This window comes from Streptosporangium sp. NPDC053982 (assembly GCF_055585205.1).
In genome coordinates this window covers 198678-255724 of the sequence record NZ_JBVJKQ010000011.1, presented here as the reverse complement: position 1 = coordinate 255724, position 57047 = coordinate 198678, and the positions used below count along the sequence as shown (strand labels likewise).

Genomic DNA, 57047 nt, shown 5'->3' with positions numbered 1-57047 from the left:
GACGCGCAACGCCTCCACGAGGCTCTGCGCCACCCCGCGGTAGTCGACCACGTAGCCGTGATGCTTTTTGTCCGCGGCCCGGTTGACCCGGGCCACCGCCTGGAGCAGGTCGTGCATCTCCATCTTGCGGTCGAGGTACATCACCTGCTCGATGGGCGCGTCGAAGCCGGTCAGCAGCATCGACTTGACGATCACGAAGGCGATGTCGTTCTCCCCGAAGGGCCGGGTGAAGCCGTCGATCCTGGTCTTCTGCTTGGCCTCGTCGGTCCACTCGGCGAAGCGCTCCTCGCCGTCCGCGTCACCCTTGGAGATGATCGGCACGAAGTCGATCCGCCGGAGCAGGTCGAGCTGCCGGTGCGCCCGGACGAGCTGGGCCTGGCGCGGCCGGAGCTCCTCCGGGGAACGGCTCAGCACCTTGGGCGAGAGGTCCAGCACGTCCCTGACCAGCTCGTCGCGGGCGGCGAGCAGCGCCTCCCGGTAGCGCAGCGTGGTCTCCCGGTCGTGCGCGACCACCTGGGCCTTGAACCCCTCCGGCAGCACCTTGTCCACGTAGTGGCGGAGCATGTGCTTGGCCTTCACATCGACGAGCCGCTGCGCGGTCGAGACGGTCCCCTTGGTGGCCCAGCGCTGCTGGAGCTGCTGCCGCTCCTCCTCGGTCAGGTCCTCGAACTCCTCCTCGAACAGCTCGTCCAGGTCCTGGCCATCCCGGAGCGCGCCCTTGACCTTGAAGCCCTCGTAGAGGATCGGCACGATCACGCCGTCCTCCTCGGCCTCGCGGAGCCGGTAGGTGTCGATGAACGAGCCGAACAGCTCCTGGCTGGTCTTGCGCCGCCCCTTCTTCGTCATGATCGGCGTGCCGGTGAAGCCGATCCGGGCGGCGTTGGGCAGCGCCTGGCGGAGGTTCGCGCCGAGGGAGGCGGTGTGCGAGCGGTGCACCTCGTCGATCAGCACCACGATCGACTCGTCGGCGTTGACCTCACCCAGGTCCAGGCGGTTGGCGGGGGTGCCGTCCTGGTTCTTCTGAATCATCACGAAGACCACGCCCGGACCGCTCTCGCCGAGCAGCGTCCTGGCGCGGGCGCCCGTCTTGGCGATCCGCACCGTCTCACCGCTCAGCCCCATGGTCTCGCCGAGCTGGTCCTGGAGCTGGGTCCGGTCGGTGACGACCACGACCTTGTAGTGAGCCAGCCCGTCGGCCGAGCGCAGCCGGCGGACCAGGAACGTCATTGTGAGGCTCTTGCCGGAGCCCTGGGTGTGCCAGACGATGCCGCCGCGCTGCCCCGGCTTGCCGGTCAGCAGCCGGTGGACGGTCCGCTCCACCGCGCGGAACTGCTGGTACCGCGGCGCCGCCTTGACCGTCACGCCGTTGTCGAGGGTCATGAAGGTGACGTAGTTGTGCACGATGTTCAGCAGGTTCACCGGGTCGAGCACGCCGGCGGCCAGGACCTCCTGCCTGCTGAGCTGCTCCTCGGTCTTGCCCAGCCGTACGGCCAGCGCCTCCCGGGTGAGCGGGTAGGGGTCGCGCCAGGGCACGTAGTGTTCGAGCTCGGCGGTGAGCGTGCCCAGCCGGGCGTCCTCGCCGCTGGTCACCACCGTCAGCTGGACCGGCTGGAAGAGCTTCGGGTTCCCGGTCTGGCCGTCGCGGTAGCGGTGGATCTGGTTCACCGCGGGGCGGAGGTCGCTCTGCGTCGGCGTCTTGCACTCGACGACCACCAGCGGGACGCCGTTCACGAAGAGCACCAGGTCGGGGATGATCTGTTTGCTCCCGCTCGTGCCGGGGACGTCCACCCGGAACTGGTTGATCACGGTGAACTCGTTGTTCGCCGGGTTCTTCCAGTCGATGAAGTGGACCGGCCGGGCCCGGCCGCCGTCCGGCCCCTCCACCTCGATGCCCTTGACCAGCAGCTCGGTGACGTGCTTGTTGGCCTCCTGGAGGTCGGTGGCGGGCACCCGGGTCAGCGCGTTGTACGCCTGGCTGATCCGGGTGTCGTCGAGCCACGGCGCGCCCTGGTCGTCAAGGTTGATCTTGAACAGCGCGTCCCGCACCAGGTCCTCAAGGACCACGTCGTTGAAGGAGCCGCGCAGCGAGTCCCGCGGGATGCGGGGGATGATCGCGCCATCCTTGGCGCCGGCCACGTGCTTCCACCCCATGCCCTTGAGCTGCTCGATCAGCGGGCGTTCGACAAGCTCGTACTCGTAGTCGGCCACTGTCCGACTCCCCTCGGCAAACGATCGGACATCGTCAACCCCCCGAACACACCACCACCGCCGCACCGGGCCGGGCGGGCTTCGTGCCTGCCGGCCCCGGCTGCGGGGTCAAAGACTTTCCAGTACGGCTTCCGCCTCGGAAACGCGGACTCGCCCGGTGAGCAGGTCCTTCATGAGGCCCTGCTTGAACAGCTCCAAGCGCCGTAGGCGGGCAGATTCATCGGCAAGACGGCCCTTTCCTGACTCGGCCGTTTCCATGAGACGCCTCTGGCTTTCAAGGGGTAGAAGTGGGATAGGCATGTTCTTCAGCTGAGTCGAGTTTATGCTGGCCAGGTTCGTTGTCTGCTTCGCAATGCTGAGGAAGTAGCTCTTTCCGTAACGCGAGGAGCAATACGCTGCGAGGTATTCGGGCAGCAGGAGGTTCCTGTCGCAGCGAACACGGAATATGTGATTCTGGCAGATGCATGGATCGATCCTGGCGTCCCATACTGAACCGCGTCCGAGCTTGTCCAGGTCGCCTCCCTCGGTCAAAAGAACGTCCCCTGCTTCGAGTAGGTAGCGGTTCACGTCTGCGCGACTGACCCGAATGCTCTTCATATCGGATGTATCGATGTAATCGTCTTGGACATTCGCTACGCGCAAATAGGGGATTTCGATTGATCCACCTGTCTCCGCCCCTAAGGTCACGCCACTGGTTACATTGGCCAGCCTTGAGAGGCTAAGGAAGGAGTTGGATTCGTCAACGATTCGAGTGAGTTGGTCGTCCATCATTGCGGATATAACGGTTCTAAGCTTTTTAAGAATATGTTGCTGAATCACGATTTGAGTTTCGAGAGTTTTAACTACTTCCGTGATTCGCTGCTGCTCCGGCAAAGATGGAATGTTGATTGTAAGTCTTGAGATCATGTCTGTAGGTAGGCGTCCGGTCCCATGTCCGGCCTCGTCAACCATCCTCAGAATCCCGCCGGTTCGCACTTGGAGTGCGAGCGCAAGGAAAGTTCCGTCAATGTCATAGCGAGGAACAATAGCCTTGCAGTCTTGCCCGAAGGCGAGTTCTCTTTGTGCTACACCGACTCGGAACTCCTTTTTCAGGCTCATGCCCCGGACCACGAAGAGAACCGAGCCTTTCTCTACGAGCCGTGTCCCGGCAGATGACCCGCTCTTGGTAAGCCTCCGGTCGGAGTTGCGGATACGAAATTCCTTCATGCTGGCGGCACTGATCCAGGGGATGTCTCCGCCCCAAAACCGCGGCTCATCCGTAGATGGTGTTCCACCGGACAGCCAGGTGCCCGCATCCTGGAGGCGAACCGGCCTCCAATCATTAGGAAGGTCACGCATAACCCAGCTCCTTCAGATAGCTCTCCAGCCGCGCCGCAGCCGCCTCGCGCTGGGCCTCCAGGTCCCGTAAGGTCACCGCGTACTTGTCCGCCCACATCCGGAACGCCCCCTCAGCCAGCCGCCGGGCCGCCGCCGTACGGGACTCCAAACGAGACGTGAGCTGGGACCGCAGGACGTCGAGCACCAGGTCGCGGCGGGCATCGGCGTCGAGGGCGCCGACGGCCATCCGGAGCCGGGGCAGGAAGTGATCCTCTAGGGCGCTGACCTTCTTGCGGGCGGCGGTCGTACGCGACTTCAGGTCCTTCAGCTCGGCCTCGGAGAGCCGGTCCTCGGCCGACTCGTCGGGCTCGTCGGCCTCCTCGTCCTCCTCCGAGGGCTTGGCGGTGGCCGTTTTATATCGGGCGTTCAGCTCGGCGTACGCCGCCTCCGCCTCCTCCAGCTCGGCGAGGTAGTCGGGGATCAGCGCGGGCACGACCCGGTGGTCGCGGGCCTTGCGTTTCTCTGCGGCGACCTTTTGCTTGTCCCAGTATTCGACGTCCTCCTCGTCCAGCTTGAACGCCGATTCGATCGTGGTCAGCCAGCCCTCGACCACACCCTCGAAGCCGTTGAGCCCGAGGGTCTTGATGTCGTACTGCGCCTCGCCCCACCAGGCAGCGACGATGCCGGCCAGCTCGAACCGGTCGAGCACCCCCAACGACAGCAGCTCGGCGACGAAGGAGTCGAGCAGCTCGGCCCTGGTCTCCATGACCTTGCGGGTGTCGGGCAGCTCGACCAGCCGCTTGCTGTGCCGGGTCCACCACTCGGCGAACGCCGCCCGCAGCCGCTCCTCGGCGGGGGCCGCGAGGCCCGGGAGGCGCTGGGCGGTCGCCTCCCACCCCTCGGGCAGGAAGTCGTAGTAGTCGGCGTCGCGCTCGGCGAACAGCGCGGCGGGATCGACGCCGAACGCCTTGAACAGGTGGGCCTTGGCCGCGACCTCGGCCTTGGGGACACCGCCGTGCAGGTGGGCGCGGACGTCCTGCGGCTCGGGCGGCGGAGTGTTGTCGACGTAGCGGCGGATGTTGAGGTTGAAGTCGTTGGCCTTCAGCTCCTCGACGTCCACGACGCGGGCGAAGCTGGGGATGTCGCGATACTCGTCGTACGCCGCGACGATCTTCTCGGCGTGCTGCGGGTCGAGGAAGTTCTGCGCGCGCCCGGCGGTGAACTCGCGGTCGGCGTTGATGAACAGCACCTTGCGGCGCCGCTCGACGGGCCGGGGGTCGGTGCCGCGCAGGATGAGCACACAGGCCGGGATGCCGGTGCCGTAGAAGAGGTTGGGCGCCAGGCCGATCACCGCCTCCAGGCGGTCGTCCTCGATGATGCCCTCGCGGATGTCCCGCTCCTTGCCGCCGCGGAAGAGCACGCCGTGCGGCATGACCGTGGCGCCGACGCCGTCGGGGGTGAGGACGGCGAGCACGTGCTGGGCGAACATGAGGTCGGCCTTCTTGCCGGTCTCCGGCGCGTAGCCGTACTCGAAGCGATCCTTGTGCTTCATGTCGGCGGCCGAGTAGTTCAGCGAGAAGGGCGGGTTGGTGAGCACCCGCTCGAAGCGGGACAGCTCACCGCCCTCCAGGTGCCGGGGGTCGGCGAGGGTGTCCTCGTTCGCCAGGTCGGCGTTGAGCACGCCGTGCAGGATCATGTTCATCTTGGAGACGGCCCAGGTGGTGCCCGCCGCCTCCTGCCCGGCCAGGGTCAGGTCGCGGGAGTCGAGGCCGTGCTCGTCGATGTACTCCTTGGCGTGGATGAGCATGCCGCCCGAACCGGAGCACGGGTCGTAGACGCGCATGCCGGGCTCCGGCTTGACCAGCCGGACCATCATCCGGACCACGCCGCGCGGGGTGTAGAACTCGCCGCCCTTCTTGCCGGCCGAGTCGGCGAACTGCGCGATCAGGTATTCGTAGGCCGCGCCGAGCAGGTCGGGGAACTCGAAGTCCTCGTTGCGCAGCCGTACCCGGTTGAAGTGGTCGATGAGCTGCTGCAGCCGCTTGTCGGAGATGGTCGACTGGCCGACCTTGCGCATGAAGTCGATGTGCTCCAGCACGCCTTCGAGGGCGGTGGAGTTGTGGTTCGCCAGTCCCTCCAACGCCTTGTTGAGCAGGTTCCCGACGTTCTTCTCGCGCGAGTGGTCCTTGATGTAGCGCCAGCTCGACTGTTCGGGGACGTAGAAGCTCTCCCCCCGGTAGAAGGCCGGCGCGGCGGCCATCCGCTCGGCTTCCTCCCGGCTCTTGCCCTGGTCGAGCCACTTCCTGACGAGCTCGGTGCGGACCACGTCGAACTGGTCGGACGCCCGCTTCAGGAAGAGCATCCCGAAGATGTACTCCTTGAACTCCGAGGCGTCCATTTTGCCGCGGAGGATGTCGGCCGCTCCGAACAGATGCCGCTCAAGCTGCGGCAACGTCAGCTTCGCCACGGGGGGTGGCCCTTCTGTATTGATGTGGGGGACATCCGGCTCGGGGGCACACGCGTCTTATCAACGGATGCGCCCCTTCTCGACGGCAAAGCCGCCAGCCGTTGACGGTGATGCTAACACCAAGGATTCGTTATGACCATACCACCACAAAGTATTGTGTGTAGAGTTCACAGTTAACGCAGAATTTCTTGGGCGTGAGACCTGCGATATCGGCCCTCATCCCGGCATCCGGTCAGACCGAGCGGCGCGGAGCCGGGATCCTTCGCCGGAGACGGCTGTTTCCGGGGCGCGGCGTGGTGCGGTCAAGGGCCGATCGCTCGCCAAGGCCGTCACGTCGGTGAGGCCATCCTGATCGGCGGGATCGCGATGGACGGCTTTCCGCGCCGTGGAGTGTCAATGTCCGGCCGTCTCCCGACGACACCGGGATGAGCAGGCGCTTCCACCCGGGAACGCCTGTCAATGAGCGGGTCCGCGGCTTAGCCTGGGAGTTGCGACATCACTGGGGAGGGGCGGAGCCCATGGACGACGGTTGCACCATCGGAGACCGGCTCAGGAAGATCCGTGGCGACCGCTCCTGGACGCAGGAGGAGCTCGCCGAACGGGCCGGGGTCAGCAGGGACATCGTCGCGAAGCTGGAGCAGGGCCGCCGGGAGTCGGCGCGGCTCACCACGCTGATGCGGTTGGCGAACGCGCTGGACGTGGACCTGTCGGCGCTGACCGGCAAACGCGACCGCATGGGCGGTGAACGCGACGGCGCCAGCGTCCTGAAGCTGCGGGACGCCCTGCTGTCGGCGTCCCTGCTGCCCGGGGCGGACGACGGCCACGACGGGGAGCCCACGCCGGTGGCGGACGTGCGGGCCGCGGTGGACGACGCCTGCCGCCGCTACTGGGCCGGTGACTTCCCCGCCCTGATCGCCCGGCTTCCCGGGCTGATCGCCGAGGCGCGGCTGTCTCATGCGGCGTACGGCACGGCGGCGGTGTATCCGCTGGCCATGGCCTATGACCTGGCGGCCAGTGTGATGGTGCATCTCGGGCGTGACGACCTGGCGGCGATCGGCGCGGAGCGAGCCATCACCGTCGCGCACGGCGGCGATGATGAGCTGCTGTGGATGACCCTGCACGCCACGTACTCATGGGTGCTGCTGCACCAGGGCCGAACCAGGGAAGCCGAGGAACTCGCCGTCGGTATGGCGGCCCGGATCGAGCCGTCGTTCTCCGCTCCGGCCGCTCATGTGGCCGCGTGGGGCAATTTGCTGATGACCGCCCTGGCCCCGGCGGCAGCAGCCGGCCGGGAGGTCGCGGACTACATCGCGCTGGCCTCCGCGGGTGCCGAACGGCTCGGTCGGCGGACACCGATCTACAACACCGCGTTCGGCCCGGCAACGGTGGCGATGCAGGCCACCCACGCCTACGCCGTACGGAAGGAGGCGGACAAGGCGCTGAACGCGGCTGACCGCGTCCGGCCCGGCGATCTTTCAGGCATCTCCTACGGCCGTCATCTCATCGACGTCGCCCAGGCGAACCTGGATGCCCGGCACCGGCAGGCGGCCGTCGAGCGACTCCAGGAGGCGCACGCGCTGTCGCCGGTGTGGTTCCGCCACCAGGGCGTCGCGCGTTCCCTGGTGGCCGAGATCCGGGAACAGGAGACGCGCCCGTCGCCCTCCGTCCGGTCACTGGTGCGCTCCCTCGACCTGACCCGGTAGGTCTGAACAAGCCATTCAAGCCGGGTGGTCTTACGGCGGCATCAAGAGCCGCGCGTGAACATATCTCGGCCCTCTTTCCTTACCGCTTTCTGCTTTGGGTGCTGCCGGACAGCTGTCTCTTGTATCGCCCGAGCTGATTGAGCTGATCTCGGTATTCATCGGCCGGAAGGCCGTCTAGGAAGCGCTTCAGGGCCTCGTACAACTCCTTGGCCTCGCGGCGCTTGCCCTGGGAATTGGCACGTCTGATCATATCGAACAGGATTATTGCCTGGTTCCTGTGGACCTCTGTGGCATTCACCTTCTTCGAAGGACTTATTCGACTGATGCTGGTTCGTTGTGATTTCTTCACTGGTGCCGAATATGTCTTTGGCTTGCTGTCTTCCTTTTCTTTATTGATCTGCTTGATGACTTGAGTCTTTTGGCGGCGGGTGAGGTGGGGGATGAGCTTCTCCAGCTCCGCTCGCAGTTGCGCTGATGCCTCCTTGTCGGAGGAGGCTCTCGCTCTGTTTAATCTTGTGATTATGGCTACTGCGTTGTTCCAGGCTGAACTCTGGGGAGCTTTATTGATGATCTTGACTTCGGGCTCGTCATGAAATAGGGGTGATAAATTCTGGGCATGGATCATCCAGGTGATGTCACGCCCGTTCGAGTTGCTTTCAATGGTGCCGAGTGCCGGGCCCACAATCTGATAGGGGCGTCCGACCTTCAAGTCGCTCACCACTTCGGGAAACCTCATCTGAACAACCTCGGTTGGAAGAGTGGCAACAGGGCAGGATATTTTTGCCTCGATCATCTGGCCACTCTGAATCCGGGGTAGGACTGTTAGCAGGTTAACGCTCAGCGGAAAACCTGTGGCAGGGATCTCCTTTTGGGGATCTTCCTCTGCGGCCGGAGGTGGAGACTTCACGATTGAGTTGGCGCCCTGGGAGTTTCTCTGGTGAAGCATCTTTGCTAGAGAAGGAGTCCAAAGGTGCCCCTGCTCGTCGAGCTTACAGTCGGTCAGATCGGCCCAGAGCGGAATCTTTCCACCTTCTTTGAGGCCGACCTGAACGGTGCGATGAATTCCCTCATTCTGGCAGCTCACAGTGAAGGCGTAACCCGTTTTTCTAATCATCTGTCTGGCAAGGGTGAGGTGCGGGGCGAACAGCCACTCGACTCTCTTGCGGCGCCGACGAAGCTCACGGTCGCGTTGCGGCCAGTAATGCTGCGGATCCCTCCGCAGGTCGTCTCGGAGGGCGACCGCGATCAGCAGGCCCTTGGTGGTTTCGATCGTCATGCCCGTGCAGGTTCCGCCCTGGCGGGGCACCGTTCCCTCCAGGACTACTGCTTTTACCTGATGATCGTGCTGCCTCAGCCATTTCACGAGCGCGCGCCGGATATAAAGGTGATCTGCGCTCGCTTCGTCATTACTGGAGCGTCTGCAGGTGATGGGTTCGTCGGAACCTTCAGGATGGTGAGCGAAGTGGGGAACCCGCGTAGATCCGATACGGGTGTAGAGCTCTCTTCCGCAACCGCCGAGCCACTCGCCACAGAAAAAACGGCGTGTGCCGTAGGTCTGCCGAAGAAGGATCGCGTCAGCCCGTTCGAAGGGCATCAAGATGGGTTCGTGTGAATCGGGCGAGCCGAGCACTGCGGTCTGGACCTTGCGCTTGTCCGTCATCAACACCAGCCCAGAGGAGGTCTGACAGTGCAGAAATACTACAAGGCCGGGACAGAGGCCGAAAGATCGCCGCTCTCGTTTTCCAGAAGACTTGATCACACCGCTGTTTCGCATCGGCTGCACCCCGTGTGGAGCCTCATGCTTGCTGTACCGCACCACTTGGAGTCCGTGTTGAGCAAGAAAGCTGAAGGTTGCAGGTTGAGAGCGCGAGGCTGGTCTCGGCGATGAAGCCTTCCAAGGGCCTGGGCTGGCACTGCATGCGCCCTATGTCTCATAGTGCTCAGGCAGAGAGGGACACGCTGCCACTACCAGCCCGCCACTGCTTCCCCGCGAGGACATCCTTTTGCCCGACCGGCTCGCCGGAGCCGGCACCCGCATGGCGCACGTCATGTTCAGCCGCGGTTGCCCGTTCCCATGCTCGTTCTGCGCGGTCAGCCAGCGCCGTATGGGGGGCACGTGCTGTCATCGGTGTGGTTCCGCCACCAGGGCGTCGCCCGTTCCCTGGTGGCCGAGATCCAGGAGCAGGAGATACGCCCGTCGCCCTCCGTTCGGTCGCTGGTGTGCTCCCTCGACCTGACCAGGTAGTCCCCCGCGCCCTGCCCGGCTCAAGGCGGGTGGGACAGGGCGTCCTCCACTTTCGGCGGGGGAGTGAGCGGGCGGGACATCGCGTCCCTGGTGATCCACCTACCGTGACATCACCATCGGTACATGACCCGTTACCGAACGGATGAACGGCGCGGCCTCCACGGCCTCCCCGAACCGCCGCACGCCTCCGGCACCTCCGCCGACGCGATGCGGCAGCTTCGCCGGGCCCTGCACGGCCACGGCGTGGGGACGCCTGACGGTGACGTCATGAGGACGGCCGGCGGCCACTACACGCTGAGCCTCGCGCCGGGCCTGCTCGTCTGGAGCATCCCGGACGCGTTCCGCTGGTTCGACGGCGGCGGCACGGTCCGCCACCCCTCATCCGACCCGGCCGGTGCCGCCGGTCTCCTGGCGGAGCTGTTCGACCGGAACCCGGGCCTGCGCCGTCAACGCGAGTATCTGGACGAGCTCACGAAGCCCGCCGGAGCCGCACCCGCCTGACCCGGACGACCCCGTCCACCCCGCTCAACATCCGTCCGACTCGTCCGGCCCCCGTCCGGTCGTCGGCTCTCGACTTACAGCTCTGGCGGGGCTCTGTACCGGCCGTGGCCCACGCCCCCGACATGGCCCGGCCGCCCGACGCCCGCCGGAGGCGGCCCCGGGACGATCACCGGCGTTCCCCCGCCGGAAGACCCCGGGGCCGCTCATCTCCCTCATCCGCTCTCATCGCACGAGAGGAAGCACACCAGCATGATCCCGACACCGGGCACCCCCGCGAGCGACCGGCTCCAGCAGATCACCCGATGGGGACTGGCCACCGCCACCCTCCAGCGGTTGCGCGCCAGGCTCACCGATCACGAGATCTTTCCCAGGCTCATTCAGGAGAACGGCCGGCCCCACCTGCTGATCGGCGAGGCGCTGACCGTATGGACCGGCTACAACGGCGAGGTCGTCTACTGGAGTCCCGAACCCGGCACACCCGTCGAGAGCGCCCTGGCCTCCGACCTGACCGACGCCGCCCGCCGGATCGCCGAACTGGTCTACGCCGAACCGGCACCGACCCCCTGATCGCGTGCGGCAGGCAGGATTCGGCCGCCTGATGAGACCGCGCTCGCGTCACCTCCGGTCGCACCGACCAGCCGGTCCGGCCACCGAGCCGTCTCTCCAACCCGCAACGGGTCCACATCGTGGACCGGTGACTGCCGCTCGTATCTCTGAGCTGCGGCTCTGTCCGGGGCCGTCGTGAACGCTTTCACGGGTTCAGGGGCGTGCCTATGCTGCTGTAGGTGACTTCAACCGAGCATGAGATCACCTTCCGCACGCTCGACGGCCTCCGGCTCGCCGGAACTCTCGTCACACCGGACACGCCACCTGACCACGCCGTCGTCCTGGTCCACGGCGGTGGCGTAACGCGTCACGAGAGCGGGTTCTTCACCCGGATGGCCCAGGGGATGAGCGAGCATGGCTTGGCGTCCCTGCGCTTCGACTTGCGCGGTCACGGCGAGAGCGAAGGGCGGCAAGAAGAGCTGACCCTTTCGGCCATCCTCAACGACATCCGTGCCGCGCTGCGGCGACTCCGTGAGACCACCGAGGCCACCAGGCTCAGCCTGCTTGGCACGAGTTTCGGTGGCGGAATCTGCGGTTACTACGCCGCCCACCGGCCCGATGAGGTGTCTCGCCTCGTGTTGCTCAACCCTCAGCTCGACTACAAGAAGCGCACCATCGACAGCCGCCCCTACTGGCACGATGACTATTTGGACGAAGACGTCGCCCGCCGGCTCACCGAGCAGGGCTCCATCACCTTCACCCCCACCCTGAAGCATGGCCGGCCGCTTCTCAACGAGGTCTTCTGGCTCAAGCCGCACACCGTCCTCGACTCGATCAAGGCCCCGACCCTCATCGTGCACGGCACCAGGGACACCCTCGTGCCGATCGAGTCATCCCGCGCCGCCGTACCCCGGTTCACCGCACCTTGTGACCTGGTCGAGGTCGAAGGCGCGCAACACACCTTCGCGGTTCACGACGACCCGCGATATCACAACCCCCAAAGTCAGGCGTGGCAGGCGGCAGTGATCCAGGCGGTCGCCGAATGGCTGCGCGACGGTCGCCTACGCGACAGGACGATCAGCTAGGAAGTCCCGCAGGGCGCGCACCTGCGGCCGACGCTGCCAGCGGTCCACCGACCGGAGCACGTCACCCAAGACCGTGATCGTCCGCTGCGAACGAGTGGCCCGGGCAACGCGCGCCGCTGCCAGCCCCAGAATCGCCGCCTGATCCGGCTCGCCCATCAGCGCCAGCGCGGCCGCGTGGCGGGCCTGGAAGTAGCCGACGTCGCGATACGACAGGCCACCGCCGGCGATGATCGACTCAAGAATCCCGGCCGCCCTGGCAGGTTTGCCCGCCTCCGTGAAGCACGCGCTACTGCGCAGCGACAGCATGTGCTCCGTGAAGGAGCTGCCGAGTGCTCCCGGCTCTTCCGATACGCCGGGCAGCAGTCCGCGCGCTTCGTCGAGCTTCGTCTCGACCTCGCGCACCGGCTCCCCCATCATGGCCAGGCCTAACGCCTGCTGTTGTAGCACTTCAGCCCGTATTCCGGCTGGGAGTCGCGCGCTGCTGTGCTGTGCCGCGTCGGCCAGGGTCAGCACTTTCAAGGCGTCCCGCCGATCGTAGGCGAGCTGGGACTTGCGCAGCAGCACATATCCCTGCATGGCCCCGTCGCCGGCTTCCTGCGCCCATTCGATCGCCCGGTCGTACCAGTACGTCGCCGTGGGAAGATCACGCAGGTCGCGGTACAGCCAGCCAACGAATTCCGCGCTCTCGGCACCCACCGCCAGCAACCGCCGCCGGACCTGCGGCCGTACCTCGCGGACGGCGTGCTGCACAGCCGCGAGCACGGTCTGCACCCGCGGCAGTGCCGCTGTGGGGCCGAGGGTTCCGTCATCCGCCTTACTCACCTCAAGCTGCCTGCGCAGTTCCTCCACCATGGACCCGTCCATGCCACGACGAGGATCCACCGTGATCGCCGCAGGCGGCAGCGCGTCCATACTCGCGGCCGGCCACACGACGGCACGCCGCCTGCCATCAACCAGGGTCATGAGCTCGCCCTTCGCTCCAAGCGCCTCATCCAGCGCCGTTGCGATGGACGGGGTCGGCGAGCGTCGCCCGCTTTCGAGATCGGCTACGTGGGTCTTGCTGCAGTGAGCCAAGTGGGCCAGTTCCCGAAGAGACATATCCGCACGTAGGCGAAGACTCCGAAGCGCCTCACCGAACATCTCAATGCCCATGCGATGCTCCCTGTCGAGCCCGCTCCGCTGTCCGCGATTTCGCGGACACCTCTGCGGACACTCCACCTCTGGCCCGTGACCGACGGTACGGGCAACGCTACTCCCGTGGCCCGCCGCCGCAGGCCACCCGCGAGAGTAATCTCCCCCCTCCAGTGATCAACTCCGCAACCTGAAGGGATCACCTGTGACAGAAGCGACCGTCGACCACGCCGCTGAGCTGCGCGGCAGGCTCGCCGACGAGCTCGTTGCCGCCGGACACATCACCTCGGCTCTCGTCGAGGCCGCGTTCCGGGCGGTGCCGCGGCACGAGTTCGTCCCGGCCGGCACGCCGCTGGAGGTCGCCTACAACGCCGACGAGTCGGTGGTGACCAAGAAGGACGAGAACGGGGTGCTTATCTCCTCGGTGAGCGCACCGTTCCTCCAGGCGCTCATGATCGAGCAGGCCGGAGTCGGACGGGGCATGAGCGTGCTGGAGATCGGCTCGGGAGGCTACAACGCCGCGCTGCTTGCTGAGGTCGTCGGCCCGGAAGGCCGGGTGGTGAGCGTGGACATCGACCCGGAAGTGACCGACCGGGCCGACGCGGCGCTGAAGGCCACTGGATACGGCAGCCGGGTCACGGTCGTTTCGGCTGACGCCGAGTACCCGGTGCCCGACGGCGGACCGTTCGACGCGATCATCGTGACGGTCGGCGCGTGGGACATCCCACCGGCCTGGCTGGAGCAACTCACCCCGACTGGCCGGCTGGTCGTGCCGCTGCGGATGAACGGCATCACCCGGTCCGTCGCGTTCCGCCGCGAGGCGGACCACTTGGTGAGCACTTCCGCCGAGGTGTGCGGGTTCGTCGCGATGCAAGGCGCCGGAGAGCACGCCGAGCGGATCTTCCGGCTCCCCGACGCCCACGGCCGCCACATCGATCTGCGGTTCGACTCCGGGGCACCGGAGAACGCGAACCTGCTGGACGGCGTGCTGGCCACCGGACGCACCGAGGTCTGGTCCGGCGTCACGATCAAGCACCGTGTCTCGTTCGCTGACCTGCACCTGTGGTTCGCCTGCTTCCTGCCCGGCTTCTGCCGGGTCGCGGCGGAGGAGGGAACCGAACTGGCCGGTGAAGGCGGCACGTGGTTCCCCTACGGAGTCGTGCGCGGGGACTCCTTCGCCTACCTGGCGGTGCGCCCAGCCCTGGAGGGCGCTGGAGCCGAGTTCGGCGCTCGCGCCTACGGCGCGCACGGCGACGCGGCCGCGGCCGCGATGGTCGAACAGATCCAGGCGTGGGACCGGCAGGCCCGGCGCGGTCCGGAGCCCACGATCGCTTTCTGGCCCGTCGGCAGCGACCACACCCAGATCCCCGATGACGCGGCCGTCCTCACCAAGACCCATGGTCTGGTCACGATCTCCTGGCCCGCGAACTGAGCACCGCACAAGGCCAGGACGCACCACACCCAACCCCTACAAGAGGAGTGTGATCGCAATGGCACCACTGCTCGCCCCCGACGTCGAGCTCAGCGAGATCGACGTCACCGATGAGGAGTTCACGCTGGACATGCGCGTGGTGGAGGACACCACGCCGCTGGTGGCCATGATGTGCTCCACCGGCGACGGCTGCGGCGCCACCTGCGGCGGCAGCGCCTGCAGCACCGGCTCCAACGACCCGTCCTAACCCCCTTTCAGCCGCCGGCGCCTCCGGATGGAGGCGCCGGCGGCGCCGTTCACCCCCGGCCGGACAGGAGGCGGATCACGATGACCGTTCCCACGCGCTACCAGCCCACCGGCCTGGTGCTGGTACGCGCGACGACAGATCCCGGCGTGCAGGTGCCGACGCATCTGGAGATGTCCGACCCGGCCGTGATCCAGCAGGACGGCCGGACGTGGCTGATGGAGACGTGGTCGCGCGAGGAGGTCCGCGAGGCGCTGCGGATGGCCAGCCCGGTCCTCGCGGCGCGCATCGACCAGCTCCTGCACACCTCCACCGGCACGGCCACCGTTAAGGAGTTACGCCGCGTCATCATGTCCGCGGCCTCGTATCTGCTGCGCTGGCAGCGCCGTGCCACCCCCTTCGGGTTGTTCGCCGGGGTGAGCACCGCCGGCGTCGGGCCCGCGACGGCGAAGATCAGCGCCGGGCACCGCGTCATGGTCCGCCCGGACGCCGAATGGCTCACGATGCTGACCGACCACCTCGAATCAGATGCGGACCTGCGCTCACGCCTGCTGGTGGTGGCCGACAGCGCCCGGATCGTCCGCGATGGCCGCGTCATCGCCTCCAGACGGGCGGAGGTGGGCGCTCGAAGTGCCGAGCCGCTACAGGAGGTGTCGGTACGCCGTACCCGGCCCGTCCAGGCCGCGCTGGCCGCGGCCTCCACGCCGATCCGGTTCGACGCCCTCGCCCGCGAACTGGTCGGCCGCTTCCCGGCCGCCTCACCGGAGGCGATCGAGGCGTTGCTGCACGGCCTGGTCGACCAGGGCTTCCTGATCACCAGCCTGCGCCCGCCGATGACGGCCACCGACCCCTTGGTCCACCTGATCGGTGCCCTGCGCGCGGCCGAAGCCGAGCAGCGGCCCTACACCGCGGCGGTACTGGCCCGGCTTGAGGAGATCAACGAGCAGCTGCTCCGCCACAACACCAGCGCCGACTCGCGGCAGGCCGAGCAAATCCGGGCGGTGGCCGCCTCGCAGATGACCACGCTCACCCCGGGCACCGGGTACGTGCTGGCCGCCGATGTGCGTCTGGACAGTCACATCACCGTCCCCGAGCACGTGCTGACCGAGGCCGCGCTCGCCGCGAGCGTGCTGCTGCGCCTGACCACTCAGCCGTTCGGATCGGCCGCGTGGCTGGACTACCACGCCCGTTTCCGCACCCGCTACGGGCCCGGCGCCCTGGTGCCGGTACGGGAGCTGGTCGCCGACTCCGGGCTCGGCTACCCCGGCGGGTACCTCGGTGCGCCGCGCGCCCGGCCCTCCTGGCGGACGCTGACCGAGCGCGACGCCGTCCTGCTGGGCCTGATCCAGCAGGCGAGTCTGAACGGGGCCGAGGAGATCACGCTGACCGATGCCGACGTTGCGGCGTTGACCGTGGGCGAGCACGCCGACATCGTGCCGCCGCAGCGCATCGAGCTCGGTGTCGCGGTGCACGCCGCCGACGCCGCGGCGATCGACCGGGGCGAGTTCCGGCTGCACATCACCGCCGCGCCCCGCGCCTGCACCAGCATGGCTGGCCGGTTCGCTCACCTGCTCGATGCCGCCGACCGCGCACGGCTGGCCGCGACCTACACCGCCGACACCTCAGGCGGCGGGGACGCGGTGGTGGCCCAGTTGTCGTTTCCGCCGCGGCGGCCGCACAACGCGAACGTGGTGGGCGCCCCACGGTTCGTGGCCGACGTCGTGTCGGTGTCCGAACACCCCGATGGCGACGTGATCAGCGTGGACGATCTCGCGGTCACCGCCGACGCCGACCAGATGTACCTGGTGCAGCGCTCCACCGGGCGGCGCGTGATCCCCCGCATCCCGCACGCGCTGGACACCGCCGTCCACACCCCTGTGCTGGCGCGGTTCCTCGCCGAGGTCGCCGACGCGCGCACCGCGGTGTTCGGACCCTTCAACCTCGGGGCCGCCCGCGTCCTGCCGTACGTGCCGCGTATCCGCTACCGGCGCACCGTCTTGGCCGCCGCCCGCTGGATCCTCACCTCCACCGACCTGCCCAGCGCCCCCACCGACCGGTGGGATGCGGCGCTGCGTTCCTGGCGGCAGCGGTGGCGGGTACCGGCCCGGGTCGTGCTCGCCGGGGAGCTGCGGCTCCCGCTCGACCTGGACCAGCCGCTGGAGCGGGCCCTGCTGCGGGCACGGCTGGAACGCACCGGACGGATCGAGCTCACCGAAGACCCCGCACCCGACGCCCAGGGTTGGGTCGGACGGCCGGCGGAGCTGCTGATCCCGATGACCGCCATCACGCCGCCGCCCCGGCGGCTCCCGGTCACCGCGGCACCGGGGCCCCTGCTGCGGCCCGGCGCCGGCGCTGTGGTGCGCGCCCACATCGTGGGCAACCCCGCCCGGTTCGACGACATCCTCACCACCCACCTGCCCGCCTTCGTCGCCGGGCTCGCCGACGCGGTGGAGCGCTGGTGGGTACGCCGCCACCGCGACATGATCCGCGTCGAGGCCGACCAATACCTTGCGGTGGTCCTGCGCCTCACCGACCCCCGGCAGTACGGGCCGGTCGCGACCCGTCTGGCCGGCTTCGCCGCGGACCTGGAGGCGCGCGGCCTGCCCGCGCACCTGACCCTGACCTCTCACCCGCAGCATCCCGGCCGCTACGGCGACGGCCCGGCGCTGACGGCGGCTGAGGAAGTGTTCGCCGCCGACACCGGCGCCGCCATCACACAGATCATGATGGCCGACGCCGCCCAGCTCCCCGGGCAGGCCGTGGCCGCCGCATCGATGACGCAGCTGGCCGCGACGTTCGCCCCCGACCCCACCACCGGCTGCCGGGCGCTGCTCGGCTGCCTGAAACAGCAGACCGGGCCGCTGAATCGCAGCCTGCGCGACCACGCCCTCCACCTGGCCGACCCCGCCGACGACTTCCACGCGGTCCGCGCCCTCCCGGGCGGTGACGCGGTCGCCACCGCCTGGCACGCCCGCAACCTGGCGCTGGCCGCCTACCACCGCACCCTCGCCTCCCAGCGCGACCCGGCCACCGTGCTGCGTACCCTGCTGCACGAGCACCACGTGCGCGCTCTGGGCGTCGACCCGGAGTTCGAGCGGGTCACCGGACGCCTGGCACGCGCGGCCGCGCTGCGCCGCCTGGCCCTGGCGGGCGCCCTGTGAAGCCCGGCCCGGTGCACCTCACCACCGACGAGGCGACCTGCCAGTCCCTGGCCAACGGAACAGCCGGGGCCGCGCTCTTGCCCATCGAGCGAGCCCTGACCGGCGCCGGGGACTGGAGAAACGCCCACGAGCTCATCCGGCAGGCCGTAGCGGCGCGGATCGACAGCGCCCCACACACCGGCCTGTACTACGGGGCACCGGCCCTGGCCTTCATGCTGCATGCCGCTGGCACGGACGGACACCCCGGCTACCGGTCGGCGGCCACCACCCTGGACACGTACGTGCTGCGCTCGACCCGCCGACGCCTGACGGCCGCCGCCGACCGCATGGAACGCGGCCACAGCACCACGTTCGGCGAGTACGACGTCTTCTACGGGCTCACAGGGCTCGGTGCGCTGCTATTGCGCCGGGCACCCGGCGGCGACACCCTCGCCGACGTCTTGCGCTACGTCATCCGGCTGATCGAACCACGGCACGAAGACGGCTACGAGCTGCCGGGATGGTGGGTGGACCACGACCCGGACCCGCTCATGCCGACCCCCGGCGGACACGCCAACCTCGGGATGGCGCACGGCGCGGCCGGACTGCTCGCCCTGCTCGCCCTCGCCACCCTGCGCGGCTGCGTGGTCGACGGCCAGCACCAGGCGCTCGAATACCTGACCGCCTGGTTCGACCGGTGGCGCCAGGAGTCCGCGGACGGCCCGTGGTGGCCGCAGTGGGTCACCCGCGCGGACCTGCGCACCGGCCACCCCGCCCAGCACGGACCCGGCCGGCCGTCCTGGTGCTACGGCGCGGCCGGGATCGCCCGCGCCCAGCAGCTCGCCGCTCTCGCCGCCGGTGACCCGCCGCGAGGCCAGGCCGCTGAGGAGGCCCTGGCCGCGTGCCTGACCGGCCGGCAGCTTCGCCGCATCACCGACGCGGGACTGTGCCACGGCATGGCCGGGGTCTACCAGAGCGCCTACCGGGCCGCCCGCGACGCACAGAGCCCCGCGATCGCACAGCGGCTCCCCGCTCTGGCCGACGCCCTCACCCGAACCGCCGCCGAAGGCGACGAGGCCGGGCTGCTGACCGGCGCCGCCGGGGTCGGCCTGGCATTGGAAACCACGCGGCGCCTCGCGCCGCCACGCTCGGGATGGGACGCATGCCTGCTGATCACCTGACCACCGCTTCGCCGTACCAGCTCGCGACCGCCGTGCTCCAGGTCCTCGCGGGCACACACCTGGAACACGCCGCGACCAGCAACAACGTGGACGCCGCCGACCTCGAAGAGGCCGTGGGGGTCTACCAGGCCGCCGGGCTCGCCGCGCTGGAGCGGCGCGCGGACGAGCAGTGGTATCAGGTGCGCGTCGAGTTCACCGACTGGGGCAACGCCGAGACGGTCGGCGCGACGCTGCTCGGGCCACGCCTGGACCACCTCCAGGCCGGCGGAGCAGTGAGCGGCTGGTGGTTCCTGCGCAAGTACCCGTGCTGGCGGCTGCGGCTACGCGACGCGGACCCCTCGGCCGTGAACCGGGTGCTCGACGAGCTGACCGCCGCCGGGGCTCTTGCCCGCTGGTGGCCCACCGTGTACGAACCGGAGATCGCCGCGTTCGGCGGGCCGACCGGAATGCACCTGGCCCACAGCCTGTTCTGCGCCGACAGCCGCGGCGTGCTGGACTACGCACGCCACAGCGCCCCCGGCCTCGGCCGCCGTGAGGTGTCCCTCCTGCTGCTCACCGCCCTGCTGGCCGCCGCAGGCTTGGACTGGTTCGAACGCGGCGACGTCTTCGACCGGGCCGCTCGGCTGCGCCCCGCACCCCCGGCCGCCGACACCACCCGCGTCGACGAGCTGGCCGACCGGATACGCCCCCTGCTGGCCGCCCCCCTGCAGGCCGACAGCGCCCTGTTCACACCCGGCGGGCCGATCGCGTTCGCCGCCCCCTGGCTCGCCGCGTTCGAAAGCGTCGGCCGCCGCCTCGGCCACGCCGCAACCGCGGGCCGTCTCGACCGCGGAGTGCGCGCCGTCCTCACCCACATGCTGATCTTCCACTGGAACCGGATCGGCCTGTCCGCCGCCACCCAGGGCATCCTTGCCCGCGCCGCGACCACCGCCGTCCTCCCGAGGAGCCGACCATGAACCTCACGACGTTGAGCGCCGCCGCGCGCCGTTTCCCGCTGGTGGGCCGCCCACGCCCCGCCTGCCCGTCCCTGCCCGAACGGGTCACCGAGGTCGCCGGCATCGCCCGGCACTGCGAAGGCATGCACGAGGCGGCGCACGCCCTGAACAAGGCCGCGCTGCTGGCCAGCGACTGCGGTCTGCCCGACCTCGCCCGTGACCTGTGCTGGCAGCACATCAACGTCTACCGCGCGGGCAAAACCCCGCTCACCGTGGTGCAGGCCAGGTACATGCTCGAACCCGTCATCAACCTCGCCCGCCTCCAGATCCGCGCCGACAACGGCAGCCAAGCCCTACGGCTGCTGGAGGCGGTGCACCGGGCCGTCACGGCGAACACCACCCTCCTCGTCGAGGGCCGCACACTACCGCTGACGGGCCTCATCGGTACCCGGCAGGAGCACCACAAACTCCGCGAGTGGGTCTGGCTGCTGTACCTGGAGGACGGGATCCGCGCCCTGGCCCTCGCCGGCCGCTGGGACGAGGCGGCCGCGCACGCCGAGACCCACCGGGGCGTCGGCCTGCACCTCATGGACGGGCGACAGGCCGTGATCGTCGCCCACTGCCTGCGCGGTGAGCAGCACGCGGCACGGGCGGCGCTGCGGGAGAGCACACCGGCGTACCCGTGGGAACAGCAGGTCGCCTCCTGCCTGACCGTGATGTGCGCCCACGAGGCATCCCCGGCCCGAGACATCACCACGATGGTCGACCGCTTCCTGGAGCAGGAACCGCGGCAGGGGTATGAGGTCTTCCGGGCGCGACTCGGGCTGACCGTGGCCACCCTCGCCGGCGATACCGATCCGCTCGCCGCCGCCCGCGTGCTCGCCCAGGTGGCAACGGAGACCATCGAAGCCGGCGATGGATACGCCGCCCGTGAGTTGATCAAGCACCGCGGCACTCCGGGACTGACCTCCGGGCAACGCGAGGTTCTGGCCGGACTGGTGGCCTCCTCCGCCCTGGGGGCCGGGACGCTGCCCGAGAGCATGCTCACCTCTCTCATCAGCTCAGTGGAGACCGCGAAAAAGGCATTGACCATGGATATCGGTGGGTCTGAGCGGCTCCCGTCATAGCGGTGATCTTCGCTTCCACCTGGTCGCGGCTGCGTGGCTCCGCCGCGCCCTGGCGAACGCCATAGGCTCCCCGGTGGCGTGCCGCGCCGGTGGGAGCGGTCGCCCTCCTGCATTCCGACCCCTCATCACAACTCCAGCGGAGGGGTGCGATGCGGTGTCATGTGAGACCGCTGATTTCCGTGAAGGGCTGCAAGCGGTGCTGCTAGCGTGGCGGCGTTCTCACCCGTCACCTCCGGGATCGCCATGCAGCCTCTTCCCAGTATGCATTCTCCGTCACTGGAGACACTCCAGCGGTATGTCGCGGAGATGGAGAAGGAACGCGGCTTCTCCGGCAGCACGATCATCGAGCAGTGCCTGAAGCTCAGCGAGGAGACCGGCGAGGTGTGCAAGGCCGTGCGCAAGCACGCCTCCCTGCCGATCGACCCCACCAGCCCAGTGGGAGACATCGGTGCCGAGTTGGCCGATGTCCTCATCTACGTCGCGGCGATCGCCAACCGCGTCGGAGTCGACCTGTCCGAAGCCCTGCGGGAAAAAGAGCGGGTCAACGAGACACGTGCCTGGACATAGGCCGAGATTGCCCGTCGATGCCAACGATTCGAGGCGGCTCACCCGGAGCCTGGCCATTTCGCCGTCATAGAGCCTGAGCACCGCGGTGAGAGGTGGGCGGGTCCCGCCTCGGACCTCTTCAGCTGAGGATCCACCCTCACTTCGCGGCGACCGCCCGGCCGGCCTTCGATGCCCCTCGTACTACGAGGTGGCCGCCCAGATCACGCACCACTCTCCGGATCTCCGGGTCCTGCCACCGCCGCTCCGCGATGTCATCGCCTCCTGCCTGCGCAAGGAACCGGGTGATCGGCCCTCCGCGGCGCAACTGATGCTGCTGCTCTCCAGCTGACCCTCCTCCGTGTTCCTATCTTGTGAACGGCCTGTCGTCATATTATTTGCATACTTAGTTCACAGGCTTTAATCTACGTATGCTTGTCACGACAAGAAGCGAGTGGGGCGGCTATGCGATCCTTGCGCGGCGGACGGACGATTCACCTACTGGACATCGAGAACCTGACGGCGTCCCCTTACCCGACCACGGCTGAGGTGGGGGAGACGATGAACGAGTACCGGGAGCGCGTCCCGATCGGCGCCATGGACCAGTTCATCGTCGCGGTGAACCCTCTCTCCATGGTGAGCGTGGGGGTCGCGATCCGTGGAGTTCAGCTGCTGACCCGCGCGGGCGCCGACGGGGCCGACAGCGCCCTCACCGAGGCGGCTGTGAACAGCAGGATCGACCTGCGGTTCGAGCGGGTCGTCATCGGCTCGGGGGACGGGTATTTCACCGACCTGGCCGTCTGGCTGACGGCGGCGGGACTGCACGTGACCGTGGTCAGCCGCCCCACCTCGCTGAGCCGGCGTCTTCACGACGCCACCGGCGACATCACCTACCTCCCCCCGGTGCTGGCCCTGGCCGCCTGACGAACGCGGCACCCGTGGCGCGAGCGGCCCTCAAGGCCGCTCGCGCCCCCGACACGGAGAGCACCATGACATCGCTGATCCTCGATGGCCAGGCGTTCCTACCTGACCAGATGACCATCGCGTGGGCCGTCGAAGAGCTCCCCCGGTACGGCTCACTGGTGCTGGAGCTGGAGGACGAGAGCTGGTACATCCAGGTCGCCAAGATCCAAGGCGCCGACCACTACCTGATGGAACACCGGGCGGGCAGAGCCGACCGGCACGTGTGGGCCATCGCCCGGAGCGGGGCGGACCTGGCCCGGGCGCTGTGGGGGTTCGCCGTTCGCAGCGAGGGGTGGATGGCCGGCTTCGACTGGGAGCCGCTCGAGTTCGACGAGGACTCCGGCTGGGCGCGCCTGCCGGACCACCACCCGATGTCCAGCCGCTCCGGGCTCACGATGGACGGCTTCGAGACACTGCCCGCGATCAGCGACGAGGACTACAGGGACGGCACGCGGTGATCCGCCTCCCGGGCGGCGGTCCGGGGGATCGCCAGCGCGGCCACCACGCCGATCAGCGCGAGGGCCGCGGCGGTGAAGAGGGCGGATCGCAACCCGTCGGCGGTGGCGGCGCGCAGCGCGTGCCCGGTCAGGCCGGCGGTGTCGCGACCGGCCACGGCCACCAGTACGGCCAGGCCCGCGCTGCCGCCCGCCTGCAGGACGGTGGAGGAGAGGCCGGAGACCGCGCCCTGCTCGTGCGGGGCCACGCCGGTCGAGGCCACGATGAACATGGTGTTGAACGACAGCCCCGACCCCAGGCCGAAACCGGCGAGCCCGGCCAGCAGACCGAGGTAGGAGCCGTCGGCGGACAGGCTCGACGCCAGCACCGCCGTGCCCGCCGCGCCCACGAGCACGCTGAGGACCAGCGTGCCGCGCGTCCCGACGCGCGGGATCAGCCGTTCGGCGGCCAGGTTGCCCGCCGTGATCCCCAGGGTCGGCCCGAGGAAGGCCAGGCCCGACCGCAGGGCGTCGTAGCCGAGCACGTCCTGGAAGTGCAGGGTGAGGAAGTACGGCACGCACTGCAGGGTCAGGCCGTAGACCAGGATGGCTCCGGCGGCGGCGCTCGTGTGCCGGTTGGCCAGCAGTCGCGGGGGCATCAGCGGGTTGCGGCTGCGCGCCTCGATCACGAAGAACGCGGCGAGCAGCGCCACGGCGGCGGCGAGGGACGCCAGGACCTCGGGGGAGAGCGGGCCCGGCTCCGCGCCGCGCGCGATGGCGAACACGAGCGCCGTGACGCCCGCGGTGCCGGTGAGCGCGCCGGGCAGGTCGAACCCGCCCGCCCGTCGCGGGCCGTCCGGCGTCAGGACGGCGAACGCCGCGGCGGCGCCGGCCGCGGTCAGCGGCAGGTTGACGAAGAAGACCGCCTCCCAGCCGAACGCGCCGGTCAGCACGCCGCCGAGCAGCGCGCCGAGGCTGAGCCCACCGGCGCCGCACACCGCCCACACGGTCATCGCCCGGTTGCGGGCCGGCCCCTCGTCGAACATGGTGACGACCAGCGACAGGGTCGCCGGCATCAGCACCGCGCCGCCGAGTCCCTGGAGCGCCCGCGCGCCGACCAGGAGGGCCGGGGCGGTGGCCAGGCCGCCGAGGAGCGAGGCGACGCCGTACAGCAGCAGGCCGAGGACGAACATGCGCCGCCTGCCGAGCAGGTCGGAGAGGCGGCCACCGAGCAGCAGGAAGCCCCCGAAGGGCACCGCGTAGGCGCTGACCACCCACTGCAGCGTGTAGGGGGAGAACCCCACGTCACGCGCGATCTGCGGCAGCGCGACGTAGACGATGGTGAAGTCCAGGGCGGTGGTCATGCTGCCCAGGCCGAGGAGGACAAGAGGGATCACAGGTCGCATGCCGGACAGCCTGCTCGGGGTCCCGGCCGCCAGCCAGGTCCGCGCTCTGACTGGTCAAATTCTGCCTAGGCTGGGTGATCGTGGATCGTGGTGCCGAACTGAGCGAATTCCTCAAGTCCCGCAGGGCGCGGTTGCGTCCGGAGGACACCGGCCTGCCGTACCGGAGCGGCGGGACACGGCGGGTGCGCGGGCTGCGCCGGGAGGAGCTGGCGATGCTCGCCGGGGTGAGCGTCACCCACTACACCCGGCTGGAGCAGGGCCGCAGCCGGAACGTCTCGACCGAGGTGCTGGACGCCATCGCCGACGCGCTGCGGCTCACCGGGGACGAGCGGGGATACCTGCACGCGCTGGCCCATCCCGCGCACCGGTGCCGAGACGTCCCGCAGCTCCCGCTCCGGCCGGGGCTGCAGCGGCTGCTGGACTCCATGGTCCTCACGCCGGCCCTCGTCCTCGGACGGCACGCCGACGTCATCGCCTGGAACAGGCTCGCCGCCGCCGTCTTCACCGACTTCGCCGCGCTCCCCGAGGAAGACAGGACCATCGCCCATCTGATCTTCCTGGACGAGGACATCCAGCGCATGCACGGAGAGGGCTGGCCGCGGCTCGCTCGGGAGCACGTGGCCCAGCTGCGTGTCCTGGCCGCACGGTACCCCACGAACCCCCGGGTCATGGAGCACGTCGACGCGATCTGCCGGCGGAGCCCCGAGTTCGGCCGCCTGTGGCACGAGCACCACGTGGCCGTCGCGACGCACCGCGACTACGTCCTCGACCATCCGGTCGTGGGCGAGCTGCGGCTGTCCGCCGAACTCGTCGGCCTCCCCGGTGACCCCGAGCTGCAGGGGATGGACCTGTTCGCCGCCGAGCCGGGCTCCGCGTCGGAGGAGAGACTGCGGCACCTGGCCGCCACCACCACACGCGCACCGTCCGGCCCCGCGTCACCGGGAGAGCCGATCTCCCACGGTTGACCGGCCGGACGCGTCCACCGGGGTCGCCCGTGTTCAGCGGTCGCGTCTCCAGAGCTTCCCCGTCGACAGGTCGAGGTGGTAGACGCGCTCGCTCATGACGCCGCGCACCAGGAAGGAACCCTGCTCCGACCAGCCGAGGCCGACGTCGAGGAAATCGTCCCCGGGGAATGTGGGAACGACGCCGCGCAGGCGTCGCCCGGTCGTCACGTCGAAGGTATCGAGACGTCCCTCGCGTCCCCGGATGACGACGAGGCGGCGTCCGTCCGGGCGGAGGTGGTACGTGTCCCCGGGTGAGTCCTTGACCTCCTTCCTGAGGGGAAGGCTCATCCGGGTTCTCCCCCGCAGGTCGGCCACGAGCACCTGGGACGCCGTGGTGACCACGATTCCGCTCCCGTTGAGATCGTGGACCCGCCGGGCGCCGGGGATCGACGCCGAGGCCCAGGTCCTGGTGTCGATGATCTGCGTGTCGTCCTCGGCCAGGGCGACGTACCTGTTCTGACCGAGGAACGCGGGCGCGGGCACCGCGGTGTCGGCCAGGCCGCCGGTCAGGCGGTGGATGCCCCGGGCGTCCTGGTACGTCATGCGACGATCACCCCTGCCCAGGTAGACGACGGCCTTCTTGTCAGGGCTGCGCACGAACGGCGCGAGCCGGGGCGCCCCGCCCGGCCTGATGACGTACGGCGCCGCCTGAGGGAACGGCGTCCCGTTCACCCTCCATGACCGGCAGGGGGCATCCAGGTGGCCGGACCACGCGCAGGTGGGCTCCTTGTAGCCGCGCACCGTCGTGAAGGTCGCCGTCTCGTTCGCGAGCGGCCTGGGCGGCGCGTATTCCGGCGGTTCCGGAAGCGGCGGTCGCCACGGGGTGAGGACCACTCCCGACAGCACGATCGCGGTTCCTGCGAGGTGGAGGCTCCGGGCCGACCAGCGGCCGAGGGCCCGTCCGGCCTGGACCGCTTCGTCCGGCTCCTCGGGCGCCGGCCCGGCGCTCGTCCTCCGGGCGGCGAGCGGCACGGCCGCCGTCACGACGACCATGATGACGGCATGGGCCAGAAGCGCCGGTGTGACGTCTCGGCTCGTCAGCAGGTGGAGGCCCGCCACCGCGGCGGTGGCCGAACCGAGCAACCACGCCCTCCGATGGAGAGCGGTGTCGCCGGGGTCGCGCGGTATCGGGGCCGGCGACCGTACGCCGTGGAGGATGGAAACGGCGCACCAGCCCACGACCAGATAGAACGGGTCTTCGGTGAGCAGGGCCAGTGGAACGGCAGCGGCGAGGGTGATCAGCCGCCACCGGCGCAGACCGCTGAAATGGTCGATGACCTGCCGGGCGTTGGCCGGTGTGACGGAAAGGCCGGTCAGCGTGGCGAATCTGTCGAGTCTTTCCCGGGTGACCGGTACGGCCGCGGTCAGCAGAGCTGCCACGGAGATTACCGAAATGGTCATCAAAGGTACTGTCACAAAGCGTCACCATATATGGTGCTATAGCGTGACCTCCGAGAATATGTGGGAGCAATTCGGTATCGCCACATGGCGCAGGTGGCGATACCGATTGCCAGGCCTGATGTCCGTTTTAGGGGTTCTTGTGGTTATCGCAATTCTCCTGCGGAGTTCAGGGGTCATAACGCCGCAGATCAGATGGCGGGTCGATGATTTCTTTGTCAATGCCGAGGTGGACGAGAACGGTGTGCTGTCCAGTAGCTGGCGCATCGAAACCGAGAACGAAGCCTCGGTCCCCTTCACCGTCACCGGTGTCTCGGCGGAGATGCCGGGCCTCCGCCTGCTGCCCGCCGACGAGGCGAAGAAGGAGCAGACCGTGCTGACCGTGGGAGGCGGGGACACAGAGGTCCTGAGGAGGAGCGTCGTCGTCACCGACTGCGCGGCGGTGCCGTACGAGCCCCAGCCGGTCCGCTTCACCTACCGGACCTGGATGGGTTCGGGGTCGGAGCAAGTGGTGTGGGACTCATGGCACCTGTCGGAGCCCGAGGAGTCTCCGGAGTCCGAGGAGTTCGATGGCGCCGTCGTGTTCGACGACCGGTCTCAGAGCAGCCCCGTCGCCTGGCAACGGGGCTTCGCCGGCATGGTCTGCAACGACGCGATGCGCCAGGACCCGTTTTAAGGACCGGCTCACCCGGAGACGACGACAGACAAGGGAGAGGTGCGGCGTATGCGGCCCGTCACGACGATTGCCACCGGTTTCGTCATCGCCTTCGGCGCCCTCAGGCTGAACGGCTTCGACCTGCTGCTCGACCCCATCGGATGGGGGATGTGCGCCTCCGGGCTGTTCCGGCTGCGCCGATCCGGCGATGACCCGTTCGCCGCGGCCTGGGCCTCTGCGGTCTTCATGATCTGTGTCTCGTTCGCGAACCTGGCCGCGTCCGGCGGGGTCCTGGGCTACGGGCGGACGGTCTTCTCCTTCGCGGAGGTGATCGGCACCGTCGATACGGCCGGCGGTCTGATCACCGTCTGGCTGGCCGTCGAGGCCGTCATCAGGCGGATCCGTCCCCATGGGGAGACCGCCACGGCGGACCTCCTCGACGTGCTGCGCTGGGCTGTGGCCGGGGTGGGGGCGCTCGCCGTCCTCGCGCGGTACGGCTACGTCGGCCTGGGGGCCGCCGTGGTCGTCGTCTGGTTCGCGGTCTTCATCTCCCTGGTCATCGTGCTCTACCGCTCGGCCCGCCTGCGGTGCCTCTCCCCGACGTGGGAACCCGTGGCGGCTCAGGAATCTCCGGCCGACGTCGCTGAAAAACCGGTTTCTCGGAACTGATCGGTTGGTTACATTCGTCGGGAAAACGCTGCCGCGCACCGCGGCGCGCGCCTTGACGAGTGAGAGGGGAACCGGCCGTGCGTCACCATCACCGCACCGTCGTACTCGTCCCCCGGTCATGGTCACGGTACGACGTGATTCTGGTGTCTTCGACGGTTCCCGGCATCGGCCGCGCGGCCGATGCCGGATGTCCGTGACGAACGCCTGATCCCCTTCCGCCGGATGGCGAACCTGCCATTCAGGCATGCCCCGGCGCGGTGTCGCGACGGCGGAGCCCGTACAGAGCCGGTCGTCCGGTTGCGCTCCGGTGCGGCGCGCGCGTCGGGCGTGCGCCGGCGTGGCGGTCCTATACCCGAGGGCCTTCGCCTGGCCTGGTCTCAGGAGTTTTGTCATTAATCGCGCTGTCCTGTCCGAAATCCATTCAGGAGTCATGGGCATGCGTGCGAACCCGCACCTTCATCTCACCGACCACCTCACCGAACCGCTGACCGGCGTCCGGAACCTGGGCATCCTCGCCCACGTCGACGCGGGGAAGACCACGATCACCGAACGGATCCTGTACGCCACCGGCGCCGTCCACCGGCGTGGCGAGGTGCACGACGGGACCACCGTCACCGACTTCGACTCCCAGGAGCGCGACCGCGGGATCACCATCTTCGCCGCGGCGGTGAGCTGCGCCTGGGACGGCCACCGGATCAACCTCATCGACACCCCCGGCCACGTCGACTTCTCCGACGAGGTCGAGCGCTCGTTGCGGGTGCTCGACGGCGCGGTCGCGGTGTTCGACGGCGTCGCGGGGGTCGAGCCGCAGAGCGAGTCGGTGTGGCGGCAGGCCGACCGGCACGGCGTGCCGCGGATCGCCTTCGTCAACAAGCTCGACCGCGCCGGCGCCGACCTCGACGCGGTGGCCGCGGCGATCCGTGACCGGCTGGGCGTGACCCCGCTGGTGGTCCAGCTGCCGATCGGGCGGGAGGACGGGTTCACCGGCGTGGTCGATCTGCCGCGCATGCGCTCTCTGGTCTGGCCCGGCGACCGCGAGGCCGCCGGGGAGGGCCCGGTGGAGGGTCCGGTGCCGGACGGTCTGCGCGAGGAGGCGCACCGGCGCCGCCGGCTCCTCGAGGAGGCGGTGGCCGGGCTGCATCCGGGCGCGCTGGAGGAGTTCTGCGCGGAGCCCGCGATCTCCGGGGAGACCCTCGCCGCCGCGCTGCGCGACCTGACCCGTACCGGCGAGGGCGTGGTGGTGCTGTGCGGGTCGGCCTACCGCAACCGCGGGATCGAGCCGCTGCTGGACGCCGTCGTGGCCTACCTGCCCTCGCCGCTGGACGTGCCGCCGGTACGGGGCGCCTCCAGTGGTGAGGCGCGGGTAGGACTCGTAGGCCCGGTCGCGCCGCCCGCCTCGGACGATCCGGAACGGGTACGACCCACCGGCCCGGCGACGCCATTGGCACCGGACGGTACGACACCGGCACGGCCCGTCGGCCAGGCGACGCCGTCCGCCGCGGACGACGCGGCACAGGTACGGCGTGCCGACCCGGCGGCGCCGTTCGCCTCGCTGGTCTTCAAGGTGAGCTCGACCGCCACCGGGCGGCTGGCCTACCTGCGCGTGTACTCGGGGACCGTACGGAAGGGGGACGTGGTGCTGGACGCGGGCGCGGGCCGTACCGAGCGGATCGGCCGGATCCTGCGGGTGCAGGCCGACCGGCACACGGAGGTGGACCGGGCGGCGGCCGGGGACATCGTCGCGGTGGTCGGGCTGAAGACGACCCGCACCGGGGCCACGCTGTGCGACCCCGAGGCCCCGCTGGTCCTCGAACCGCCGGTGACGGCCGATCCGGTGGTCTCCGTGGCGGTCGAGGCGCGCGGGAGGGCCGACGCGGGCCGGCTCGCGGCGGCGCTGGCCCGGCTGGCCGAGGAGGACCCCTCGCTGTCGGTCCGGACCGACCCCGAGACCGGTCAGACGGTGCTGTCGGGGATGGGCGAGCTGCACCTGGAGGTCGCGGTGGAGAAGATCCGCCGTGCCCACGGGTTGGCCGTCGGCGTCGGCAGGCCGCGGGTGACCTACCGGGAGACCGTCGTGCGCGGGGTGTCCGGGCTGTCGTACCGGCACGTCAAGCAGGACGGCGGCGCCGGTCAGTTCGCCTGCGTCGTCCTCGGCGTGGAGCCGCTGGGCTCCGCCCCGGACGGCGCCCCCGGTGCCCCGGGCGAACCCGGCGGCATCGGCGCCCCGGACGGCTCCGGCGGCTCCGGTGGTTCCAGCGGCGGCGGCGACGGTGGTACGGCGGGCTTCGTCTTCCGCTCGGCCGTCGTCGGCGGGCGGGTGCCGAAGGAGTACGTCCGGGCGGTCGAGGCGGGCTGCCGGGACGCCCTGGCCGAGGGCCCCCTGGGCGGTCATCCGGTGACCGGCCTGCGGGTGACGCTGACCGACGGGACGACCCATCCCAAGGACTCCTCGGAGATGGCGTTCCGTACGGCCGGCCGGCTCGCGCTGCGGGAGGCGCTGAGGGCCTGCGCGATGACGTTGCTGGAGCCGATGGCCGAGGTCACGGTCACCGTTCCGGACGACGCCGTCGGCGGGGTGCTGGGCGACCTGGCGGCCCGGCGCGGCCGGGTGTCGGGATCGGTCACCCGGGCGGGTACGGTGGCGGTCACCGCGACCGTGCCGCTGGCCGAGCTGTTCGGCTACGCGACCGCGCTGCGCGGCCGCACCCGGGGCCGGGGGACCTTCACCAGCCGGGCCGCCGGGTACGCCCCGGTGCCGGGCGCGGTGCCCGAAGGGGCTCCGGCCCGGTAGGGACGGACGTCGGGCACGGTATCCGAAGGGACGCAGGCCCGGGAGGGACCGGTGCCGGGTGCGGTCGCCGATGGGACGCAGGCCCGGGAGGGGCCGGCGCCGGCGTGGTGGGGACCGACGCCGGGCGCGGTGGCCGCGAGGCCGCCGGTCCGGCGTCTCGTCTCCTCAGGGCCGCCAGGTGACGGATCAGGGCCGCCGTGGCGAGCAGAGCCACGAGCGCGCACACGGCCGGCCAGCCGAGGCTCTCGCAGGCCCGGGCGCCGAGCCAGGAGCCCGCGCTGCCGCCGAGGAACGCGCAGGTCATGTAGGCGGTGTTGAGCCGGCTCCGCACTTCGGGGCGGAGCCGGTAGATCCGCGTCTGGTTGGCGACCATGCCGGACTGCATCGCGACGTCGAGCAGCAGCGTGCCCAGCGCCAGCGCCACCAGGCCGGCGACACCGCCGAGGCTCCCCGCCGCGAGGACGGCGGCCGACACGATGACCCCGATCATGCAGACGAGGTTGACCGGATCGGATCCCCGCCGGTCCACCTGACGTCCCGCGACCGGTGTGCACACCATGGTGACGGCGTTGACCAGCGCGAACATCCCGACCGCCTGCGGGCCCAGGCCGTAGACGGGACCGGTGAGCAGCAGGGCGAGGCTCGTCCAGACCGCGGAGAAGCCGGCGAAGACGGTCGCCTGGTAGAAGCAGGAGCGGCGCAGCTCGGGTTCGCGGCGGAGCAGGCGCAGCGGCTCGGCCAGCAGCTCCGGGTACGGCCGGCGCGTCGCGGGGACCGTCACGGGCAGCGAGCGGGCGAGGACCGCCGCGAGGAGCAGGGCGAGCGCGGCGGCCAGCAGGTAGGGGGTCCGCCACCCCAGCCACTCGCCGAGGGAGCCGCCGAAGGTGCGCGACAGCAGCATGCCGCCGATCGAGCCGCTCAGCAGCGTCCCGGAGACCACGCCGCGACGGTTCTCCGGCACCAGGCCGGCCGCCATCGGCCCGATGACCGGGGCGGCCACGGTCGTGACGCCGACGAGGACCCCGGCGCCGATGAGAGGCGGCAGGGAGGGGGCGAGTCCCGCGGCGAGCAGACCCAGGCCGGTGAGGCCGAACAGGGTGACGATCAGCGGGCGGTGCGGCAGCCGGTCGCCGAGGGGAACCAGCAGGAAGATCCCCATTGCGTAGCCGAGCTGGGCCGCGGTCACCGCCAGGGCGGCCGAACCCGGCGGCACGTGCAGACCGGAGGCGATCAGCGGGCTGACCGCCTGGGGGAAGTAGATGTTGCCCACGGCCACGCCGCAGGCCAGGGCCAGCAACAGGATCATCCGGTGACCCTCCCGGTGGGGCTCCGGCGTCGGGCGCGTCGTCATGCGCCGAGACTCACAGGCGCGTGCGGTACCGGGCAAAGGATGTAGTCCTGGGCTTAACGGTCGGTCGCGCGACCGGCTGGGCGCGGAGTTCACCGAGGCCCTCTCCCTCCGGGACGACGGAACGGAACGGCGGCCCGGGACGGGGTCCACGCATCGCCCCCCGGCCGGCGTGGGCCCGGGGAAGCGGATCCCGGTCAGCCGCGTTGATCCCGAACATCGGATCCCGGCCGGCCGACGCGGGCCGGAGCGGCGGATCCCGGTCAGCCGGTGCGGGTCCGGAGCCATTCCAGGGCCGACTCGGCGGAGCCGAGGACCGAGATGTGCCCGTCGTCCGGGCGCGGCCACAGCTCCGCCGAGGGGCAGCGGCGGGCGAGCCACTCGCCGTGCGCGGCGGGCACGACCCGGTCCCGGCCGCCGTGCACGAGGAGGACCGGCACGCGCACCCGCCGGGGTTCGAAGCCCCACGGGGCGACGTAGGCGAGGTCGTCGTCGATCAGCGCTTCCGGGCCGTCCTCGACGGCCGCGCCGACGATCTTGTTCAGCCAGGACCACGTGCCGGAGAGCGCCGCGTGGTCCGCCGGGGTGAACTCCGGGTCGTAGTCGGCTCCGGAGGTCTCGTACCGCTCCTTCTCCTCGCGCCCCTTGGAGGCGGCGCGCAGGGACGCCACGCCGGAGGGGCCATGCCCTCGAACCAGTCGAGACCCTCGGCGTCGAAGGGCGCCATTCCCGCGACGCCGACCACGCCCAGGACGCGGTCGGGCAGCAGCGCGCCGCACGCCAGGGCGTGCGGCGCGCCGCCGGAGTGGCCCATGACCGCGAACCGGCCGATGCCCAGCGCGTCGGCGACGGCCGAGACGCAGGCGGCGGCCGACGCGATGTCCCGGCCCGGGAGAGGCGTGGATCCGCCGTACCCGGGCCGGTCGTAGGAGACCCAGCGGAGGCCGAGCCGCTCCGCGGCCGGGAAGAGGGGCTCGGGGGGCGCGCCGATGTTCGGCGTGCCGTGGTGCCAGAAGACGGTGAGGTGGTCACCGCCGTCGGGCGCACCCGTGTCGTACACGTGCAGGGTGTGCCCGTCGCCCGGCTCGATGTCGGTTTCCGTGACCATCAGCGGAGCGTAGCCGCCGGGGGTGACAGAACGTTCCGGGCGGCCGCAAGTATCCCGGCCGCCCGGAGCCGTTCGCCGGTCAGCCCGCGGCCCGGTCGGGGCGGGGAGCCGGGGCCGTGTCGCGGAGGAAGTCGAGGACGGCGCGCGTGAACGCCCGGGGCTGGTCCTCCGGGATCAGGGTGTAGCTGTCCTCGATCTCGACGAGCCGGCCGTCCGGGAAGAGCTCGGCCAGCCGCCTGCCGTGGTCCCGCGGCATCACGCGGTCCTCCGCCGCCCAGACGACGAGGACGGGCCGGTCGAAGGACCGCATCCGGTCGGCCCATTCGAGCAGCGTGTGCCGCGGAGTGGTGGACAGGGCGTACTTCCGCAGGTCGCGCCTGATCTCCGGCCGCGTCTGGGCCGGGCGGAACCAGGCGTCCATGACGTCGGCGGGGACCGGTCGCTTGGACATCCAGCCCCAGCCTCCCGGCATCCTGCGCAGGGGACGCACCCGCAGCGACCGCATGGCCACCGTGAGCCCGCCTGGGATCCTGGCGGCCGCGGCGATGATGCGGCCGGGAACGCCGGGCGGGTAGTTGTCGAACGCCTCGCAGCCGCTGAGCACGAGCCGGCCCACCCGGTCGGCGCGCCCTTCGGCGATCAGGACCTGCGCGCCGCCCCAGTCGTTGAAGACCAGGGTGACGTCGCGCAGGTCCAGCCGCTCCAGGAACTCGGCCACCAGCAGCCCGAGTCCGCGCAGGGAGAGGTCGGCGTCGGGACGCATCGGCCGGTGGTGGCCGCCCAGGGGCAGGACCGGAAGCACACAGCGGTGGTCGGCGCGCAGGTGGGGGACGACGTTCCGCCACAGGGAGCCGTCCATGGTGAGGCCGTGCAGCAGGACGATGACTGGCTTGTCGCCGCCGGTGTCCTCGTACTCGATGATTCCGGCGGACAGTTCGATCTCAGGCATGGCCGCTCCCGGCGAAGCTAGTTGATAGATCGCTCTAGCGAGAGAGTAGCGTACGATCGGAAGGCCGTGACGACGAGGGGGAGGGACCAAGGTGGCGAGCACCAAGGACCGGATCATGGGCGCCAGCGCCGAGCTGTTCCGCCGCAACGGGTACACCGGAACCGGCCTCAAGCAGATCGTGGCCGCGGCCGAGGCCCCCTTCGGCTCGATCTACCACTTCTTCCCCGGCGGGAAGGAGCAGCTCGGCGAGGAGGTCATCCGCCGGTCCGGCGGAACGTACGTCGAGATGTTCGACGCGGTCATGGACGCCGCCCCGGACCCGGTCGCCGGTGTCCGTGACTTCTTCGCCGGAGCCGCCCGGCTGCTCGTGGAGACCGGGTACGCCGACGCCTGCCCGATCGCCACCGTCGCGCTGGAGGTCGCGAGCACCAGCGAACCGCTGCGCCGGGCGACCGCCGACGTCTTCTCCGCCTGGATCGCCGCCGGCACCGAGCGCTTCGCCGCCGCGGGCGTTCCCGGCGACGTGGCCCGCGAGCTCACGATCTCCATGGTGGCGGGGCTGGAGGGGGCGTTCGTCCTGAGCCGCGCGCTGCGGACCACCGAGCCCGTGGAGGTGGCCGGAGCGGCCGCCGTCGCCGCGACCCGCGAGGCCCTGCGGCGCGCGGGGTCCGCCGGAGGGTCCGCCGCCTGACCGGGCTCACCGGAGTCCGCCTGGGGTTCCGCGGTCTGAACAGGCGCGGGGTCCGACAGAGGTCCGCGGCCTGAACGTACGCACGGGGTCCGCCTGGAGTCCTGTGGTCTGAACGGGCTCTCGGCTCTCGTCCGCTGACGTGTTCTCGCGTGGCGGGGTGCTCCGAAGCGTACGGTGGGGTCGCTTTCGTCGCCTAAAGTCGGGCGAATGCCCCCGAAATCCTCCCGGCAGGCCCGGCTGGCCTGGCTGGACGCCCTGCGCGGGCCCGCCGCGCTCGCCGTCGCGCTGCACCACTCGGGCTGGACGTTCCTGCCGGACCTCTGGGTGGAGGTGGACCGCAGGATCGACGTCGGCACGTGGGGCGTCTTCGTGTTCTTCATGGTCAGCGGCTACATCATCCCGGCCTCCCTGGAACGGCGCGGCGACCTGCGGACCTTCTGGATCGGCCGCGCCTTCCGCCTCCTTCCCCTGCTGGCCGTCGCGGTCGTCCTGGCGCTGCTCCTCGCCGCCGCCGGGGCGTTCGACCTCCATCCGGGGCTGGGCATGCGCCCGCTGCCGCTGGTCGTCCTCGGGAACGCGACGATGCTGCAGGAGCTGCTCGGCGTGCCCGCCGTCATCGGCGTGATGTGGACGCTCTCCTACGAGATGGCGTTCTACCTGCTGACGGCGGGGCTGTTCACCGTACGGCAGGCGCACCGTTCGGCCGTGGTCGCGGTCGTCCTTGCACTGGCGGCGGTGCCGCTGGGGCTCCTGCTGCCGCGCCCGGCCATCAAGGGGGGCGCCGACCTGGTGGCCGCGCTGCTCGGAGTGGCTGTCGTCGCGGCGATCGCGATGTCGGTGCGCGGGCGGGGCGGGGCACGCGGCGGCGTCACCGGCGTCAACGGCACCACGGTCGCCGCGGTGTCGGGCGGGGTCCTCGGCCTGGCGCTGGTGGTCCTCGGCAGCCGGGTCGGCGCATGGCAGGGCCTCATCGTCCTGGCCATGATGTTCGCCGGTACGGCCGTGTACCGCGCGGAGCGGGGGGCGATCCGGTGGCGCACCGCCGTGGCCACCGTGCTGACGGTCCTGGCCTGCGGGTTCCTCGCCAAGGACGACCCCGGCTGGGCCCCGGCGCTCCTGCTGGCCGCGGCCTTCTTCGCGGCCGGGTTCGCGCTGCGGCGCAGGTCGTTCCCCCACTGGCTGACCCACCTCGGGGTGATCAGCTTCTCCCTCTACCTGCTGCATCCGCTCCTGCTGCGGGTGGTCCCGAACCTCCCGCTGTTCTTCCTCGTCCTGGTGCCGCTCGCCTACCTGACCCACCGGCTGGTCGAGGCCCCGGCCCAGCGCCTCGGCAGGCGGCTCGCCCGGCGGGCGGCGGGGGCGACGGCACGGGGGGCCGGAGCCCGCGGGGCCGACGAATCCGGCGAGGCCGGGAAGCCGATGGGTGAGCCCTCCGGGTGAGGGGCGGGCGGGGACGGGACGGCGCGTCCGGCGAGGAACACGGCTGCTTTTCCACGGGTCGCCACCCTCTCCGGACAATTCCGGCAAATCTGCACTATTTCATCACATATATCCTGTGCAACATTCATCCCCTTTTGGAATGATGGCCCCTTTGGTGCTCTCCCACCCCTCCAGAAAGGGACGAATCCTCATGAGGCGATGGATTGTCCTAACCGTCGCGGCGCTGATCGCGTCCGTGCCGGTCGCCGCCGTGCCCGCCGCCGCGCAGGCGGGTTCTCCGGACCCGGTGCAGGCGGTCAAGCGGCAGTTCCGCGACGGGCACGGCGTCCAGCTCGCCGAGGTCACGCGGGTCGTCATCGACAAGACCTCGATACGGATCCGCAACAACGCCAGGCTGCAGTTCGGCCGTTCCGGACCGGTCGCCTTCGACGGCACCTGGCAGATCGTCGCCGACCCGGAGCTCACAAAGGCCCTTGAGGGCGCGGAGTCGTCCTTCGACTTCTTCACCCCGTCCTCGGTGACCGCCGTGGACGGCAAGCTCTACGTCTCCAACAGCACGTACGGCAACCTGCCCGAGAGCAAGGAGTGGGTCCGCACGAAGGCCCCCGCCGACCTCAAGGCCGTCAGCAGCCAGACCGTCAACGTGTTCGAGCCGACGGTCCTCAAGACCATGCTGAAGGGCGCGAAGCGCGAACCCGCCTCCGGCGGTTTCCTCTACCGGGGCACCGTGAGCCTGGGGCAGCTGTCCAAGGCGTCCCCCAAGTCCTACCCCGCCCTCCCCGGCGAGCTCGGCCGCGAGGCCGCGAAGAGGTCGATCTCCTGGCGGCTCTGGACGAACGGCGACGGCCTGCCCCAGCGCATGATGAGCACCGAGACCATGCGGATGGGCAAGAAGGTCTCGATGACCTTCAGGACGGACACCCGCTACACCGACTGGGGCATGCCGGTCACCGTCCTGGCCCCGCCCGCCGACAAGGTCCTCGACGAGAAGGACCTGAAGATCGACTACCTCTTCGACTTCTCCGACCCCAAGGAGATCGTCAACACGGTCAAGCCCTGACGGCTCGTCTCCGGCTCCGGCGTCCACCCGCCGGGGCCTTGTACCGGGCGTCCGGCCTTGTACCGGGCGTCCGGGGCTCAGCGGGCGTCCGGGGCTGCGGGGGTTCGGGGCTCAGCGGGAGTGCAGGGCCGTACGCCAGGCGTCCGGGACCGGCCCGCCGTACGTGATGGTCCGGGCGCCGAGGAACGCGGCGAGGGCGGCGACGGCCTCGGCGACCGGCTCGGCGGCCGAGGCGGGGGCGTCGGGCTCGGCGTAGAGCCCCTCCACCGTCAGTACGGCGGAGCGCCGGTCGAAGCGCGGCGCGATCCGGCCGATCAGGCGTTCCCCGTGCAGGACGGGCAGGACGTAGTAGCCGTAGCGGCGCTTGGCGCGGGGGACGTACATCTCGGTGCGGAAGACGAAGTCCCACAGGCGCTCGGTCCTGGCGCGGTCGCAGACGAGGTTGTCGAAGGGCGACAGCAGGACCGTGCGGGAGGATCCGTCGGCCGGGGTCTCCAGGAGCGGGAGGGCGTCGTCGTGGACGTACCAGGTCTCCGTGCCGGCGGAGCCGATGCGGGCGCGGTGGACGCGGCCCGCGTGTTCCAGGGCGGCCAGTGCGACGGGCAGGTCGGGGTAGCGGTCCCGCACGAAGTGCTGCTCGATGTCCGCCGGACGCGCCACGCCCAGTGACCGCAGCGCGTGCTCGGCCGACCGCGCCACCGCCTCGGGCGCGGAGAGCGGCTCCCGCTCCGTCCAGCCGGGAAGGCAGCGGTCGGCCAGGTCCCAGAGCCGGCGGCGGCCGTCGCGTCCGGCGACCATCACCGTGCCCTGCCGCCACAGGAAGTCGAGCATGCGCTCCACGTTGCGGCCCGCGGTCCAGCCGCTCGACTGCCACGGCACCTCGGCGATGTCGTCGAACCCGTCGGTCGGCAGCGGGCCCGCCTCGTCCAGCCGTTCCAGGACGTGCAGGCGCAGGCGCTCGTTGGCGGTCATCCAGTCGCGGACCCTCCGGGCGTGAGGGGAGTCGCCCGTCGCGTAGCCCCGCATCATGACCTGGTGGATCGGATAGTCCTCGGTCAGCACGATCGAGGCGGCGTGCGCCCAGTACTCGAACAGGCTGCGTTCCTTCCACAGCCGCGTGTCCAGCTCGGCCCGGTCGTAGGAGCCCAGGCGGCTCCACAGCACCAGCAGGTGGCTCCGGGCGACGACGTCGATGGGATCGAGCTGGAGGCACCGCAGCCGCCGCAGGACCTGCTCCATGCTCACGGGGCCGGGACCCGCGAGGCACTGCGCGCCCACGGCGAGCCGTCTGGCCTGGTCGATGGTGAGCGTGAGAGCTGACGGCATGCGCGGCGGCCTTTCTCGCGGGGATTCCGTCCGGCAATCTACACATAAATCCATGCGGTATTCGATGGTTTGTGCGAGAGTCCCCATCGGAAATGGAGGCACCGATCCCGGGCGGGATCGTCCGGAGCTGGTTAGGATCAGCGCGTACGCACATGTTCTGGGGGGACGGTGACCGAGCACACGCATCCGGAGGGCCGTCGGCGCGACTCCCTCGCCGCGGCCGCGAAGGCGTTGCTCCGGTTGGGCCGGGTGCGGGACCTGCCGGTCGTCCTGATGCTGGCGTGGGCGGGCTGGCTGGCCATCCCGTGGCCGTCCGCCGGCCTCGCCGCGGTGCGCGACGGGGGCGGGCGGCAGCTCAGCACGGACATCGCGGCGGATCCGGCATCCGGTGCGCGCGTCCCGGGCGTCCCCGGAGCCCCGGGCACCGCCCCGGGCGCTTCGAGAGGCGCGGGTACGGCGGGCTGGGCGCTCGCCGCGGCCCCGGCGCGGCCGGCGCCGCTGGTGAAGCCGGACCGGCGACCCGTGGCCGCGGAGCCGGACCGTCTCCTTCCCCGGCCGTGCGCCGAAGCGGCGGGCCGGGAGGCGGGCGCCGGAGTCGCCCGGAACGGACCGGACGCCGGACCGGACACCGGGGCGGCGACGGCGGAGGCGGGGGCGCGGGAGCTGGTCGCCGCGGAACGCGCGCGCATCGCCGACGAGGTGCACGACGCCGCCGGACACGGCTTCGCGACCATCGCCATGCAGGCCGGGGTGGCGCTGCTCATGCTCGACGAGCACCCCGAGCGGGTCCGCGAGTCACTGGAGGCGATCCGCTCGACCAGCGCGCAGGCACTCGGCCGGCTCCGTTCCGCACTCGACCTCATGGACCCCGAGCCCGCGGACCACGACCTGCTCCGGCTGGTCGGCGGGGTGCGGGCGGCGGGCCTGCCGGTGGACGTCGAGCCGGCAGAGCCGTGCGTCCCCGCGGGGCTCGAAGAGACGGTCTACCGGGTGGCGCGCGAGGCGCTGACCAACGTCATGCGCCACGCCGACCCCGGTGGAGCCCTGATCCGCCTCGCCGACGGGCCGCACGAGTTCGTCCTGGAGGTCGTCGACCGGGGAGGCGGCCCCGCCGGGCCCGCCGGTCCCGGTCACGTGACGGGTCCCGCCCTCACGGCCGGGTCCGTCCCGGTGGCCGCCCCCGGCGATCACGCGGATCCCGCTTCGGCGCGGACGGCCGGTCCCGGCCCGCGTCCCGGCCTTCGTCCCGGCACGGTCCGGGTGGTCGGAGGGCGGGGGCTCGCCGGGATGCGGGCGCGGGTGGCGGAGGCGGGCGGCACGTTCGCCGCGGGGCCCCTCCCGGGCGACGGCTTCCGGGTGGTCGCGCGCTTCCCCAGGGACGGCGTGTGCCTCCCGGCGGACGACGCGGACCCGCGGGGGAATGTATGAACGCGCACGCCGGCCCGATCCGCGTCGCGGTCGCCGACGACCAGGCCGTCGTGCGCATGGGGCTGCGGGCTCTCATCGAGCGTGAGCCGGACCTGGAGTTCGCCGGCGAGGCGGCCGACGGCGCCGCGGCCCTCCGGTTGCTGGCCGACACCCGGCCCGATGTCCTCCTGCTCGACATCCGCATGCCGGGCATGGACGGCATCGACACGTTGCGGGCCGTCGCGGCGGACCCCGCGCTCGACGGCACGCGGGTGGTCGTCGTCACGACCTTCGGGACCGACCGGCACGTCTTCGCCGCGCTTCAGGCCGGAGCCAGCGGGTTCGTCCTCAAGGACGGCGCCCCGGAGGAGCTGGCCCACGCGATCAGGGTCGTCGCCTCGGGCGAGGCGCTGCTCTCGCCGTCCGTCACGAGGAAGGTCATCGGCCTGTTCGGCCGCCCCGACGCCGGCCCGGTCGAGGGCCTCGACTCCCTCACCCCCCGGGAGCGCGAGATGGTCGCCTGGGTCGCCACCGGCCGGTCGAACGACGAGATCGCCCGTGAGCTGGTCATCAGCCCCGACACCGTGCGCACCCATGTCAGCCGTGCCATGGTCAAGCTCCGGGCCCGCGACCGGGCCCAGCTCGTCGTGTTCGCGGTCAGATCCGGTCTGACGGTCCCCTGAGACCTCCGGAGGCCCGGAGGCTCCCGGTCCGCCGGGATCGTCCGCCGGTCGCGGCTCCCGCGGCTCCGCCGTCCCGGGCGTCTCCGGCTCCGCGGTCGCGGAGGAACCCGCGGTAGTCGCGCTGTTCGACCTGGGCCTGGATCTGCTTCACGGTCTCCAGGCCCACGCCGACCATGATGAGCACGGTCGTCCCGCCGAACGGGAAGTTCTGCTGCGTCGCCGGGTCGCGCAGCACCACGAAGGCGACGATCGGGATGAGCGACAGCACGCCGAGGTAGACCGCCCCCGGCGCGGTCAGCCGGGAGAGCACGAACCGCAGGTAGCCGGCGGTGGGCGGGCCCGGCCGGATGCCGGGCACGAACCCGCCGAACCGCCTCATGGTGCCGGCCACCTCGTCCGGGTCGAAGGTGATCGACACGTAGAAGTAGGTGAACGCCACGACCAGCAGCAGGTACGCCGTCATGTGGACCGGGTGGTCGCCGGAGACGAGATAGCGGGAGACCCATTCCGCGACCGGCCCGGTGCCGCCCGTCAGCTGTACGGCCAGCTGCGGCAGGAAGAGCAGCGAGGAGGCGAAGATGACGGGGACGATCCCGGCCTGGTTGACCTTGAGCGGGAGGTAGGTGGAGGTCCCGCCGTACATCCTGCGCCCGACCATGCGCCTGGCGTACTGCACCGGGACGCGCCGCTGCGCCTGCTCGACGAACACCACCGCCGCCACCAGCATCGCCGCCAGCGCGAACGGGCTGAGCCGGAAGATGTTCGACACGTAGGAGGGGAAGACGGCGACCGTCTGCGTGAAGATCAGGACGGACATGCCGTTCCCGATCCCCCGTTCGGTGATCAGCTCGCCCAGCCACATGATCACGCAGGTGCCCGCGACCATGACGGTCGTGATGACCACGACCGTCATCGTGCCCTGGTCGTGCAGCAGCGGCTGCCGGCAGGTGGGGAAGATCCGGCCGGAGCGGGCCGTCGCCGTGATCGTCGCGGCGTAGGGCACGGACAGCGCCACCGCCGCGTACCTCGTGTACTGGGTGATCTTCGCCTGCCCGTTCTGCCCCTCCTTCCTGAGCTCCGCGAGGCGCGGGATCAGCACGGTGAGCAACTGCATCATGATGCCCGCGGTGATGTACGGCATGACGCCGAGGGCGAAGACCGACAGCTTCAACATCGCCCCGCCGCTGAACAGTTGCAGCATGTCGACCAGCCCGCCGCCGGTGCCGCTCAGGCATCGCCGTACCGCGGTCACGTCCACACCGGGCGAGGGCAGGATCTGCCCGAACCGGAACAGGGCGATCAGTCCCAGGGTGAAGAGCAGCTTCCTGCGGAGATCGGGTACGCGGAAGGCGCGGAGGAGAGCGGTCGGCATGCGCCGAGTGTGTCCGCGCGGCCCGGGGCGGGTCGTCCGCTCACCGGAGGCATCGCCGTACGCGGATCCGCGTAGTCCGCGACGTGCGCGGTCATGCGGACCCGCCACCGTGCCGGCACGGCCGGGCGGCTCGGACGGCTCGGGCGGCTCGGGCGGTTCAGGTGGGTCGGGCGGTTCAGGTGGGTCGGGCGGATCGGACGGCTCAGGCGGTTCAGGCGATTCAGACGGCTCGGACAGTTCAGGGGGCTCGGGCGGTTCAGGCGGTGACGTACGCCCCCGCTCGTGCCGCCGCCATGGCGGCCGTGGCGGCGCGGTCGGCCGCGGCGTCGTCGAGCGGGTCGCCGCTGGCCAGCAGCCGGTAGTAGAGGGGGGCCGAGACGGCGCGGATCACCTCCGCCGGGTCGGTGCCGGCCGGCAGCTCCCCGCGTTCGACGGCCAGGACGACGCACGGGGCCCACTCCCCGATGCGGGTCGCGTAGAAGCGGCGCAGGGCCTCCGCGGTGCGCCCGTCGCAGGCGGCGGCGGCGATCACCGCCCTGAACAGGGCGCCCTGGCGCGGATCGGTCAGGGTCTTCACCACGAGCCGGGCATTGGCCCTGAGGTCCCCGGCGAGCGAGCCGGTGTCCGTGCGGGGCAGGGACTGCTCGGCCATGTCGGCCAGCAGGTCGGTGACGAGGCCGGTCGGCGTGCCCCAGCGCCGGTAGACGGTCGTCTTGCCCACCTCCGCGCGGCGGGCGACGTCGGCGAGGTCGAGCAGGTGGAAGCCGTGCTCCGCCAGGGCGTCCCCGGCCGCCCGCAGCACGGCCGCCCGGACGCGGGCGGTCCGTCCGCCGGGCCGTACGGTGCCCGGCTCGACCCGGTCGGTTTCCGTGCGCTCGGCTTCCGTGCGGCCAGCGGTCATAACGGGACTCCTGTTCCATTACGGGGCGGTCGTCTGTTACCGTTCTCTCATTCTAACGGAACTATTGTCCCGTTAATGGTCGTGTCCTCAGGAGGGGATCCCCATGTCCATGCTCGACCGAGCCGCATCCACCCAAGATGAACCCGTCCGGAGTGAACCCGACCGGAGTGAACCCGGCCGGCCGGGATCCGGCCGGACGGTCCGCATGACCGGACGGCAGAAGCTGGTGCTGGCCCTGCTGCTCGGCGCCCAGTTCATGATCGCCGTGGACTTCTCGATCCTGAACGTCGCGCTGCCCGCCGTCGGCGCGGGCCTCGGCTTCTCCCTGGCGGACCTCCAGTGGGTGGCCACCGCCTTCGCCCTGGCCGCGGCCGGATTCACGCTGCTGTTCGGCCGGATCGCCGACCTCGTCGGCCGCAAGCGCCTGTTCCTGGCCGGCATGGCAGTCCTCGGCCTGGCCTCCGCCCTGGGCGGCTTCGCCACCTCGCCCGGGGTGCTCCTGGTCGCCCGGGTACTGCAGGGGCTGGCCACCGCGGCCGTCACCCCGGCGGGGCTCGCCCTGCTGACCACGGCGTTCCGGGAGGGGCCGCTGCGGGAACGGGCCCTCGGGCTCAACGGCGCGCTGATGTCGGCCGGGTTCACCGCCGGGGCCATCCTCGGCGGCCTGCTCACCGACCTGCTCTCCTGGCGGTGGGCCTTCCTCGTCAACGTTCCCGTCGCCGCGCTCGTCGTCGCCCTGGCGCCGTCCGTGATCGACGACTCACGGCCGTCCGAGCGCCCGCGACTCGACCTGCCCGGCGCCGTGACCGTCACCGGCGGGCTGCTCCTGCTGGTCTACGGCCTCACCCGGGCGGGCGCCTCGGGCTGGGCCTCTCCGCTCACGGTGGCCGCGCTGGCCGCCGGGGGCGCGCTGCTGATCGGATTCTGGTTCGTCGAGAGGCGCTCGGCCGCGCCGCTGGTGCCGCCCGCCGTCATGCGGCGCCGGAGCGTCGTCTGGGGCAACGCCGCCGGGCTGGTCGCCTTCGCCACCGAGACCTCGCTCGTCTTCCTGCTCACCCTCTACCTGCAGGAGGTCCTCGGCTACTCCCCGATGGCCACCGGCCTGGCGTTCGGGGTCCTGGGCGTCGGCACCGTGCTCGGCGGGACCCTCGGCGGCAGGGTGGTCGGCCGGTTCGGCGCCCGCGCGACGATCGCCGGCGGCGGAGTCGTCCAGGCCGCGGCGACCCTCTCGCTGGTGGCGCTCGGCGCCTCCGGCTCCTGGATCTGGCTGCTGCTCGCCGCGACCTTCGTCGGCGGCGTCGGCAACATGCTGATGATCGTCGGGTTCATGGTCGCCGCCACGTCCAGTCTGCCCGACTCCGAGCAGGGGATGGCCACCGGCCTGGCCACGATGACCCAGCAGGTCGGCATCACCCTGGGCATCCCGGTCATGAGCGCCGTCGTCACCGCCCGGACGGCCGTCCTGGGGGAGACCGGGCCGGCGGCCGTCCTGTCCGGCGTCTCGCTCGCCGTCCTCGTCAACGCGGCGCTGGTCCTGGCCGGGGCGCTGCTCGCAGGGACGTTCCTGGCCCCGCGGCGGCGCGGAGACCGGCCGGCGACCGGTGCCGGGACCGGCGCTTGAGCGTCGCGGGCGTGCCCGCCCGGCCGCGGGGGGCCCACGGGAGGGCGGGCACGGGACGAGCCGTCGGGACAGGCCCGCGGGCGGCGGCGCCGGGAGGTCCGGTGCCGCGCCGGTTCCGGGGAACCTGACGTCGGGCGGCAGGTACGGGCGGTAGCGTCGCCCGCGAGCTCTTCGAGAGGAAGGCGGTCCGATGCGGTACGTGGCGCTGTTGCGCGGCATCAACGTCAGCCCCGCGACCACGGTCGCGATGTCCGATCTCCGTGCACTGCTGGAGGGGCTCGGCCACACCGGCGTGCGGACCCATCTCCGGAGCGGGAACGCCCTGTTCGTCCCGGCGGAGAGGCGGCCCGAGGCGGAGAGGCGGCCCGAGCGGGTCGCCGCGGAGATCGAGCGGCGGATCACCGCGGAGCTGGGGCTGTCGGTGGCCGTCATGGTGCGGACGGCCGTGGAACTGCGCGCCGTGGTCGAGGAGAACCCGCTGGAGGTACGGGATCCGGCCAGGTTCGGGGTGTTCTTCCTGCCGGAGGCCCCCGACCGGAAGGTGCTCGCTGCCCTGGACCCGGCCGAGTACGCGCCGGAGGAGATGGCGGTGGGCAGGCGCGAGCTCTACGTGTACTTCCCGGACGGCCTGCGCCGTCCGAAGCTGCCGCCCCTGCTGGAGAAGCGGTCGAACACGCAGGCCACGATGCGCAACTGGAACACCGTCACGAAGCTGCTGGCCCTCGCGGAGGAGTGACACCACCAGGCGCCCGCTGACATGGCCGGACGCCCGCCGACCCGGATGCCCGCCGATCCGGCCGGACGGCGGGGCATGGCCCGTGCCCGGATGAGCCATGGGCGGATGAGCCACGGGCGGAGGACCCACGGGCGGAGGACCCACGGGCGGAGGACCCACGGGCGGACGGACCCACGGGCGGACGGACCGCTGCCGGGCCGCGTCGGGGGAAACTATTCGCTCAATGTATACAGTGAATGTATAGTCGCGATCATGTCGACCGGACATGTCCTGCTCGGGCTGCTCAGTGAGCGGCCCAAGCACGGCTACGAACTCAAGAAGGAACACGACCAACGTCTCCCCGGCGCCAAACCGCTCGCCTACGGGCAGGTCTACGCGACCCTGCAGCGGCTGGAGCGTGACGGTTTCACCGAGGTGACCGGGACGGCCCAGGAGGGCGGCCCGGAACGCACGGTCCACACGATCACCGGGGCCGGGCGGGCCGAGCTGGACCGGTGGCTGGCGGAGACCGAGACGCCCGCGCCGTACGTCGCGAGCCCGCTGTTCGCGCGGGTGGTGGTGGCGACACTGGCGGGCGGGACGGCCGAGGACTACCTGCTCAGGCAGCGCGCCGCCCACCTGGCGCGGATGCGGGAGCTCACCGCTCAGAAGGCGTCGGGGCCGCCCGCCCAGGTGCTGGCCGCCGACTACGCGCTCCAGCACCTCGACGCCGACCTGCGATGGATCGAGACGGCGCTGGAACGGCACACCGTGCTGATGGGAGAGACCGATGCTTGAGGCGCGAGCGTTGCGCAAGTCCTTCGGCCGGACCACGGCGCTGGACGGCGCGTCCGTGGAGATCGGGGAGGGTGAGGTCGTCGCCGTCACCGGCCCGAGCGGCTCCGGCAAGTCCACTCTGCTGCACTGCCTGGCCGGGATCGTCCGCCCCGAGGCCGGGGAGGTCCTGTTCGCCGGGCGGCGTCTCGACACCCTCGACGAGGACGCCCGGACGAGGCTGCGCCGGGAGAACTTCGGCGTCGTCTTCCAGTTCGGCGAACTGGTGCCCGAGCTGACCGCGGAGGAGAACGTCGTGCTGCCGCTGCTGTTCGGCGGGCGAGGACGTCAGGAGTCCCTGGAGGCCGCCCGTGCCTGGCTGGAGCGGCTGGACGTGGCGGGCTGCGCCCGGCAGCGGCCCGCGGAGCTGTCCGGGGGCCAGCTCCAGCGGGTCGCGGTGGCCCGCGCGCTGGCCGCCGAACCGCGGGTGGTCTTCGCCGACGAGCCCACCGGCGCGCTCGACTCGCTGGCCGGGGAACGGGTGATGGGCGAGCTCGTCGGCGCGGTCAGGGAGAGCCGGGCGACGCTGGTGGTCGTCACCCACGACAACCAGGTGGCCGCCTACGCCGACCGGGAGATCGCGCTGCGGGACGGCCGGGTCGTCGCGGGCGCGACCGCCTCGGCGCGGGAGACGCCGGCGGACAGGGCGCCGGAAGAGGAACCGGCGGAGACGCCGGGAGAGGCCGCGGGCGGAGCGCCGGCGACCGGCGGGGTGAGCCGGTGATCACCGTGATCCGGATGCTCAGCCGGGGAAGGTCCAGCCGCGAGCGGACACGCGGACGTCTGATGGCCGCGGGAGCGGCGCTCGCGACCGTCCTGCTGTGCCTGGCACTGCACCTGACGGCGTTCCGGCTCGACGAGCGGCGCGGGAGTCTCGGCGTCCTCACCGAGAAGGAGCCGCGGCTCGTGGTGGCGCTCACCCTGGCGCTGCTGGCCGTACCCGCCGTCGCGTTCCTCTACCAGGTGAGCCGCCTGACGACCGCGGCCAGGGAACGGCGGCTGGCCGCGCTCCGGCTGGCCGGGGCCACCCCACGCGAGGTACGGCTCGTCGGGGCGGCCGAGAGCGGACGGTCGGCGCTGGTGGGCGGATCGCTCGGCGTCGCGGTCTACCTGCTCGCCGCCCTGGTGGCGAGATGGTCGCTGGGCGACGTCGTACCGGTGCGTCCGCTGCTCTGGACGCCGGTCGTGCTCGCCGCGGTCGTGCTCGGCGGCGTGTGGTCCGGCCTGCTGGCGGGCCGGCACGTGATCGCCTCCCCGCTCGGCGTGGTACGGCGGGCCCGGCCGCGGGGACCGAGGGCACGCGACCTCGGGCTCGTCGCGCTGGGCGCCGCCCTGTTCGCGTCCGCGCTCCTCAGCAGGGGCCGTTTCCTCCTCGGGGGCAAGTACGGCGCGGCCGTGGCCATCGCCGCCGGGGCGGTGCTGCTGCTCTTCGGACTGGTGCTGGCCACCGCGTGGCTGGTCGGGAGGGCCGCCCGCCGGGCCGGGCGGACGGCCGCCCGCCGGACCGGGCGTGGGACGTCGGCGCCCGAGACGCTGCTGGCCGCGCGGATGGTCGAGGCCGACCCCCGGGCGTGGGCCCGCGCGCTGTCGGTGGTCGGGCTGACGGTGTTCTTCGGCGCGGCCGTGGCCGCCAACCAGACGCTCACCGTGTTCCAAAGAGATCAGCTGACCGCCTTCCAGGCGACGGCCTACACGCTGATGTACCTCGCCCTGCTGGCGGCCATGGTCACCTCGGCCGGCGCCCTCGTGGTGCACCAGGCCGAGGAACTGCTGGACCACCGGAGGTCGTTCGCGGTCCTGGCCGCCTCCGGTGTCCCCGTCCCCGCGCTGGGGCGGGTCCTCACCCGGCAGGCGCTCATCGCGGCGCTGCCGGTGTGCGTGGTCAGCGCGGTCGCCGGGACGGGCGTCACGATCCTGGCCTTGGCCGACCTCTACCTTCGGAGACCCGGCGCGCTGGCCGCCTCCGTCGTGGCGGCGGCGGCGATGGCCGGGATCGGCGTGCTGGCCGCCGTGCTGGTGGCGGGGGCCGCGCGGCCGATCCTGCGCCGCTGGGTCCGTCCGGAGGAACTGCGCGCCGGCTGAACCGGTGATCCCGGGCCCTTTCGAACGGTCCCGGGATCACTGCGCCGGAAGGCGCCGCCCGGCCGGGATTTCCCGTACCTCCTTGCGGGCCGGGCGCGTAAAGTGTCAGTCTCATTACCGTCAGTGATAGGTCATGTCCGGGCGGAGGCGAGCGCGGCCCGCCGGGCGAAGGTCCAGGAGCACGAGAGTAGGCGCCCACATGCAGGCTTTCACGCTGCCCGACTTCTACATGCCGTACCCGGCGAGACTGAGCCCCCATCTGGAGCGCGCCCGGGAGCACAGCACGGACTGGGCCCGGCGGATGGGCATGCTCGACGCCCCCCGGCCCGGCGGCGGCGTCGTCTGGGACGAGGAAGCGCTGGCCCGCATGGACTACGCGCTGATGTGCGCCTACACCCACCCCGACTGTGACGGCCCCACCCTCGACCTGGTCACCGACTGGTACGTCTGGGTGTTCTTCTTCGACGACCACTTCCTGGAGCACTTCAAGTACTCCCGTGACCTCACCGGGGCCAAGGCGTACCTCGACCGCCTGGAGCTGTTCATGACCGCCGGCGGCGAGACGCCGCCGGAGCCCGCGAACCCGGCCGAGGCGGGCCTCGCCGACCTGTGGGAGCGCACGGTCCCGGCGATGTCCGAGGGGTGGCGGCGGCGCTTCGTCACCAGCACGCACAACCTGATGGTCGAGTCGATGTGGGAGCTGGACAACATCGACCGCGGCCGGATCGCCAACCCGATCGAGTACGTCCAGATGAGGAGGCGGGTCGGCGGGGCCCCGTGGTCGGCGAACCTCGTCGAGTACGCCTCCGGCGCGGAGATCCCCGAAGCCTTCGCCGAGGCGAGGCCGATGCGGGTGCTGTCGGACACGTTCTCCGACGCCGTGCACCTGCGCAACGACCTGTTCTCCTACCAGCGCGAGGTCCAGGAGGAGGGCGAGAACTCCAACGCGGTGCTGGTCTTCGAGCGGTTCTTCGGCTGTTCCACTCAGGAGGCCGCCGAGCTGGTCAACGACCTGCTGACCTCGCGGTTGCAGCAGTTCGAGAACACGGCGCTGGCCGAGGTCCCGTCGCTGCTGTCCGAGCACTCCGCGTCCCCGTCCGAGGCGGTCGCGGTGGCGGCCTACGTCAAGGGGCTTCAGGACTGGCAGTCCGGTGGGCACGAGTGGCACGCGCGGTCCAGCCGTTACATGAACGACGCCACGGCCACCGCCACCGCCACCGCCTCCGACGTCCCCGCCTCCGGCGCCTCCGGCGCCTCCGGCCCGGGTGCCGGCTCCGGTTCCGGTGTCGCCTCCGGGCTCATCGTCCCCGACCCGGGAACCGCATCCGGCCCCACCGCACCCGTCCCGGCCGCCGTGCCGGGCGGGCCGGCCGGTCTCGGCACCTCCGCCGCCAGGCTCGCGCCCTCCCAGGGACGGCTCGGGCTGCGGACCCGGGCGCGTCAGCACTCCTTCGCGCCGTTCCGCCCGGTGGGGCACCTGCCGCTGCCCGCCCTGCCCATGCCGTACGCGGTCCGTACCAGCCCCCACCTGGACGCCGCCCGGCGTCACGCGGTCGGCTGGGCCAGGGGGATGGGCATGTTCGACTCCGTGCCGGGGGTGGAGGCCGGTGGGATATGGGACGAGCGGCGTTTCCGCGGCTTCGACTTCCCGCACTGCGCCGCCATGATCCACGCCGACGCGACCCCCGGGCAGCTCGACCTGTCGTCCGACTGGCTGGCCTGGGGGACGTACGGCGACGACTACTTCCCCGTGGTGTTCGGCGCGACCCGCGACCTCGCGGCGGCGAAGCTCTGCGACGAGCGGCTGCGCCTGTTCATGCCGCTGGACGACGGCGAGGCCGTCCCCGAGCCGGTGAACCCGATCGAGGCGGGCCTCGCGGACCTGTGGCGGCGTACGGCGGGGCCGATGACGGCCGATCACCGGCGGCGGTTCCGCCGGGCGGTCGAGGACATGACCTCCAGCTGGCTGTGGGAGCTGGCCAACCAGGCCCAGAACCGCGTCCCCGACCCGGTCGACTACATCGAGATGCGCCGCAGGACGTTCGGGTCGGACATGACGATGAGCCTGGCCCGGCTCGCGCACTCCGACGCGGTGCCCGAGGAGATCTACCGGACGCGGACCATGCGCGAGCTGGACACCGCGGCGCAGGACTACGCCTGCTTCACCAACGACCTGTTCTCCTACCAGAAGGAGGTCGAGTTCGAGGGCGAGTTCCACAACATCGTCGTGGTGGTGGAGCACTTCCTCGGGGTGGACCGGCTCATCGCCCGGGACGTCGTGGCCGACCTGATGGAGGCGCGGATGCGGCAGTTCGAGCACATCGTCGCCGAGGGGCTTCCCGCCCTGTTCGACGACTTCGAGCTCGACGAGACGGCCCGCCGGATCCTCACCCGTCACGCCGACGACCTCAAGGAGTGGATGTCCGGCATCCTGGAGTGGCACCGCCGGTGCGCCCGGTACACCGAGGCGGAGCTGCTCCGTCACCGGTTCACCGCCACGACCGGCTTCCCGTTCGCGCCGACCGGGCTCGGCACCTCCGCGGCGCGGCTCGCGGCGGCCGCCGTCCGCTGACCGCCACGGGGTTCCGTACGGCCGCCGCACGTCCCGACGCGGCCGTACGGTCCTCGATGCGACGGCCGCCGCGGGGCACTCCCAGGCCGTACGGCCCTCAGACGCGGTGACCGCGGCGGCGTGCTCCCGGCCGGACGCCGGGCCCGCGTACGGCGACGCGGGCCCGGCGCGCACCCCGGACCGGTTCCCGGCTCACCGCGCGGAGACCATGGGGAGACCGCTCAGCTCTCCGCGCAGAAGTCCTTCCAGGCGCCGATGCCGGCCGGGTCGGTGAGCCGGTAGTCACCCGACGGCCAGTTCACGTTGAACCAGAGATTCCACAGCGAACCGCTGTCCTTCAGGTACGTGTTCATCGCGCGGATCCAGGCCGCGCGCCGCGTGCCGTCGTCGCCCTTCGCGATCGCCGAGCCCATCTCGGCCACGCCGAACGGCAGGTTCACGCTCTCGCTGACCCGCACCATCTCGGCGAGCAGTTTCGCCGGTTCGGTGTAGACACCCTTGGAAGCCGCCGAGGGATGGTTGTAGACGTCCCAGCCGAGCGCGTCGAGCACCCCGTCCCCGGGATAGTAGTCCCGCCAGTCGCGGCCGGACGCGTCCGTGAGGCTCCACTGCATCAGGACCATGGTGGCGTGCAGCCGCGGGTTGTCCGCCGCCTTGGCGAGCGCGCTCAGGTGCTTCCACGCGGCCCTGTACTCGGACGCGCTGAACTCACCGTCGCGGATGTTGTCCTCGGGCTCGTGGTAGTAGACCCAGTAGACATCGCGGTCGCGCGGTGCGCCGGCGAACCATGCCCGCATCCGGGCGTCGTAGGTTCCCTTGAGGTGGTCCTTCGCGTTCCCCTTGAACGACACGACGACCGGCCGGGTGCCGACGTTCAGCTTCCCGGGCCAGGCGTCGGGCAGGCCGGTGTAGAAGATCCGCACCATGTCGAGGCCGCCGAAGAGTTTGTTCATCCGGTCGAACGCCTGCTGCTGCGTCTCGTTCGCCTCCTTGCCGATCGACGCGCCGCACAGGGACGTTGCGGCGGCGGTGTCCCCGTAGCCGATGACCAGGCGCGGGCCGTCGGCCCCGTGCTCACGGCTGTGGAAGGAGGCCGCGGAGCCGGAGGTCGGATCGGTCAGCGCGAAGGAGACGGTGCTCGAACCCCTCAGCGATTCGGGCGCCACGTTCACGGAGATCGTCTCGGTGCCCTGCGAGCTGATCTGCGCCTTGCCGGCCGCCGCGCCGAGGGCCGGCCTGCCGCTGTAGGTCGTGGCCTCCGACCAGGAGTCGTCCGCGACCGTGTTCAGGCGGACCTCGCCGGGCTGCTGGTCGAGCTTGGCGAAGTCCAGCTGCAGCCGCGCCGATGTGATCGTCTTCCCCTTGGGGGTCGCCGGTACGGCGAACCTGACGAGCGCCTCGGAATGCCAGCTCGCCCAGTTCGCCGCCGTGATCTTCGTGGCCGAGCCGTAGGCTGTGGCCGGCTGCTCCTGGACGACGTAGGTGTCGGCGCTCGCCGGAACGGTCACCGAGCCGCCCGCCGTCGCGGTCGTCGTGCTCGTGTGCCGCTGGGCGGGAGGGACCGCCCCGGCCTGGGCGGTCGTCGCGGGGACGACCGACAGGGCGATCACGATCGGGGCGATCACCCGTGCGACGCGCCGTGGCATCCCCACGTGCCGGCTCTCCCGGCGATCGTCGTCTTCCTTCGGCACACTGCTCTCCTCGTTTCCCGGTCCGTCCCGCGCGTGAGCCGCCGCGCGGCACGGGCCGGCGGCGGTGCCGGGACGGAGAGTTCCGGGGCACGCTAGCAACGCCGGGGAAGACCGGAACAGGCTTTTCAGCGGAGGCTGAAACCCGTCGTGAAAGGCACGCCGGAACCCCGGACATGGCGCGTTCCACGTCCGGGATCCGGCGGTCCCTGGCACGCCTGAGGTTCCGGCGGACGTGCCCGGCGGTCCCGGGTACGCCCGGACGGGCTCGGGACGATGGCGCCTCGGCGCTCAGTCGCGGGTCATCGCGTCCAGGGTCTCGGTCATGTGCTTGCGCAGCTCGCCCAGCCGTACGTCGAGGATGACCGAGGCGATCTCCGGGTTGCCCTGGATCATCTCGCGCAGGCCGCTGTTGCCGGGGCCGTGCTCGAAGCTGTGGCGCACGACGGTCCGGCCCGGCTCCTCGGCCGGCTCCAGGTCGTAGCGCCACCGGGAGGAGGGGCGCTCCGGGTCGCCCGCGCGGTCGAGCACCGACCAGGCGAACGAGCGGGGGCGGTCGGCCTCGGTGACCACGGACGTCACCGTCCACACCCGGTCCTGGCGGCGGTTGCGCCCCTCGAACCGCGCCCCGACGCGCGGCGCGGCGTCGTCGGCGTCCAGCCAGGCCAGGTGCTCGCACTCCGGGCTCCAGTCGGCGATCCGCGGCACGTCCGTGATGAGGTCCCACAACCGCTCCGGAGGCAGGCCGACGGTGGTCTCGATCTCCACCCTGGCTCCCGTGACGCCGTGGTCTTCCATTCCCGCCTCCGCGTGCTCGCGGCACCTCGCCGGGTGCCCGCCGCCGGTCTCACCGACGACTCCGTCATCGTCACCTCACACGATGGACGATCGGGCCGCCGGTGCCCACCCCTGTCCCGGTCAAGGGTAGGGAAGGACGGACCGCCCCGCCGTGGCGTCGCGGCCCGCCTCGCCGTACCGCCGCTCCGGGCCCCGGGATGCCGCGCCGGGCGGCCCGCCGTGCCGGCGGGGGTCAGGAGGAGGACCGGACGACCAGTTCGGTGGGGAGGATCATCGAGGACGAGGGGCCGCCGCCGATCTGGCGCAGGAGCAGGCGCACCGCCGCCAGGACCTGGTCCGTCCACGGGACGCGCACCGTGGTCAGCGAGGGAACGGTGTAGGCGGCGTCCTCGTCGTCGCCGAACCCCACGACCGCGACGTCCCCGGGCACCCGCAGCCCGGCCTCCCGCAGCGCGTGCAGGGCGCCGGCCGCCATCAGGTCGCCGGCCACGAAGACCGCGTCCAGCGACGGGTCCGCGGTGAGCAGTTCGCGCATGGCGGCGGCCCCCGAGGCGCGGCAGAGGTCGCCGACCGCGTCGGCGGACCGGAACCCTGTGTCCCGCAGGGCGTCCCGGTAGCCGTCGAACCGGTCCCTCGCGGCGGCGAGGTCCACCGGCCCGCGGATCGTCGCGATCCGCCGCCGTCCCCGGCCGAGCAGGTGCCCGACCGCCGCCGCGGCCCCGCCCGCGTCGTCGGTCCCGGCGTACGGCAGTGCCACCGCGGCCGGCGGCCTGCCCAGAGACACGACGGGGACGCCCGTCCCGGCCAGCGCGCCGGGCAGCGGATCGGAGACCCGGGCGGGCAGCAGCAGGGCCCCGTCCGCGTGCCCGGCGGACAGATGGCGCTCCACCCGGCTCCGGTCCGCGGGGGAGCCGGCGAACATGAGCGTGACCCGTTTGCCCGCCCGCTCCAGCTCCCGGCCCGCCGCGTCCACGGCCGCGGCGAACAGCGGGTCTCCCGCGCGGGCGCCGCCCGGGACGACCAGCGCGATCGACTCCGTGCGCCGGGTCACCAGGCTCCGGGCCGCCGAGTTGGGCACGTAGCCGAGTTCGGTGACCGCGTTCATGACGACCTCCCGGAACTCCGGGCTGACCGCGGCCTCGCCGTTGATCACCCGAGAGACGGTCGACCTGGACACGCCCGCCCGGGCGGCCACCTCCTCCAGGGTGGGACGCCGGGCCCGCCCGGCGCGCAGCCCGTTGTTCCGGATGACGTCGCGGAACCACAGCGCGCTGTCCTTGGGCAGCCGGCGCTGGGTGACGAAGTCGACGTGCACGATCCCGAAGCGCTTGCCGTACCCCTCGGCCCACTCGAAGTTGTCCAGCAGCGACCAGACGAGATACCCGCGCAGGTCGGCTCCGGCGTCGACGGCGGCGTGCGCGGCCCGCAGGTGGCCCTCCAGGAAGGCGGTCCTGTCGGCGTCGTGCACGTGCTCGCCGGAGACCGTGTCCTCGAAGGCGGCGCCGTTCTCGGTGACGAGCAGACCGGCCTCGGGGTAGTCGCGGGCGAGGCGGACGAGCAGGCTGGTGAGGCCCGTGGGGACGATCGGCCAGCCCATGGCGGTCGTGGGGGCGTAGGAGTCGCCGAACCGGATGCCCTCGGTGCCGGGATAGGCCGGGTTGGCCGCCTCGCCCGGCTCGGCGCTCACCACGCAGGGGGTGTAGTAGTTGACCCCGAGCAGGTCGGGCGGCTGGTTGACGGTCTCCAGGTCGCCGTCGCGGATGTGCCCGAGGCCGGCGACCCGCTCCATGACGTCCAGGACGGCGGCGGGATACTCCCCGCGCAGCACCGGATCGAGGAACTGCCGGTTTATCAGGCAGTCGACGAGGTCCACCGCCGCGGCGTCCTCGGCGGAGAGCGCCGCCTCGGGGTCGTCCAGCCGTCCGGGGGTCGTCACGGGGGCGAGGTTCAGCGTCAGGGCGATCTCCCGGGCGCCCGCGTCGCGCAGCGCCCGGGCGCCCAGCCCGTGGGCGAGCAGCAGGTGGTGGGAGGCGTGGAAGGCGTCCCGCCAGGACGCTCGGCCCGGCGCGTGCGCGCCGATGCCGTACCCGAGGACGGACGCCACCCAGGGCTCGTTGACCGTGATCCACGTGCCGACGCGGTCGCCCAGCCGGTCGTGCACGATCCGCGCGTAGTCGGCGAACCGGTGGGCCGTGTCGCGGTCCGTCCAGCCGCCGCGTTCCTCCAGCGCCTGGGGCAGGTCCCAGTGGTACAGCGTCACGTAGGGGGAGACGTCGGCCGCGAGCAGCTCGTCCACGAGACGGTCGTAGAAGTCGAGCCCGGCGGTGTTGACGGGGCCGGAGCCGGTCGGCTGGATCCGCGGCCACGCCACCGAGAAGCGGTAGGCGCCCAGGCCCAGCTCCCGCATCAGGCGGACGTCGTCGCGGTAGCGGTGGTAGTGGTCGCAGGCCATGTCGCCGGTGTGGCCGCCCGCGACGCGCCCGGGGGTGTGGGCGAAGACGTCCCAGATCGACCTGCCGCGGCCGTCCTCCTCCGCCGCCCCCTCGACCTGATAGGCGGCGGTCGCGGCCCCCCAGACGAAGCCGTCGGGGAAGGACAGCGTCCTCCCGGCGATGGCGGTGAACGTCCCGGTCATCGTTACCGGCCCCCTGTCGTGTGAGGGTACGGCGCCGCCGCCGTCCCCGTCGTCGCGGACACCTGAATCATCGGGGTGGCGGGTGCCCGGCGTCGAACGGTGATACCGCCGCGGCCTCAGGATCCTGGCGCGGGACCCGTCACGGCCCTCGGGGCCCGCCGCGCCCGCCGTTCCCACCGCGTGCCGTCGTGGTGCCGTATGGAGTGGAAAAAGCGATTAATCAATAAGGATTATTTAAATGGAGGATCTGTCTTATGTGTCGTTCTTTCCGCGCCGGGCATACGGCTTCCAGGGGGCGTACGGCGGAAAAGCCGTGCGATCAGGGGGAGTGTGAGACATGACAGTCACCGGCATCATCAGTGCCATCATCATCGGGGCCATCATCGGCGCTCTCGGCCGGCTCATCCTGCCGGGAAAGCAGAACATCCCCATCTGGCTCACGGTCGTGATCGGCATCATCGCCGCATTCATCGGCTCCGGGATCGCCAGGGCCATCGGGGTCGGCACGACGAGCGGCATCGACTGGATCGAACTGATCCTTCAGGTCGTCGTGGCCGCGCTGGGCGTCTTCCTGATCGCCAGCGTGTACGGCAGGCGCGGCGGCGTCCGCTGACGCCCCGGGCGAAGCCGTCCCGGGGACCGGCACGGGCCGGGGACACGCCGCACGAGCGGCCGTGTCCCCGGCCCGTGCC

At 71.2% G+C, this 57047-nt stretch carries 47 protein-coding genes and 1 pseudogene (1 of these 48 only partly in view); 31 read left to right on the top strand and 17 right to left on the bottom strand.

From position 1 onward, the window contains the following. The 3 genes from ACZ6W9_RS21815 to ACZ6W9_RS21805 form a co-directional block, all read right to left on the bottom strand. Positions 1-2208, bottom strand: the 5' portion of a protein-coding gene (locus ACZ6W9_RS21815) for a type I restriction endonuclease subunit R (RefSeq protein WP_470119316.1). 969 nt of this gene lie to the left of the window's left edge; 2208 of the gene's 3177 nt are visible here — the first part of the coding sequence; its start codon is at positions 2206-2208; the stop codon falls past the left edge of the window. Positions 2209-2316: 108 nt separating this feature from the next. Next, positions 2317-3546, bottom strand: a complete 1230-nt coding sequence (locus ACZ6W9_RS21810) for a restriction endonuclease subunit S (protein ID WP_470119314.1) — start codon at positions 3544-3546, stop codon at positions 2317-2319. After that, positions 3539-5992 carry a type I restriction-modification system subunit M gene (locus ACZ6W9_RS21805; protein ID WP_470119312.1) on the bottom strand — a complete coding sequence of 818 codons (2454 nt, stop codon included), beginning with the start codon at positions 5990-5992 and terminating at the stop codon, positions 3539-3541. Before ACZ6W9_RS21805 ends, ACZ6W9_RS21810 begins: the two co-directional genes overlap by 8 nt. A 518-nt stretch (positions 5993-6510) precedes the next feature. Between ACZ6W9_RS21805 and ACZ6W9_RS21800 the strand changes: the two genes are divergently transcribed. Continuing rightward, positions 6511-7695: a helix-turn-helix domain-containing protein gene (locus ACZ6W9_RS21800; protein ID WP_470119310.1), complete on the top strand. Its 1185-nt coding sequence runs from the start codon at positions 6511-6513 to the stop codon at positions 7693-7695. A 79-nt stretch (positions 7696-7774) separates the two neighbouring features. Here the strand turns inward: ACZ6W9_RS21800 and ACZ6W9_RS21795 are convergent, their stop codons facing one another. Beyond that, complete coding sequence (locus ACZ6W9_RS21795; protein WP_470119306.1) at positions 7775-9355, bottom strand: competence protein CoiA family protein; 1581 nt, start codon at positions 9353-9355, stop codon at positions 7775-7777. Positions 9356-9811: 456 nt separating this feature from the next. On the opposite strand from ACZ6W9_RS21795, the gene ACZ6W9_RS21790 reads away from it, so the two are divergent. From ACZ6W9_RS21790 to ACZ6W9_RS21775, 4 genes are all read left to right on the top strand, one after another. Continuing rightward, positions 9812-9940 (top strand): hypothetical protein, encoded by a 129-nt coding sequence (locus tag ACZ6W9_RS21790; RefSeq protein ID WP_470119304.1) that lies wholly within the window; start codon positions 9812-9814, stop codon positions 9938-9940. Between the two features lie 123 nt (positions 9941-10063). Beyond that, positions 10064-10441 carry a hypothetical protein gene (locus tag ACZ6W9_RS21785; RefSeq protein ID WP_470119302.1) on the top strand — a complete coding sequence of 126 codons (378 nt, stop codon included), beginning with the start codon at positions 10064-10066 and terminating at the stop codon, positions 10439-10441. A gap of 249 nt (positions 10442-10690) precedes the next feature. Further along, complete coding sequence (locus ACZ6W9_RS21780; RefSeq protein ID WP_470119300.1) at positions 10691-11008, top strand: hypothetical protein; 318 nt, start codon at positions 10691-10693, stop codon at positions 11006-11008. Between the two features lie 218 nt (positions 11009-11226). Continuing rightward, on the top strand, positions 11227-12072 hold the full coding sequence (locus tag ACZ6W9_RS21775; RefSeq protein WP_470119298.1) for an alpha/beta hydrolase: 846 nt from the start codon (positions 11227-11229) through the stop codon (positions 12070-12072). Here ACZ6W9_RS21775 and ACZ6W9_RS21770 read toward each other — a convergent pair. Then, entirely contained in the window at positions 12049-13224 is a 1176-nt protein-coding gene (locus tag ACZ6W9_RS21770) for a helix-turn-helix domain-containing protein (RefSeq protein WP_470119297.1), read from the bottom strand. The genes ACZ6W9_RS21775 and ACZ6W9_RS21770 overlap by 24 nt on opposite strands. A gap of 184 nt (positions 13225-13408) precedes the next feature. Between ACZ6W9_RS21770 and fxlM the strand changes: the two genes are divergently transcribed. The 10 genes from fxlM to ACZ6W9_RS21720 all read left to right on the top strand — a co-directional run bounded on the left by fxlM (position 13409) and on the right by ACZ6W9_RS21720 (position 23226). Beyond that, positions 13409-14635 carry a methyltransferase, FxLD system gene (fxlM, locus tag ACZ6W9_RS21765; RefSeq protein ID WP_470119295.1) on the top strand — a complete coding sequence of 409 codons (1227 nt, stop codon included), beginning with the start codon at positions 13409-13411 and terminating at the stop codon, positions 14633-14635. Positions 14636-14693: 58 nt separating this feature from the next. After that, a complete protein-coding gene (locus ACZ6W9_RS21760) occupies positions 14694-14882 on the top strand; it encodes an FxLD family lanthipeptide (RefSeq protein WP_390003989.1) in 189 nt (62 codons plus the stop codon). An 80-nt stretch (positions 14883-14962) separates the two neighbouring features. Further along, a complete protein-coding gene (locus ACZ6W9_RS21755) occupies positions 14963-18040 on the top strand; it encodes a lantibiotic dehydratase (RefSeq protein WP_470119293.1) in 3078 nt (1025 codons plus the stop codon). 11 nt (positions 18041-18051) lie between these two features. Continuing rightward, a complete protein-coding gene (locus tag ACZ6W9_RS21750) occupies positions 18052-19200 on the top strand; it encodes a lanthionine synthetase C family protein (protein WP_470119291.1) in 1149 nt (382 codons plus the stop codon). After that, positions 19182-20156: a thiopeptide-type bacteriocin biosynthesis protein gene (locus ACZ6W9_RS21745; RefSeq protein ID WP_470119290.1), complete on the top strand. Its 975-nt coding sequence runs from the start codon at positions 19182-19184 to the stop codon at positions 20154-20156. Before ACZ6W9_RS21750 ends, ACZ6W9_RS21745 begins: the two co-directional genes overlap by 19 nt. Further along, complete coding sequence (locus ACZ6W9_RS21740; protein ID WP_470119288.1) at positions 20153-21262, top strand: hypothetical protein; 1110 nt, start codon at positions 20153-20155, stop codon at positions 21260-21262. Before ACZ6W9_RS21745 ends, ACZ6W9_RS21740 begins: the two co-directional genes overlap by 4 nt. Positions 21263-21523: 261 nt before the next feature. After that, positions 21524-21829, top strand: coding sequence for a MazG nucleotide pyrophosphohydrolase domain-containing protein (locus ACZ6W9_RS21735; RefSeq protein ID WP_470119286.1), 306 nt, complete (start codon positions 21524-21526; stop codon positions 21827-21829). A gap of 187 nt (positions 21830-22016) precedes the next feature. Further along, positions 22017-22157: a hypothetical protein gene (locus ACZ6W9_RS21730; protein WP_470119284.1), complete on the top strand. Its 141-nt coding sequence runs from the start codon at positions 22017-22019 to the stop codon at positions 22155-22157. Between the two features lie 209 nt (positions 22158-22366). Then, on the top strand, positions 22367-22729 hold the full coding sequence (locus tag ACZ6W9_RS21725; protein WP_470119282.1) for a hypothetical protein: 363 nt from the start codon (positions 22367-22369) through the stop codon (positions 22727-22729). A gap of 65 nt (positions 22730-22794) precedes the next feature. Then, the gene (locus tag ACZ6W9_RS21720; RefSeq protein ID WP_470119280.1) at positions 22795-23226 is read left to right on the top strand and encodes a hypothetical protein; all 432 of its coding nucleotides are present in this window, start codon (positions 22795-22797) and stop codon (positions 23224-23226) included. Here ACZ6W9_RS21720 and ACZ6W9_RS21715 read toward each other — a convergent pair. Next, positions 23205-24608: an MFS transporter gene (locus tag ACZ6W9_RS21715; RefSeq protein WP_470119278.1), complete on the bottom strand. Its 1404-nt coding sequence runs from the start codon at positions 24606-24608 to the stop codon at positions 23205-23207. The genes ACZ6W9_RS21720 and ACZ6W9_RS21715 overlap by 22 nt on opposite strands. 80 nt (positions 24609-24688) lie before the next feature. Here ACZ6W9_RS21715 and ACZ6W9_RS21710 point away from each other — a divergent pair, with 80 nt between their 5' ends. Beyond that, positions 24689-25573 carry a helix-turn-helix domain-containing protein gene (locus ACZ6W9_RS21710; protein WP_470119276.1) on the top strand — a complete coding sequence of 295 codons (885 nt, stop codon included), beginning with the start codon at positions 24689-24691 and terminating at the stop codon, positions 25571-25573. Positions 25574-25606: 33 nt separating this feature from the next. Here the strand turns inward: ACZ6W9_RS21710 and ACZ6W9_RS21705 are convergent, their stop codons facing one another. Next, on the bottom strand, positions 25607-27013 hold the full coding sequence (locus tag ACZ6W9_RS21705) for a hypothetical protein (protein WP_470119275.1): 1407 nt from the start codon (positions 27011-27013) through the stop codon (positions 25607-25609). Positions 27014-27239: 226 nt separating this feature from the next. Between ACZ6W9_RS21705 and ACZ6W9_RS21700 the strand changes: the two genes are divergently transcribed. The 3 genes from ACZ6W9_RS21700 (at position 27240) to ACZ6W9_RS21690 (ending at position 31125) form a co-directional block, all read left to right on the top strand. Further along, positions 27240-27686: a hypothetical protein gene (locus ACZ6W9_RS21700; RefSeq protein ID WP_470119273.1), complete on the top strand. Its 447-nt coding sequence runs from the start codon at positions 27240-27242 to the stop codon at positions 27684-27686. 48 nt (positions 27687-27734) lie between these two features. Next, positions 27735-28334, top strand: coding sequence for a hypothetical protein (locus ACZ6W9_RS21695; RefSeq protein ID WP_470119271.1), 600 nt, complete (start codon positions 27735-27737; stop codon positions 28332-28334). A gap of 436 nt (positions 28335-28770) precedes the next feature. Beyond that, positions 28771-31125, top strand: a complete 2355-nt coding sequence (locus ACZ6W9_RS21690; RefSeq protein ID WP_470119269.1) for an elongation factor G — start codon at positions 28771-28773, stop codon at positions 31123-31125. On the opposite strand, the gene ACZ6W9_RS21685 is transcribed toward ACZ6W9_RS21690, so the two are convergent. The 3 genes from ACZ6W9_RS21685 to ACZ6W9_RS21675 all read right to left on the bottom strand — a co-directional run bounded on the left by ACZ6W9_RS21685 (position 31058) and on the right by ACZ6W9_RS21675 (position 34530). After that, positions 31058-32431, bottom strand: a complete 1374-nt coding sequence (locus ACZ6W9_RS21685; protein ID WP_470119267.1) for an MFS transporter — start codon at positions 32429-32431, stop codon at positions 31058-31060. The two genes, ACZ6W9_RS21690 and ACZ6W9_RS21685, sit on opposite strands and share 68 nt — an antisense overlap. Before the next feature lie 583 nt (positions 32432-33014). After that, positions 33015-33581 carry an alpha/beta fold hydrolase gene (locus ACZ6W9_RS21680; RefSeq protein ID WP_470119265.1) on the bottom strand — a complete coding sequence of 189 codons (567 nt, stop codon included), beginning with the start codon at positions 33579-33581 and terminating at the stop codon, positions 33015-33017. Between the two features lie 79 nt (positions 33582-33660). Then, a complete protein-coding gene (locus ACZ6W9_RS21675) occupies positions 33661-34530 on the bottom strand; it encodes an alpha/beta fold hydrolase (protein ID WP_389967018.1) in 870 nt (289 codons plus the stop codon). Between the two features lie 91 nt (positions 34531-34621). Between ACZ6W9_RS21675 and ACZ6W9_RS21670 the strand changes: the two genes are divergently transcribed. From ACZ6W9_RS21670 to ACZ6W9_RS21660, 3 genes are all read left to right on the top strand, one after another. Continuing rightward, a complete protein-coding gene (locus ACZ6W9_RS21670) occupies positions 34622-35221 on the top strand; it encodes a TetR/AcrR family transcriptional regulator (RefSeq protein WP_470119263.1) in 600 nt (199 codons plus the stop codon). 207 nt (positions 35222-35428) lie between these two features. After that, positions 35429-36661 carry an acyltransferase family protein gene (locus ACZ6W9_RS21665; protein ID WP_470119261.1) on the top strand — a complete coding sequence of 411 codons (1233 nt, stop codon included), beginning with the start codon at positions 35429-35431 and terminating at the stop codon, positions 36659-36661. A gap of 190 nt (positions 36662-36851) precedes the next feature. Continuing rightward, positions 36852-37721 (top strand): hypothetical protein, encoded by an 870-nt coding sequence (locus tag ACZ6W9_RS21660; protein ID WP_389967010.1) that lies wholly within the window; start codon positions 36852-36854, stop codon positions 37719-37721. Between the two features lie 111 nt (positions 37722-37832). On the opposite strand, the gene ACZ6W9_RS21655 is transcribed toward ACZ6W9_RS21660, so the two are convergent. Beyond that, a complete protein-coding gene (locus ACZ6W9_RS21655; protein ID WP_470119259.1) occupies positions 37833-39047 on the bottom strand; it encodes a winged helix-turn-helix domain-containing protein in 1215 nt (404 codons plus the stop codon). 168 nt (positions 39048-39215) lie between these two features. Here ACZ6W9_RS21655 and ACZ6W9_RS21650 point away from each other — a divergent pair, with 168 nt between their 5' ends. Together ACZ6W9_RS21650 and ACZ6W9_RS21645 are read left to right on the top strand one after the other, a co-directional pair. Continuing rightward, entirely contained in the window at positions 39216-40475 is a 1260-nt protein-coding gene (locus tag ACZ6W9_RS21650) for a sensor histidine kinase (protein ID WP_470119257.1), read from the top strand. Then, positions 40472-41137: a response regulator transcription factor gene (locus ACZ6W9_RS21645; protein ID WP_362939687.1), complete on the top strand. Its 666-nt coding sequence runs from the start codon at positions 40472-40474 to the stop codon at positions 41135-41137. The genes ACZ6W9_RS21650 and ACZ6W9_RS21645 overlap by 4 nt, the downstream gene beginning before the upstream one ends. Here the strand turns inward: ACZ6W9_RS21645 and secY are convergent. Beyond that, the gene (secY, locus tag ACZ6W9_RS21640) at positions 41112-42509 is read right to left on the bottom strand and encodes a preprotein translocase subunit SecY (protein WP_470119254.1); all 1398 of its coding nucleotides are present in this window, start codon (positions 42507-42509) and stop codon (positions 41112-41114) included. The genes ACZ6W9_RS21645 and secY overlap by 26 nt on opposite strands. A 256-nt stretch (positions 42510-42765) precedes the next feature. Then, positions 42766-43410 carry a TetR/AcrR family transcriptional regulator gene (locus ACZ6W9_RS21635; protein ID WP_470119253.1) on the bottom strand — a complete coding sequence of 215 codons (645 nt, stop codon included), beginning with the start codon at positions 43408-43410 and terminating at the stop codon, positions 42766-42768. A gap of 103 nt (positions 43411-43513) precedes the next feature. Here ACZ6W9_RS21635 and ACZ6W9_RS21630 point away from each other — a divergent pair, with 103 nt between their 5' ends. The 6 genes from ACZ6W9_RS21630 (at position 43514) to ACZ6W9_RS21605 (ending at position 51234) form a co-directional block, all read left to right on the top strand. Next, the gene (locus tag ACZ6W9_RS21630) at positions 43514-45031 is read left to right on the top strand and encodes an MFS transporter (protein WP_470119251.1); all 1518 of its coding nucleotides are present in this window, start codon (positions 43514-43516) and stop codon (positions 45029-45031) included. A 190-nt stretch (positions 45032-45221) separates the two neighbouring features. Further along, a complete protein-coding gene (locus tag ACZ6W9_RS21625; RefSeq protein ID WP_389966990.1) occupies positions 45222-45767 on the top strand; it encodes a DUF1697 domain-containing protein in 546 nt (181 codons plus the stop codon). 252 nt (positions 45768-46019) lie between these two features. Further along, complete coding sequence (locus ACZ6W9_RS21620; protein WP_389966987.1) at positions 46020-46544, top strand: PadR family transcriptional regulator; 525 nt, start codon at positions 46020-46022, stop codon at positions 46542-46544. Next, on the top strand, positions 46537-47304 hold the full coding sequence (locus ACZ6W9_RS21615) for an ABC transporter ATP-binding protein (RefSeq protein ID WP_470119248.1): 768 nt from the start codon (positions 46537-46539) through the stop codon (positions 47302-47304). Before ACZ6W9_RS21620 ends, ACZ6W9_RS21615 begins: the two co-directional genes overlap by 8 nt. After that, positions 47301-48662, top strand: a complete 1362-nt coding sequence (locus ACZ6W9_RS21610) for a hypothetical protein (RefSeq protein ID WP_389966982.1) — start codon at positions 47301-47303, stop codon at positions 48660-48662. Before ACZ6W9_RS21615 ends, ACZ6W9_RS21610 begins: the two co-directional genes overlap by 4 nt. A gap of 199 nt (positions 48663-48861) precedes the next feature. Beyond that, entirely contained in the window at positions 48862-51234 is a 2373-nt protein-coding gene (locus ACZ6W9_RS21605; protein ID WP_470119246.1) for a terpene synthase family protein, read from the top strand. A gap of 221 nt (positions 51235-51455) precedes the next feature. On the opposite strand, the gene ACZ6W9_RS21600 is transcribed toward ACZ6W9_RS21605, so the two are convergent. The 4 genes and pseudogenes from ACZ6W9_RS21600 to ACZ6W9_RS21585 all read right to left on the bottom strand — a co-directional run. Continuing rightward, a complete protein-coding gene (locus tag ACZ6W9_RS21600) occupies positions 51456-52925 on the bottom strand; it encodes a CBM96 family carbohydrate-binding protein (RefSeq protein ID WP_389966976.1) in 1470 nt (489 codons plus the stop codon). Positions 52926-53213: 288 nt separating this feature from the next. Beyond that, positions 53214-53720 (bottom strand): SRPBCC family protein, encoded by a 507-nt coding sequence (locus tag ACZ6W9_RS21595; protein ID WP_389966974.1) that lies wholly within the window; start codon positions 53718-53720, stop codon positions 53214-53216. A 232-nt stretch (positions 53721-53952) separates the two neighbouring features. Further along, the gene (locus ACZ6W9_RS21590; RefSeq protein WP_470119436.1) at positions 53953-54825 is read right to left on the bottom strand and encodes a LacI family DNA-binding transcriptional regulator; all 873 of its coding nucleotides are present in this window, start codon (positions 54823-54825) and stop codon (positions 53953-53955) included. Then, positions 54802-56355, bottom strand: a pseudogene (locus ACZ6W9_RS21585) (GH1 family beta-glucosidase); the annotation flags it as partial. The pseudogene ACZ6W9_RS21585 and the gene ACZ6W9_RS21590, both read right to left, overlap by 24 nt. A gap of 337 nt (positions 56356-56692) precedes the next feature. Between ACZ6W9_RS21585 and ACZ6W9_RS21580 the strand changes: the two are divergent. Next, the gene (locus tag ACZ6W9_RS21580) at positions 56693-56968 is read left to right on the top strand and encodes a GlsB/YeaQ/YmgE family stress response membrane protein (RefSeq protein WP_389966971.1); all 276 of its coding nucleotides are present in this window, start codon (positions 56693-56695) and stop codon (positions 56966-56968) included. Positions 56969-57047 lie beyond the last annotated feature (79 nt).

What these genes read in the sequence shown, in the direction of transcription:
- ACZ6W9_RS21810 (WP_470119314.1), bottom strand. Translation starts at nt 3,546, where the DNA reads ATGCGTGACCTTCCTAATGATTGGAGGCCGGTTCGCCTCCAGGATGCG.
- ACZ6W9_RS21800 (WP_470119310.1), top strand. Translation starts at nt 6,511, where the DNA reads ATGGACGACGGTTGCACCATCGGAGACCGGCTCAGGAAGATCCGTGGC.
- ACZ6W9_RS21795 (WP_470119306.1), bottom strand. Translation starts at nt 9,355, where the DNA reads ATGACGGACAAGCGCAAGGTCCAGACCGCAGTGCTCGGCTCGCCCGAT.
- ACZ6W9_RS21785 (WP_470119302.1), top strand. Translation starts at nt 10,064, where the DNA reads ATGACCCGTTACCGAACGGATGAACGGCGCGGCCTCCACGGCCTCCCC.
- ACZ6W9_RS21780 (WP_470119300.1), top strand. Translation starts at nt 10,691, where the DNA reads ATGATCCCGACACCGGGCACCCCCGCGAGCGACCGGCTCCAGCAGATC.
- ACZ6W9_RS21770 (WP_470119297.1), bottom strand. Translation starts at nt 13,224, where the DNA reads ATGGGCATTGAGATGTTCGGTGAGGCGCTTCGGAGTCTTCGCCTACGT.
- ACZ6W9_RS21760 (WP_390003989.1), top strand. Translation starts at nt 14,694, where the DNA reads ATGGCACCACTGCTCGCCCCCGACGTCGAGCTCAGCGAGATCGACGTC.
- ACZ6W9_RS21755 (WP_470119293.1), top strand. Translation starts at nt 14,963, where the DNA reads ATGACCGTTCCCACGCGCTACCAGCCCACCGGCCTGGTGCTGGTACGC.
- ACZ6W9_RS21745 (WP_470119290.1), top strand. Translation starts at nt 19,182, where the DNA reads ATGCCTGCTGATCACCTGACCACCGCTTCGCCGTACCAGCTCGCGACC.
- ACZ6W9_RS21740 (WP_470119288.1), top strand. Translation starts at nt 20,153, where the DNA reads ATGAACCTCACGACGTTGAGCGCCGCCGCGCGCCGTTTCCCGCTGGTG.
- ACZ6W9_RS21735 (WP_470119286.1), top strand. Translation starts at nt 21,524, where the DNA reads ATGCATTCTCCGTCACTGGAGACACTCCAGCGGTATGTCGCGGAGATG.
- ACZ6W9_RS21725 (WP_470119282.1), top strand. Translation starts at nt 22,367, where the DNA reads ATGAACGAGTACCGGGAGCGCGTCCCGATCGGCGCCATGGACCAGTTC.
- ACZ6W9_RS21720 (WP_470119280.1), top strand. Translation starts at nt 22,795, where the DNA reads ATGACATCGCTGATCCTCGATGGCCAGGCGTTCCTACCTGACCAGATG.
- ACZ6W9_RS21715 (WP_470119278.1), bottom strand. Translation starts at nt 24,608, where the DNA reads ATGCGACCTGTGATCCCTCTTGTCCTCCTCGGCCTGGGCAGCATGACC.
- ACZ6W9_RS21705 (WP_470119275.1), bottom strand. Translation starts at nt 27,013, where the DNA reads ATGACCATTTCGGTAATCTCCGTGGCAGCTCTGCTGACCGCGGCCGTA.
- ACZ6W9_RS21695 (WP_470119271.1), top strand. Translation starts at nt 27,735, where the DNA reads ATGCGGCCCGTCACGACGATTGCCACCGGTTTCGTCATCGCCTTCGGC.
- ACZ6W9_RS21690 (WP_470119269.1), top strand. Translation starts at nt 28,771, where the DNA reads ATGCGTGCGAACCCGCACCTTCATCTCACCGACCACCTCACCGAACCG.
- ACZ6W9_RS21685 (WP_470119267.1), bottom strand. Translation starts at nt 32,431, where the DNA reads ATGATCCTGTTGCTGGCCCTGGCCTGCGGCGTGGCCGTGGGCAACATC.
- ACZ6W9_RS21680 (WP_470119265.1), bottom strand. Translation starts at nt 33,581, where the DNA reads ATGGTCACGGAAACCGACATCGAGCCGGGCGACGGGCACACCCTGCAC.
- ACZ6W9_RS21675 (WP_389967018.1), bottom strand. Translation starts at nt 34,530, where the DNA reads ATGCCTGAGATCGAACTGTCCGCCGGAATCATCGAGTACGAGGACACC.
- ACZ6W9_RS21665 (WP_470119261.1), top strand. Translation starts at nt 35,429, where the DNA reads ATGCCCCCGAAATCCTCCCGGCAGGCCCGGCTGGCCTGGCTGGACGCC.
- ACZ6W9_RS21660 (WP_389967010.1), top strand. Translation starts at nt 36,852, where the DNA reads ATGAGGCGATGGATTGTCCTAACCGTCGCGGCGCTGATCGCGTCCGTG.
- ACZ6W9_RS21655 (WP_470119259.1), bottom strand. Translation starts at nt 39,047, where the DNA reads ATGCCGTCAGCTCTCACGCTCACCATCGACCAGGCCAGACGGCTCGCC.
- ACZ6W9_RS21645 (WP_362939687.1), top strand. Translation starts at nt 40,472, where the DNA reads ATGAACGCGCACGCCGGCCCGATCCGCGTCGCGGTCGCCGACGACCAG.
- secY (WP_470119254.1), bottom strand. Translation starts at nt 42,509, where the DNA reads ATGCCGACCGCTCTCCTCCGCGCCTTCCGCGTACCCGATCTCCGCAGG.
- ACZ6W9_RS21635 (WP_470119253.1), bottom strand. Translation starts at nt 43,410, where the DNA reads ATGACCGCTGGCCGCACGGAAGCCGAGCGCACGGAAACCGACCGGGTC.
- ACZ6W9_RS21630 (WP_470119251.1), top strand. Translation starts at nt 43,514, where the DNA reads ATGTCCATGCTCGACCGAGCCGCATCCACCCAAGATGAACCCGTCCGG.
- ACZ6W9_RS21625 (WP_389966990.1), top strand. Translation starts at nt 45,222, where the DNA reads ATGCGGTACGTGGCGCTGTTGCGCGGCATCAACGTCAGCCCCGCGACC.
- ACZ6W9_RS21620 (WP_389966987.1), top strand. Translation starts at nt 46,020, where the DNA reads ATGTCGACCGGACATGTCCTGCTCGGGCTGCTCAGTGAGCGGCCCAAG.
- ACZ6W9_RS21615 (WP_470119248.1), top strand. Translation starts at nt 46,537, where the DNA reads ATGCTTGAGGCGCGAGCGTTGCGCAAGTCCTTCGGCCGGACCACGGCG.
- ACZ6W9_RS21605 (WP_470119246.1), top strand. Translation starts at nt 48,862, where the DNA reads ATGCAGGCTTTCACGCTGCCCGACTTCTACATGCCGTACCCGGCGAGA.
- ACZ6W9_RS21595 (WP_389966974.1), bottom strand. Translation starts at nt 53,720, where the DNA reads ATGGAAGACCACGGCGTCACGGGAGCCAGGGTGGAGATCGAGACCACC.
- ACZ6W9_RS21590 (WP_470119436.1), bottom strand. Translation starts at nt 54,825, where the DNA reads ATGAACGCGGTCACCGAACTCGGCTACGTGCCCAACTCGGCGGCCCGG.
- ACZ6W9_RS21580 (WP_389966971.1), top strand. Translation starts at nt 56,693, where the DNA reads ATGACAGTCACCGGCATCATCAGTGCCATCATCATCGGGGCCATCATC.